The organism is Loktanella fryxellensis (assembly GCF_900110065.1).
Classification (GTDB): Bacteria; Pseudomonadota; Alphaproteobacteria; order Rhodobacterales; family Rhodobacteraceae; genus Loktanella; species Loktanella fryxellensis.
Genome location: NZ_FOCI01000002.1, coordinates 1 through 57,671, shown reverse-complemented (window position 1 = coordinate 57,671; position 57,671 = coordinate 1). Strand labels below are relative to the sequence as shown.

47 protein-coding genes and 1 pseudogene are annotated in these 57,671 nt (G+C 66.6%); 19 read left to right on the top strand and 29 right to left on the bottom strand.

Annotated elements, in window-relative coordinates; genetic code table 11:
- The first annotated feature begins 513 nt into the window (after positions 1-513).
- Positions 514-3,045, top strand: a complete 2,532-nt coding sequence (locus BMX16_RS02645; protein ID WP_089898442.1) for a cation:proton antiporter — start codon at positions 514-516, stop codon at positions 3,043-3,045.
- Here BMX16_RS02645 and BMX16_RS02640 read toward each other — a convergent pair.
- On the bottom strand, positions 3,023-4,201 hold the full coding sequence (locus BMX16_RS02640) for an acyltransferase family protein (protein ID WP_177174549.1): 1,179 nt from the start codon (positions 4,199-4,201) through the stop codon (positions 3,023-3,025). The genes BMX16_RS02645 and BMX16_RS02640 overlap by 23 nt on opposite strands.
- 320 nt (positions 4,202-4,521) lie before the next feature.
- Here BMX16_RS02640 and BMX16_RS02635 point away from each other — a divergent pair, with 320 nt between their 5' ends.
- The gene (locus BMX16_RS02635; protein ID WP_089898438.1) at positions 4,522-5,910 is read left to right on the top strand and encodes a hemolysin family protein; all 1,389 of its coding nucleotides are present in this window, start codon (positions 4,522-4,524) and stop codon (positions 5,908-5,910) included.
- Entirely contained in the window at positions 5,907-6,929 is a 1,023-nt protein-coding gene (locus tag BMX16_RS02630; RefSeq protein WP_089898437.1) for a CNNM domain-containing protein, read from the top strand. Before BMX16_RS02635 ends, BMX16_RS02630 begins: the two co-directional genes overlap by 4 nt.
- A gap of 59 nt (positions 6,930-6,988) precedes the next feature.
- Here BMX16_RS02630 and BMX16_RS02625 read toward each other — a convergent pair whose 3' ends face one another.
- The 8 genes from BMX16_RS02625 to BMX16_RS02590 form a co-directional block, all read right to left on the bottom strand.
- On the bottom strand, positions 6,989-8,212 hold the full coding sequence (locus tag BMX16_RS02625) for a sensor histidine kinase (protein WP_089898435.1): 1,224 nt from the start codon (positions 8,210-8,212) through the stop codon (positions 6,989-6,991).
- Between the two features lie 184 nt (positions 8,213-8,396).
- Complete coding sequence (locus tag BMX16_RS02620) at positions 8,397-9,380, bottom strand: ABC transporter substrate-binding protein (RefSeq protein ID WP_089898433.1); 984 nt, start codon at positions 9,378-9,380, stop codon at positions 8,397-8,399.
- A gap of 27 nt (positions 9,381-9,407) precedes the next feature.
- Complete coding sequence (locus tag BMX16_RS02615; RefSeq protein ID WP_425433996.1) at positions 9,408-10,244, bottom strand: ABC transporter permease; 837 nt, start codon at positions 10,242-10,244, stop codon at positions 9,408-9,410.
- Positions 10,244-11,161 carry an ABC transporter permease gene (locus BMX16_RS02610; RefSeq protein ID WP_089898697.1) on the bottom strand — a complete coding sequence of 306 codons (918 nt, stop codon included), beginning with the start codon at positions 11,159-11,161 and terminating at the stop codon, positions 10,244-10,246. The genes BMX16_RS02615 and BMX16_RS02610 overlap by 1 nt, the downstream gene beginning before the upstream one ends.
- Positions 11,162-11,217: 56 nt before the next feature.
- Positions 11,218-11,997 (bottom strand): ABC transporter ATP-binding protein, encoded by a 780-nt coding sequence (locus BMX16_RS02605; protein WP_089898428.1) that lies wholly within the window; start codon positions 11,995-11,997, stop codon positions 11,218-11,220.
- On the bottom strand, positions 11,990-12,688 hold the full coding sequence (locus BMX16_RS02600) for a hypothetical protein (protein ID WP_089898425.1): 699 nt from the start codon (positions 12,686-12,688) through the stop codon (positions 11,990-11,992). Before BMX16_RS02600 ends, BMX16_RS02605 begins: the two co-directional genes overlap by 8 nt.
- 29 nt (positions 12,689-12,717) lie before the next feature.
- Positions 12,718-14,169 (bottom strand): dihydropyrimidinase, encoded by a 1,452-nt coding sequence (gene hydA, locus BMX16_RS02595; RefSeq protein WP_089898423.1) that lies wholly within the window; start codon positions 14,167-14,169, stop codon positions 12,718-12,720.
- Between the two features lie 79 nt (positions 14,170-14,248).
- Positions 14,249-15,517, bottom strand: coding sequence for a Zn-dependent hydrolase (locus tag BMX16_RS02590; RefSeq protein WP_089898695.1), 1,269 nt, complete (start codon positions 15,515-15,517; stop codon positions 14,249-14,251).
- Positions 15,518-15,703: 186 nt separating this feature from the next.
- On the opposite strand from BMX16_RS02590, the gene BMX16_RS02585 reads away from it, so the two are divergent.
- The 3 genes from BMX16_RS02585 (at position 15,704) to BMX16_RS02575 (ending at position 19,014) form a co-directional block, all read left to right on the top strand.
- Complete coding sequence (locus BMX16_RS02585) at positions 15,704-16,330, top strand: TetR family transcriptional regulator C-terminal domain-containing protein (RefSeq protein ID WP_089898421.1); 627 nt, start codon at positions 15,704-15,706, stop codon at positions 16,328-16,330.
- 56 nt (positions 16,331-16,386) lie between these two features.
- Entirely contained in the window at positions 16,387-18,282 is a 1,896-nt protein-coding gene (locus BMX16_RS02580) for a potassium transporter Kup (protein WP_089898419.1), read from the top strand.
- A gap of 63 nt (positions 18,283-18,345) precedes the next feature.
- Positions 18,346-19,014 (top strand): FAD-binding oxidoreductase, encoded by a 669-nt coding sequence (locus BMX16_RS02575; protein WP_089898417.1) that lies wholly within the window; start codon positions 18,346-18,348, stop codon positions 19,012-19,014.
- Between the two features lie 62 nt (positions 19,015-19,076).
- Here BMX16_RS02575 and preA read toward each other — a convergent pair whose 3' ends face one another.
- Together preA and BMX16_RS02565 are read right to left on the bottom strand one after the other, a co-directional pair.
- Complete coding sequence (preA, locus tag BMX16_RS02570) at positions 19,077-20,381, bottom strand: NAD-dependent dihydropyrimidine dehydrogenase subunit PreA (protein ID WP_089898415.1); 1,305 nt, start codon at positions 20,379-20,381, stop codon at positions 19,077-19,079.
- Between the two features lie 16 nt (positions 20,382-20,397).
- Complete coding sequence (locus tag BMX16_RS02565) at positions 20,398-21,714, bottom strand: NAD(P)-dependent oxidoreductase (RefSeq protein ID WP_089898413.1); 1,317 nt, start codon at positions 21,712-21,714, stop codon at positions 20,398-20,400.
- A gap of 277 nt (positions 21,715-21,991) precedes the next feature.
- On the opposite strand from BMX16_RS02565, the gene BMX16_RS02560 reads away from it, so the two are divergent.
- The 4 genes from BMX16_RS02560 (at position 21,992) to BMX16_RS02545 (ending at position 25,983) form a co-directional block, all read left to right on the top strand.
- Positions 21,992-23,590: an alkaline phosphatase gene (locus tag BMX16_RS02560; RefSeq protein WP_089898411.1), complete on the top strand. Its 1,599-nt coding sequence runs from the start codon at positions 21,992-21,994 to the stop codon at positions 23,588-23,590.
- 82 nt (positions 23,591-23,672) lie between these two features.
- On the top strand, positions 23,673-24,095 hold the full coding sequence (locus BMX16_RS02555; protein ID WP_089898409.1) for a hypothetical protein: 423 nt from the start codon (positions 23,673-23,675) through the stop codon (positions 24,093-24,095).
- The gene (locus tag BMX16_RS02550; RefSeq protein WP_245731227.1) at positions 24,095-24,775 is read left to right on the top strand and encodes an ABC transporter ATP-binding protein; all 681 of its coding nucleotides are present in this window, start codon (positions 24,095-24,097) and stop codon (positions 24,773-24,775) included. Before BMX16_RS02555 ends, BMX16_RS02550 begins: the two co-directional genes overlap by 1 nt.
- Positions 24,772-25,983: an ABC transporter permease family protein gene (locus BMX16_RS02545; RefSeq protein WP_089898408.1), complete on the top strand. Its 1,212-nt coding sequence runs from the start codon at positions 24,772-24,774 to the stop codon at positions 25,981-25,983. Before BMX16_RS02550 ends, BMX16_RS02545 begins: the two co-directional genes overlap by 4 nt.
- Positions 25,984-26,035: 52 nt before the next feature.
- Here the strand turns inward: BMX16_RS02545 and BMX16_RS02540 are convergent.
- Positions 26,036-27,422: pseudogene (locus BMX16_RS02540) on the bottom strand (HAD-IC family P-type ATPase); the annotation flags it as partial.
- A gap of 3 nt (positions 27,423-27,425) precedes the next feature.
- Positions 27,426-27,962 carry a cation transporter gene (locus tag BMX16_RS18320; RefSeq protein WP_425433993.1) on the bottom strand — a complete coding sequence of 179 codons (537 nt, stop codon included), beginning with the start codon at positions 27,960-27,962 and terminating at the stop codon, positions 27,426-27,428.
- Positions 27,963-28,162: 200 nt separating this feature from the next.
- On the opposite strand from BMX16_RS18320, the gene BMX16_RS02535 reads away from it, so the two are divergent.
- Genes BMX16_RS02535 through cueR form a run of 3 tightly spaced genes read left to right on the top strand, consistent with a single transcriptional unit; the run spans position 28,163 to position 29,349 of the window.
- Complete coding sequence (locus BMX16_RS02535) at positions 28,163-28,369, top strand: heavy-metal-associated domain-containing protein (RefSeq protein ID WP_089898405.1); 207 nt, start codon at positions 28,163-28,165, stop codon at positions 28,367-28,369.
- A gap of 29 nt (positions 28,370-28,398) precedes the next feature.
- Complete coding sequence (locus BMX16_RS18165; RefSeq protein ID WP_089898404.1) at positions 28,399-28,893, top strand: DUF305 domain-containing protein; 495 nt, start codon at positions 28,399-28,401, stop codon at positions 28,891-28,893.
- Positions 28,894-28,941: 48 nt separating this feature from the next.
- Positions 28,942-29,349 (top strand): Cu(I)-responsive transcriptional regulator, encoded by a 408-nt coding sequence (gene cueR / locus BMX16_RS02525; protein WP_089898402.1) that lies wholly within the window; start codon positions 28,942-28,944, stop codon positions 29,347-29,349.
- A 93-nt stretch (positions 29,350-29,442) separates the two neighbouring features.
- On the opposite strand, the gene BMX16_RS02520 is transcribed toward cueR, so the two are convergent.
- From BMX16_RS02520 to BMX16_RS02490, 7 genes are all read right to left on the bottom strand, one after another.
- Complete coding sequence (locus tag BMX16_RS02520; RefSeq protein ID WP_245731225.1) at positions 29,443-31,557, bottom strand: catalase; 2,115 nt, start codon at positions 31,555-31,557, stop codon at positions 29,443-29,445.
- Between the two features lie 346 nt (positions 31,558-31,903).
- Positions 31,904-32,647 (bottom strand): calcium-binding protein, encoded by a 744-nt coding sequence (locus tag BMX16_RS02515; protein WP_089898399.1) that lies wholly within the window; start codon positions 32,645-32,647, stop codon positions 31,904-31,906.
- 181 nt (positions 32,648-32,828) lie between these two features.
- Positions 32,829-34,979, bottom strand: a complete 2,151-nt coding sequence (locus tag BMX16_RS02510; RefSeq protein ID WP_177174548.1) for a phosphotransferase — start codon at positions 34,977-34,979, stop codon at positions 32,829-32,831.
- The gene (locus tag BMX16_RS02505; RefSeq protein ID WP_089898394.1) at positions 34,963-36,807 is read right to left on the bottom strand and encodes an ABC transporter ATP-binding protein; all 1,845 of its coding nucleotides are present in this window, start codon (positions 36,805-36,807) and stop codon (positions 34,963-34,965) included. The genes BMX16_RS02510 and BMX16_RS02505 overlap by 17 nt, the downstream gene beginning before the upstream one ends.
- Positions 36,804-37,964 (bottom strand): glycosyltransferase family 4 protein, encoded by a 1,161-nt coding sequence (locus BMX16_RS02500; protein ID WP_218139812.1) that lies wholly within the window; start codon positions 37,962-37,964, stop codon positions 36,804-36,806. Before BMX16_RS02500 ends, BMX16_RS02505 begins: the two co-directional genes overlap by 4 nt.
- Positions 37,961-39,190 (bottom strand): glycosyltransferase family 4 protein, encoded by a 1,230-nt coding sequence (locus BMX16_RS02495; protein ID WP_089898392.1) that lies wholly within the window; start codon positions 39,188-39,190, stop codon positions 37,961-37,963. Before BMX16_RS02495 ends, BMX16_RS02500 begins: the two co-directional genes overlap by 4 nt.
- Complete coding sequence (locus tag BMX16_RS02490) at positions 39,190-40,443, bottom strand: glycosyltransferase family protein (protein ID WP_089898389.1); 1,254 nt, start codon at positions 40,441-40,443, stop codon at positions 39,190-39,192. Before BMX16_RS02490 ends, BMX16_RS02495 begins: the two co-directional genes overlap by 1 nt.
- A 251-nt stretch (positions 40,444-40,694) precedes the next feature.
- Between BMX16_RS02490 and BMX16_RS02485 the strand changes: the two genes are divergently transcribed.
- Both BMX16_RS02485 and BMX16_RS02480 read left to right on the top strand, forming a co-directional pair.
- The gene (locus tag BMX16_RS02485; RefSeq protein ID WP_143057982.1) at positions 40,695-42,368 is read left to right on the top strand and encodes a sensor histidine kinase; all 1,674 of its coding nucleotides are present in this window, start codon (positions 40,695-40,697) and stop codon (positions 42,366-42,368) included.
- Entirely contained in the window at positions 42,365-43,051 is a 687-nt protein-coding gene (locus BMX16_RS02480) for a response regulator transcription factor (protein WP_089898385.1), read from the top strand. The genes BMX16_RS02485 and BMX16_RS02480 overlap by 4 nt, the downstream gene beginning before the upstream one ends.
- Positions 43,052-43,352: 301 nt before the next feature.
- Here the strand turns inward: BMX16_RS02480 and eat are convergent, their stop codons facing one another.
- The 3 genes from eat to BMX16_RS02465 are packed head-to-tail and all read right to left on the bottom strand — an operon-like array spanning position 43,353 to position 46,969.
- Positions 43,353-44,750 carry an ethanolamine permease gene (gene eat / locus BMX16_RS02475; RefSeq protein ID WP_089898383.1) on the bottom strand — a complete coding sequence of 466 codons (1,398 nt, stop codon included), beginning with the start codon at positions 44,748-44,750 and terminating at the stop codon, positions 43,353-43,355.
- A 13-nt stretch (positions 44,751-44,763) separates the two neighbouring features.
- The gene (eutC, locus tag BMX16_RS02470) at positions 44,764-45,573 is read right to left on the bottom strand and encodes an ethanolamine ammonia-lyase subunit EutC (RefSeq protein WP_089898380.1); all 810 of its coding nucleotides are present in this window, start codon (positions 45,571-45,573) and stop codon (positions 44,764-44,766) included.
- Positions 45,566-46,969: an ethanolamine ammonia-lyase subunit EutB gene (locus BMX16_RS02465; protein ID WP_089898378.1), complete on the bottom strand. Its 1,404-nt coding sequence runs from the start codon at positions 46,967-46,969 to the stop codon at positions 45,566-45,568. The genes eutC and BMX16_RS02465 overlap by 8 nt, the downstream gene beginning before the upstream one ends.
- A 275-nt stretch (positions 46,970-47,244) precedes the next feature.
- Here BMX16_RS02465 and BMX16_RS18270 point away from each other — a divergent pair, with 275 nt between their 5' ends.
- Both BMX16_RS18270 and BMX16_RS02460 read left to right on the top strand, forming a co-directional pair.
- Positions 47,245-47,415: a twin-arginine translocation signal domain-containing protein gene (locus tag BMX16_RS18270; protein WP_342707795.1), complete on the top strand. Its 171-nt coding sequence runs from the start codon at positions 47,245-47,247 to the stop codon at positions 47,413-47,415.
- Complete coding sequence (locus tag BMX16_RS02460) at positions 47,415-48,044, top strand: MBL fold metallo-hydrolase (protein ID WP_342707794.1); 630 nt, start codon at positions 47,415-47,417, stop codon at positions 48,042-48,044. The genes BMX16_RS18270 and BMX16_RS02460 overlap by 1 nt, the downstream gene beginning before the upstream one ends.
- 171 nt (positions 48,045-48,215) lie before the next feature.
- Here BMX16_RS02460 and BMX16_RS02455 read toward each other — a convergent pair whose 3' ends face one another.
- The 6 genes from BMX16_RS02455 to BMX16_RS02430 all read right to left on the bottom strand — a co-directional run bounded on the left by BMX16_RS02455 (position 48,216) and on the right by BMX16_RS02430 (position 54,749).
- The gene (locus BMX16_RS02455) at positions 48,216-48,944 is read right to left on the bottom strand and encodes a FadR/GntR family transcriptional regulator (protein ID WP_089898376.1); all 729 of its coding nucleotides are present in this window, start codon (positions 48,942-48,944) and stop codon (positions 48,216-48,218) included.
- Between the two features lie 39 nt (positions 48,945-48,983).
- A complete protein-coding gene (gene yjfF, locus BMX16_RS02450) occupies positions 48,984-49,940 on the bottom strand; it encodes a galactofuranose ABC transporter, permease protein YjfF (protein WP_089898374.1) in 957 nt (318 codons plus the stop codon).
- Positions 49,937-50,971, bottom strand: coding sequence for an ABC transporter permease (locus tag BMX16_RS02445; protein WP_089898372.1), 1,035 nt, complete (start codon positions 50,969-50,971; stop codon positions 49,937-49,939). Before BMX16_RS02445 ends, yjfF begins: the two co-directional genes overlap by 4 nt.
- Complete coding sequence (locus tag BMX16_RS02440; protein ID WP_089898371.1) at positions 50,968-52,476, bottom strand: sugar ABC transporter ATP-binding protein; 1,509 nt, start codon at positions 52,474-52,476, stop codon at positions 50,968-50,970. The genes BMX16_RS02445 and BMX16_RS02440 overlap by 4 nt, the downstream gene beginning before the upstream one ends.
- Before the next feature lie 100 nt (positions 52,477-52,576).
- On the bottom strand, positions 52,577-53,533 hold the full coding sequence (gene ytfQ, locus BMX16_RS02435; protein WP_089898368.1) for a galactofuranose ABC transporter, galactofuranose-binding protein YtfQ: 957 nt from the start codon (positions 53,531-53,533) through the stop codon (positions 52,577-52,579).
- Positions 53,534-53,765: 232 nt separating this feature from the next.
- A complete protein-coding gene (locus tag BMX16_RS02430) occupies positions 53,766-54,749 on the bottom strand; it encodes a LysR family transcriptional regulator (protein ID WP_218139811.1) in 984 nt (327 codons plus the stop codon).
- A gap of 144 nt (positions 54,750-54,893) precedes the next feature.
- Here BMX16_RS02430 and araD1 point away from each other — a divergent pair, with 144 nt between their 5' ends.
- Both araD1 and araD read left to right on the top strand, forming a co-directional pair.
- Entirely contained in the window at positions 54,894-55,883 is a 990-nt protein-coding gene (gene araD1, locus BMX16_RS02425) for an AraD1 family protein (RefSeq protein WP_089898364.1), read from the top strand.
- Positions 55,884-55,896: 13 nt separating this feature from the next.
- Positions 55,897-57,639 carry an L-arabinonate dehydratase gene (gene araD / locus BMX16_RS02420; protein WP_089898362.1) on the top strand — a complete coding sequence of 581 codons (1,743 nt, stop codon included), beginning with the start codon at positions 55,897-55,899 and terminating at the stop codon, positions 57,637-57,639.
- The last annotated feature ends 32 nt before the right edge of the window (positions 57,640-57,671 follow it).

Genomic DNA, 57,671 nt, shown 5'->3' with positions numbered 1-57,671 from the left:
GCGGGACGCTGCATCCGATCCGCTGACCGATCCGGCCGGTTTCCACAGGACAGCCTGCCGATGCCCCATCCAAAAAAGGTTGGCGGACGGACAGGACAGACCACGGGACCATCCATGCGCACACGACGGGCGATCACACCGGGCCGATCCAACCGGCCTCAACTGGTCAGACCCGTCTGACGCATTCATAATCATCCGGTCCGATCGTCGATATGCTTGCACGACCGCATGTCCCGTCGCCCCGGCCGTATGATCGACGGTCGCCGTAATGCGGACGTGTATCCGCCACGGCATCGGACGCACCGGGCGCCGGGCGCCACATTCCGTCCCCTTGCAGGTCGACCGTGCCACACCGGCGCGGGTCACCGCCACGCCCCTTGTGCCTGGTCCAGCGGCCTGCCGTCAGGCGGTCGCAGGCCTGTGCGCCACCTGCAACCCTGCGTCCGGATTCACATACGCGGGGGTCGGCGGTTGGCAGGTTCCGCACGGTCAGCAACTGGAGTATGCGAACGCATGGACATCATTCTGATAACCACCGTCATCGCGTCCCTGTTTCTTGTCATCGGCGTGGCAGAGCCGTTGGCGACACGTTTGCGTCTGCCCTATTCCGTAATCCTCGCGATCCTCGGCGTGCTGATCGCCGCAGGTGCGACCTTTTTCCTGCGGACCTCGCTGACGGATGCCCTGAACCCGGTTGCCATGGCAATTCTCGGCCTGCCGATCCGTTCCAACGTGTTCCTGTATGTCCTGTTGCCGACCCTGCTGTTCCAGGCGACGCTGGAGATGAACCTGCGGCGGATGCTGGACGATTGGATGCCGATCCTCGTGCTGGCCGTCGTGGCCGTCATCGTGGCGACCGTGACCGTGGGCTACGCCCTGTCGTTGACCAGCGCACTGCCGCTTGCGGCCTGTCTGCTGGTCGGCGCCATCGTGTCCACGACCGATCCGTCCGCCGTCGTGTCGATCTTTCGGTCGATCAGTGCGCCGCAACGCTTGGCCCGCATCATCGAAGGCGAGAGCCTGCTGAACGACGCCGCCGCCATCGCGCTGTTCGGCGTCTTCATGAGCTTCGTCATGCTGGGCGTGCCGGAACCGACCCTGGCAGAAGCCTTGGGGCGGTTTCCCGTCCTAATCGCGGGGGGCGTGGCGGCAGGCTACGCGGTGGCCCGCGCGGCGGTCTGGGGCATGTCGCTGTTCGGCAATCACGAACGGGCTCAGATCACCATGTCGATCGCCGTGCCGTATCTGGCCTATGTCGTCGCGGAACAGGGTCTGCAGGCCTCCGGCGTGATCGCCGTGGTGACGGCCGGACTGACGATGAACCTGACCGGACCGGGTCGGCTGCGGCCGCAGACCTGGACCAGCATGATGGAGGTGTGGAACCTGCTGTCGCACTGGGCCGGCGCGCTGATCTTTATCCTGGCAGCCCTGCTGATCCCCCGCCTGCTGGAGGAGGTCCGGATCGGCGATTTCGCCCTGATTGGCGTGGTGATCGTCGCGGCCGTCGCAGCGCGTGCCGTGGTCCTGTTCGGGCTGTTGCCGCTGCTGACGCGGTTGCGGCTGTCGCCGGTCGTGGAACGCCCCTACCGCGCCGCCATCCTGTGGGGCGGCCTGCGCGGCGCGGTGACACTGGCCCTTGCACTGGCCGTGACCGAAAGCATCCGCGTCCCTGTCGAGGTCAAGCGCGTGGTCGGCATCCTGGCCACCGGCTTTACCGTCTTTACCCTGATCGTGCAGGGATCGACCTTGCGCCATGTGATCGGGTGGCTGGGGCTCGACCGGCTGTCGCCGCTGGACGACGCCCTGTCGCGGCAGGTCGTCGCCGTTGCGCTTCAGACCGTGAGGGAGGACGTGGCCCGCACAACCGAGAATTACGACCTGTCCCGCGACATCGTCCGGTCGGAGGCCAAGCGGTTCGGCGAGCGGCTGGACACCGCCGTGGACGAGGCGGAGGCGAGCGTGAACATCCTCGACCGCGACCGCATCACGCTGGGGCTGATCGCGCTGGCAGGGCACGAACGGGACACCATCCTCAACCGGGTCCGCGAACGCACGATCTCGGTCCGGATGGCTGACCGGGTGTTGCTGGACGCGGACCAGCTGATCGAAGGCGCACGCGCCGGCGGGCGCAGCGGATACCAGCGGGCCGCCCGGCGGACGCTGGCCTATAGTCGCGGGTTCCAGCTTCGGGTCGCACTGCAGCGTCGGCTGGGGATCACGGGCCCCTTGGCCCGCGTGACCGCCGACCGGTTCGAACTGTTGCTGTCGCAGCGTCTGATCCTGCGCGACCTTGGCGCGTTCATAGAAGGGCGCATCCGCCGCATCCACGGTCGCCGCGTGGCGGATCTGCTGCACGAACTGCTGTCGCGCCGGATCGAGGCGGCGGATGCCGCCCTTGACGGTTTGCGCCTTCAGTATCCCGGCTATGCCGAAGAGCTGGAGCGCCGCTTCATCCGGCGGACAGCGCTGCGGCTGGAGGAACGGGAATACATCGCCATGCGCGAGGATGGCCTGATCGGGGCCGAAGTCTATGCGGCCCTGCAGAACGACGTGGCCGCACGGCGTAGTCGGGCCGAAGATCGCCCGAGGCTGGACATCGACCTGCAACGGTCCGATCTGGTTCGTCAGTTTCCGCTGTTCAAGGATCTCGACGACGCGGCGCTGACGCGTCTGGGGCAGGCGCTGCAGACCGCCTACGTGAATGCGGGCGACATCGTGGTGCCCCACGGCAGCCCTGCCGGCAGCGTGTATTTCATCGCCTCCGGCGCGGTCGAGATCGAGGCGGCGAATGCGCCCTTGCGTCTGGGCCGTGGCGAGATGTTCGGTCAGTTGGCCGTGCTGACGCGCAGGCCGCGCCGCGCGCAAGTCCGCGCCATCGCGCCGTCGACGTTGCTGGTGCTGGACGAGGCCCGCTTTCACAAGCTGCTGGCTGCCAGCACCGCACTGCAGAATGCGGTCCGCGCCAGCGCCGAGAAACGTGGCGTGGATCCCACGGACCTGATCCCGGCACAGGTGTCGCCAGTCACCGCGACCGGCCCGCGATGAAACGTGCGGCAACCCTGCTGCGCTTCATCGCGGCGGGCATCCGGACTTCTGCCTGACGGTGCAGCACCTGCGCCAACGCGAGGACGACGACCGTCATCGCGGCAAGAAGGGCGAGCGACGCACCAACCCCGAGGAACCGTCCGATCGGTTGACCGAGCACGGTCACGGACGTGGTATTCACGGCGGCCAGCAACAGCATGTGCACCATGTAGATCGAATAGGACACGGTCCCCAGCCAAACCAGCGCCGGATGCGACACCATCTGCCCGACGCGACCGTCGTTCAATGCGAGCGACAGCACGAGGAGCGCCATCAGTGGCGGGATCAGGATGTCGCGCACGCCATAGTGAAGCCCTACGCACAGCACGACGATCAAGGCCGCGCACACGGCATCGTGGCCAAGGTGCACCCGGCGGGCTGGCCCCATCAACTGGTGCAGCATCATGCCGATGACAAAGCCGCACAGGCAGCGCCACAGCCCGAAGTCATAGGTGACGTCCAGATTGCGCCCCGCATCGGAAATGACCGCAAGCCCTGCGAGTGCGACCGCGATGACCGCTGCGGCCACCACTGCACAACGCTGCATCAGCGACACCACCAGCACCGGAAATGCGAGATACGAAAACCACTCTGCCCCGATCGACCATGCCGGACCGTTCCAGGTCTGGCCGTCGTGCAGCCCGGTCGTCTGCAACAGCAGCAGGTTCGACATCAGCGCCGGGATGCTGTGGCTGCCGACAAAGGTGCGGAAATCCGCATGGCCGACCTGCTGCACGGTCAGCGCCCAACGCACCAGCTCGAGGATCACGTAGCCGATCAGGATCGTCAGGTGCAGGGGATAGATCCGGCTGAAGCGGCCGAAGACGAACGCCCTGACCCGCTGACCCTGCAAACCATCGCGGAACTTGTCGGCATGGACGTAAGCGAGCACGAAGCCGCTAAGCAGAAAGAAGAAATCCACCCATAGATACCCGTTCGACAGAAAGGCCGTGTATTCGTAGGGCCGCAGGCTGGGCAGAAAACCGCCGGAGTAGTGAAAGGCCAGAACCAGCAGGGCCGCGATGCCGCGACTTGCCGTCAGGCTGTCGATGTGACGCGGCGCAGTGGCGATGCCATCGGTCTGCCCAAGCCGGTCGGTCTGCAGTGTGTCGGTCAAGGGCTGGTCATCCATCATTGCAAGCGCCGTCGTGCGTGACCTATGCCGCGACGCGCGGGATGCCAGTGCAGGATCGACGCTAACCCACGCCCGATCCGGCGCATGACTTGGACCGACCCGGACGGGCCGCGCTGCGACGACCAGTGTGCGGCATGCAGAAATGATGCAACCAAAGCCATGATCTGAGGCTGGCGACTTGACAGACGGCCACCCAAACCACATTTCAGCCGCTATATTAACAGCACGAGGCTCAATTCCCCTGTGGAACACCGATCTAGACGTTTCGCGAGTATGGCTCCGCATTCCGAGGCTGCACTCCGATGATTGAGGCGATTCTTTTTCTACTTCTGGGAATAATCATCATTCTTGCGATCATTGCTGCCAACGGTTACTTCGTTGCTCAGGAATTCGCATACATGTCGGTCGATCGCACGCGATTGGCCGCCCGCGCCGCCGAAGGCGATCTATCAGCCGTTCGCGCGCTCAAGGTAACAAAACGCACAAGTTTCATGTTGTCGGGGGCCCAACTGGGCATCACCGTGACGGGCCTGATGGTTGGCTTCGTCGCCGAACCCATGGTCGGTCAGGCGATCGGCGTCCTGTTGGGTGACGTCGGCATTCCGACAGAGGCGGGCATCGCCATCGGCACGGTCAGCGCGCTCGTCTTTGCGACGATCGTGCAGATGATCTTCGGCGAACTCTATCCCAAGAACCTCGCCATCGCGAACCCCGAACCACTCGCCCGTGGCCTGGCCCAGTCGACACTGATCTATCTGACCGTGTTCGGGTGGCTGATCGCCCTGTTCGACAAGTCCGCGAACGTCTTTCTGCGGATGCTGCGGATCGAACCGGTGCACGACCTGGACGTGAGTGCATCCGCCGAAGATCTGCCGCGGATCATCGCGGACTCGCGTGAAAGCGGCGACCTGCCCGTCGAGCTGTCGCTGATGATGGACCGTATCCTCGACTTTCCGCACCGCGATGTCGAACACGCGATGGTGCCCCGGTCGCAGGTGGACTGGGTCAGTCCCGACACGACGCTGACCGAATTGCGCGAACTGATGGCCAACGCCCACACCCGCTATCCCGTCGTCGACGACGACGATGCGCCCGTCGGCGTGGTGCATCTTGCCGATGTGCTCGAGCGGATCGTGTCCGGTCAGGCCGATCAGCCCGTGACCGACGTGATGCGCCCCGCACCCGTCATTCCGACCCTGATGAACCTGCCGGACGCGCTGGACATGCTGATCGGGACCCACAACCAGCTGGCCTGCGTCATCGACGAATACGGCGGCTTTGCCGGTGTCCTGACCATCGAGGATCTGGCGATGGAGATCGTGGGCGAGATCACAGACGAACACGACACCGAGACCGGTGATGCGGTGCTGGCCGATGGCGATGACATCTGGCTCATGGACGGCGACGTGCACCTGGACGAGGTCGAGCGTGCGATCGGCCACGATCTGCCCCGCGGCGACATGGAAACCATCGCCGGTCTGCTGATCGGCGAAATGGGTGCATTGCCCGACGAAGGCGATGTGGTCACGGTCGATCTGCCGATCGACCCGGCCGATCTGGTATCGGAAACGCCGCTGCGCCGCAGGCTGGAGGTCGATATACTGAAGGTCGAACGCCACGTGCCGACGCAGGTCCGTGTCCGTCTCGTCGAAATCCCACTGACCGAAGACCTGGAAAGCGTAGACCAATGATCGTTGCCCTCGTGACCGTTGCATTGATCGCAGCCAGTGCCGTTTTCGTCATCATCGAGTTCGCGCTTCTGGGCGCGCGTCGTCACCGGCTGGAAGAGCTTGCACCGACCAGCCGGTCCGCCCGGGCGGCCCTGCGCGGTATGAACGACCTGACCGTCATGCTGGCGGGCGCGCAGTTGGGGATCACGGTCTGCACCTTTGCCCTTGGTGCCGTGACGAAGCCTGCGGTGGATGCCTGGCTTGGGCCGGTGCTGCTGGATCTCGGCATGCCGGCCATCGCGGCTGGCGGCGCGGCTTTTGCCCTGTCGCTGTTCGTCGTGACGTTCCTGCATCTGGTGGTGGGTGAAATGGCGCCGAAATCATGGGCCATCGCCAACCCCGAAAAATCGGCCCTCGCCATCGGCGTCGTCGGTCAGGCCTATGTCGCGCCGTTGCGGTTCCTCTTGAACTGGGTGAACGGTCTGGCGAACCGCCTCGTCCGTGCGTCCGGTGTCGAGCCGGTGGAAAGCGCCGCCGTCGGTGGACAGGACATCGCGACGATCCGGCAACTGGTGGAACATTCCGCAAGTGTCGGCACGCTGGAGCCTGAGATGCAGCGCCAGTTGTCGGGCGTGATCGACCTCGGCACCATGCCGGTGCTGGCGATCGTATCGACCGACGTGTTCCCGACGCAGGTGACGTCGGATGCGACCGTCGCAGACGTGCGGACCGCGGCGTCGTCTTCGGGTCATCTGCGGATCCTGATGGCCGCGCCCGGCGGCGGACGCCCGTCGGTCATCCACGTGCGCGATACGCTGCTGCTGCCCGACCACGACCCGGTCATCGGCATCGCGCGCCCTGCCTTCGTTCTGGACGCCCAGACGCCGGTCTACGAGGCGCTGTCGCGGATGCGCGGTGCCAGCGTGCAGATCGCCATCGTGATGCAGAAGGACGTCGTTTGCGGCATCATCACGCTGGCGGACATCCTGAAACGGGTGCTGCCCGCAGGCCTCGCGGCGCAAAAGCAGCCATTGGCCTGACGACCTGCGGACGTGGCGGCGATCAGCCGCCACGTCCGCCCTGCATAGAATGATGGTCGTCAGATCGCGACGGCGAGTTCAACCACAGGCTGCAACGGCAGGGCGATGGCGACCGTCGCGCCGTGGCCGGGCGTGCTGCGCAGGGTGATGGAGCCGTCCATCCCTTCGATCATGCGCCTGACGATGGCCAGTCCAAGCCCCGTGCCACCATGCGCCCGCGCGGCATTCGGCTCCGCCGCCTCGAATTCCTCGAACAGTGCGTCGTGGAACGCAGGTGCGACGCCGCAGCCGGTGTCGATCACGTCGATCAGGACCTGACCATAGGCATCCTCCTGCAGGCGCAGCGTGACGGAGCCTTCGTCGGTAAAACGGATCGCATTGCCCAAAACCTTGCGCATCACGGTCGAAAGCGTCGCCGCATCGCCACGATGCCGCACCGCACCGAGACGGTCATCCAGATGCAGCGCAATGCCCTTGGCATCGGCAGCGGGCCGCATGCCCGACAACAGATCGGCCATCAGGTCGCGTAGCGACAGCGGCACCTCTTCTACCACCGCGTCGGCCCCGTCGACCTCGGCCAGATCCATGACGTCAGATACGAAATGCAGCAGCTTGCTGGCAGACCGGTCAAGAAGGCCGACCAGACGCGTCGTCTGCGCCGGATCAGACGCCTGACCCAGCAGACGCGTCGCTGCCACGATTCCCGTCAAGGGCGTGCGGATCTCGTGCCCCAGATGCGCTGCATATCCGGCGCGGCGAACCCGGTCATCCTGCATCCGGGCGTCGGTGGTGCTGGTTTGACGTTCCAACGCGCGCAACCGGACGACTGCGTCCACATTGGCAGCCAGATGTTCCAGCATGGCAATGTCACGCGGCGTCCAATTGCGTGGCGACTGCGACATGCAGCAAATGGTCCCGACGGCCTTCCCGGTCAGCGCATGGATCGGACTGCCGATGTAGGACCGCAGCCCCGCCGCCAGCAGCACCGGGTTGTCCGCCGTACGCGGGTCCGATTGCAGGTCCGAAATAGCGACCGTGCTGCCCGCGTCCTGCACGAAGCGGCAGACCGAATGCTCCAGCGGGAGCCCGGCCGGATCCAACAGATCTGCCAAAGGACCGATGCCCGCAGCGATATGCTGCCGACCCTGGGGCCTGTCCACGACGGTGACGCACGACAACGGCACACCGAAGATCAGTGCGGCCAGCGTGGCGATATTTGCGAGGGCGGTGTCGGGCGTGCCATGCAACAACCCAAGCGCCTCGAACGTGTAGGATTTAGGCACGATGCTAATCCGATGTGCTACGTTGATGCGCCGACACGACTCTTGAACAAAACGATAGCAACCAGAAGCTGAATGAACCTGTGCCTCAAATGCGACTGAATTATGGCGATCATGGCTGACGTTGGGTCAACGTCCGCCGGTGGAAGGCGTGCCACAAGGGGAGTGGCACGCCTCGTTCACTGCGTCAGTTCAGTGCCTGGTCCGTGATGGCGGATGTCCACGCGCCTTCGGGTGCCGCCGCGATCACCGGGTCCGACCCGCCGGCCAGCAGCGTTTCGACCGTGCGCTGATAGTCCGCCTCGTCCAGCGCACCGTTCGACCCGGCGGTCAGCAGCGCGACCTCGGTCATCATGCGCTCCTGCGCCTCCAGCGACTGCGCACCCGTCTCGTCGTTGTCGAGCACGATCTGCGCGGCCTCTGCAGGGTTCGCCTCGGCATCCTTCCAGCCCTTCATGGAGGCGCGGACGAAGCGCACCATCTTGTCCACAAAGGCGGGATCTTCGAGGTTCTCTTCCAGCACCCACATGCCGTCTTCCAGCGTGGCGACGCCCTGATCCTCGTACTTGAAGGTCACGAGTTCATCCGGGTTCACGCCCGCATCCAGCACCTGACCGTATTCATTGTAGGTCATGGTGGAAATGCAGTCCGCCTGCCGCTGCAGCAGCGGATCGACGTTGAACCCCTGCTTGAGCACCGTGACGCCATCCTCGCCGCCCTCAGTGGGAATGCCGGCCTGGCTCATCCACGACAGGAACGGGTATTCGTTGCCGAAGAACCAGACGCCGATGGTCTTGCCACGGAAATCCTCGACACCGGTGATGCCGGTGTCCTTCCAGCAGGTCAGCATCAGGCCGGACGATTTGAACGGCTGCGCGATGTTGACGACCGGCAGGCCTTTCTCTCGCGCCGACAGGGCGGACGGCATCCAGTTCAGCATCACGTCGGCCCCGCCACCGGCCAGCACCTGCGGCGGCGCGATGTCAGGCCCACCCGGCAGGATCGTGACGTTCAGACCTTCTTCCTCGTAATACCCCTTGTCCTGCGCCACGTAGTAGCCCGCAAACTGGGCCTGCGTGACCCACTGCAGCTGCAGCGTCACGTCGTTGTCCTGCGCCAGCGCACCGGTCGCAGCCAGCGCCAGACCGGCGGTCATCATGGTCAGTCTCATGTCACTCTCTCCTTGTTGGTTGGTTTCTTATTGCCGGATGGAAGGATGCCAGAACGTCAGCCTGCGCTCGATCAGCGCAACGAGGCCGTAGAATCCGCTGCCCGCGAGGGCCGCGACGACAATCTCGGCCCAGACCAGATCCAGCGCAAGCTGGCCCACGCTGGTCGAGATGCGAAATCCCATACCCACGGTCGGAGAGCCGAAGAATTCGGCAACGATGGCCCCGATCAGCGCAAGCGTCGTCGCGATCTTGAGCCCGTTGAACATGAACGGCAGCGCCGCGGGCAGCCGCAGTTTCAGCAGGCCGGGCCAATAGCCCGCGCCATAGGTCCGCATCAGGTCGCGCTGCATGGCCGTGGTATCGCGCAGGCCCGCCACGGTGTTCACGAGGATCGGAAAGAACACCATGACCGCGACCACCGCCGCCTTCGACGGCCAGTCCGACCCCAGCCATTTGACAAAGATCGGCGCGGTGCCCACGATCGGCAACGCCGCCATGAAGGCCCCCACCGGCAGCACGCCGCGCGTCAGGAACGCCGACCGGTCCACGAGGATCGCCACGGCGAAGGCCGCGACCGCCCCGATGACATAGCCGGTCAGCGCCCCCTTCAGGATGGTCTGCTGAAAATCGGCCCACAGGATGGGCAGGCTGCCCGCGAACCGTGCCGCGATGGCCGACGGTGCGGGCAGGATGATCGGGCTGACGTCGCCCAGCCGCACGCCCACCTCCCACATGACCAGCAGGGTCAGACCAAACACCAGTGGTGCGGCCCACCCCGCCGACGGATGCCCGCCGCGCGCCAGTCCAATGTTCATGGCCCAGCCGACACCCCACACCAGCATCACCGCCGCGATGGCCGCCATCATGCCGCGGCCCCCATGCGCCGCGCGGACCAGCGCTCCAGCATGGCAAAGATGCCCACCAGCACCGCCGCCGTGATCGCCGCCGCGAACAGCGCGGCCCACGTCACCAGTGGCTGACCATACTGGTCGCCCACCAGCATCCGCGCCCCGAACCCGGCCCGTGCGCCGGTCGGCAGTTCGCCCACGATGGCCCCGACGAGCGCTGCGGAAATGCCGATCTTCAGCGACGCGAACAGATAGGGCAATGAGGCCGGAAACCGCAGCTTCCAAAGCCCCTGCAGCGGGCTCGCGTGATAGGTCCGCAGCAGGTCGAGTTGCATCGCATCCGGGCTGCGCAGCCCCTTCACCATGCCGACGACCACGGGAAAGAACGACAGATAGGCGCTGATGATCGCCTTGGGCAGCAACCCCTGAATGCCCAGCGACCCCATGATGACGATGATCATCGGCGCAAGCGCCAGAATCGGGATCGTCTGACTGGCGATGGCCCACGGCATCACGCTCAGGTCCATCGTGCGCGAAAACACGATGCCCACCGCCAGCACGATGCCGAGCGTGGTGCCGATGGCAAACCCCAGCAGCGTCGCCGACAGCGTGACCCACCCGTGATAGATCAGGCTCTGCTTGGAACTCGGCCGGACCGCCACCGTGGTCCGCCACAATTCGCCCACCACCTGTTGCGGTCCCGGCAACGCCGGCCGTTCGAGCGTATAGGTGGACGCCATCACGTCCGGATTGCGCACAGCGAGGGCCACCGCCCCGACCTCCTGCCGGGCTGCTGGCGTGTCAGGCACCACCGCCACGCCGTCCCGCTGCGCCTGATCGGCGGCAAGGTGGATGTTCATCGGCACGACCGCCAGCAGCCAGACCCCCAGCAGCACGGCGACGACGGTCAGAATGGGCAGGACATTACGCATCATCTTGCCCCACACACGCCCTGCACAGCGTCCGACGCACGCCCGTCGTGCCGCTGTCACTCATCGCCATGCCCCGCCCGCAGCCCTTCGCGCACCCGGTGCGCGATGGCGATGAACTCCGGGCTGTCCCGGATCTCCAATGGACGTTCGCGTGGCAGGGTGCTTTCGATCACGTCGGTGATCCGCCCCGGTCGTGGGCTCATCACCACGATCCGCGTCGACAGATACACCGCCTCGGGGATGGAATGCGTGACGAAACCGATGGTCTTGCCCGTCCGCGCCCACAGCGCCAGCAACTGCTCGTTCAGATGGTCGCGCACGATCTCGTCCAGCGCACCAAAGGGTTCGTCCATCAGCAGGATATCCGCATCGAACGCCAGCGCCCGCGCGATACTGGCCCGCTGCTGCATCCCGCCGGAGAGCTGCCAGGGAAACTTGTTCTCGAACCCCGCCAGATCGACCAGATCGAGCACACGCTTGACCCGTTCGGCTTGGTCCGCCTTGGAAAACCCCATGATCTCCAACGGCAGCTTCACGTTGCCGCCGATCGTCCGCCACGGATACAGCCCCGCCGCCTGAAAGACATACCCGTAAGCCCGCGCACGACGCGCCTCCTCCGGTGACATGTCGTTGACAGTCAAGGTGCCCCCCGTTGGCGTCTCAAGCCCGGCGATGCAGCGCAAGAACGTCGTCTTGCCACACCCCGACGGCCCGATGAAGCTGACGAAATCGCCCTTGGCGATGTTCAGGTTCACGTCCTTCAACGCATGGACCGGACCATCATTGGTGCGAAACGTCAGATCGACGGCGGTGGCAGAGATGACAGGGTCAACCACGGTTCACGTCCTGACCAGAGATAAGGTGCGAATGAGTTTGGCCGATTGCGCCTCCTTCTGGTGGCCCCACGAAGTCTAGTTTTACTTCGCTCAGAACACCCGGCAGGTCGTAGTCGAATTGCAGCAGGACACCGACGAATGTCGATACGACAAATAGGTAACCCCAGACCCCCATCGCATCGCTGACGGTCGTCAAGTTGATGACCCCAACCAGCAGAACCAGCCCCCACGCCACGGGCGCGAGCGGACGCATGCCAAGCCACGTCAAGGCAATGGCCGCCCCAATGAAAACGGGCATGGTGATACTGAAAATTGACCACGACCCCGCGCCCAACAGCGCCTCCACCAACATGGCTGTCACGGTCGCATTCAGGATCATCGCCACGATTGCAAACACGGTCCGGGGCGCCGGCGCTATACGACGCACATAGAGCGCTCCGATCATCGCAACGGCGATGAGCATGGAAAACAAATCAGGGCGTATGACGACTGTGGTATCACCCCACGGCAGCCATGAGGGCTGCGTATAGGTAGCAGCCCCACAGGCACAAGCGATCAGCAAGCATATCAGGGAAACATACCGCTTCGTCCGGCGATCCATCACAAAGTCGCCGACGAGAACCTCGTCGATCCTGCTTCCAAGGCCATGTCGCTTCTTTTGGAACAGCGGCAGATCGACATCCCCCGCCATCGCCCGCTGTTCTTGTGGCAGACCCACCCTCACACCCCCGTCGCGGGAATGCCCGACCGCTCCACTGGTCGCGGCGCCGTCAGCTCCTTCCACGTGCTCAGCGCCCGGTTGACAGCGCCTTTCGGCGCGCGCGCGACGAACTGCCCGTGGCCGGGGTCGGGGTTGATCGCACCATCCGCAAAGGCCACGCGCCCCCGCGTCAGCGTATAGCGCGGCAGGCCCGTCACCTCCTGCCCCTCGAACACGTTGTAATCGATGGCCGATTCCTGCGTCGCGGCGCTGATCGTCTTGGTGGCCGCAGGATCCCACACCACCAGATCCGCATCCGATCCGACCAGCACGGCGCCCTTGCGGGGATAGCAGTTCAATATCTTGGCGATGTTGGTCGATGTCACGGCGACGAATTCGTTCGGCGTCAGCCGCCCGGTCCCCACCCCATGCGTCCACAGCATCGGCATCCGGTCCTGCAAGCCCCCCGTCCCGTTCGGGATCTTGGTGAAATCACCCATACCCGTCCGCTTTTGATCGGTGGTGAAGGCGCAGTGGTCCGTCGCCACCACCGACAGGCTGCCGCTTTGCAGGCCCGCCCACAGGCTGTCCTGATGCTGCTTGCCCCGGAACGGCGGCGACATGACCCGCCGTGCGGCGTGGTCCCAATCTGTGTTGAAATACTCGGACTCGTCCAGCGTCAGGTGCTGGATCAGCGGCTCGCCCCAGACGCGCTTGCCTTGCATCCGGGCGCGCCGGATCGCCTCGTGGCTCTCTTCGCAGGACGTGTGCACGACATAAAGCGGCACGCCCGCCATGTCGGCGATCATGATCGCGCGGTTCGTGGCCTCGCCCTCGACCTGCGTGGGCCGGGAATAGGCATGCGCCTCTGGCCCGGTGTTGCCGGCGGCCAGCAGACGCGCCGACAACTCCGCCACCACGTCGCCGTTCTCGGCATGCACCATGGCGATCCCACCCAGATCGCCGACGCGGGAAAACGACGCGAACAACTCGTCGTCGTTCACCATCAACGCGCCTTTGTAAGCCATGAAGTGCTTGAAGGTGTTGATCCCGCGCCGCGTCACCTCCTCCATCTCGTCAAAGACCTGCTCGCCCCACCATGTCACTGCCATGTGAAAGGAATAGTCGCACTGCGCGCGGGTCGCCTTGTTATCCCACATCTTCAGCGCGTCGAGCAGCCCCTGACCCGGGCTCGGCAGGGCAAAGTCCACCACCATCGTGGTCCCGCCCGCCAGCGCGGCGCGTGTGCCGCTCTCGAAGTCGTCTGCCGAATAGGTGCCCATGAACGGCATCTCGAGGTGCGTATGCGGATCGATCCCGCCCGGCATGACATAGCAACCCGCCGCGTCCAGCACCGTGTCGCCGGTCAGGTCGGGGCCGATCGCGGCGATCCGTCCGCCGTCGACCAGCACATCCGCCACATAGGTCAGGTCCGCCGTGACGACCGTGCCGCCCTTGATCACCGTGCTCATCGTCTCTCTCCTCGTCCGCATTCTTCTGGTCGGAAATATCCCGGGGGAGGCCCACTTGGGCCGGGGGCAGCGCCCCCTCTTATGCCACGAGACCCGCCGTCTCGATCACCGCATGAAACAGCACGTCGGTCCCCGCCGCGGCCCAGTCCTTGCTGATTTCCTCGGCCTCATTGTGGCTCAGCCCGCCGACGCAGGGGCACATCACCATCGCCGTTGGGGCGACCCGGTTGATCCAGCAGGCATCGTGACCCGCCCCGGACACGATATCCATGTGGCTGAAGCCCAGCCGATCGGCCGCATCGCGGATGGCCCCGACGCAGCCAGCATCGAAGGCGACGGGGTCGAAATGCCCGACGGGCGCGATCTCGATCCCTAGCCCCATACCTTCTGCGATCTGCGCCGCCTCGACTTCCAGCGCGGCCCGCATCGCCGTCAGCTTGCCAAGGTCGGGGGACCGGAAGTCGATGGTGAACACCACCCGCCCGGGGATCACGTTGCGCGAGTTGGGATAGACGTTCACCTGCCCCACGGCGCCCACCGCGTCGGGCTGATGCGCCATCGCGATCTGGTGCACTGCCTCGGTGATCCGCGCCATCCCAAGACCCGCATTCACCCGCATGTTCATCGGCGTCGACCCCGTATGCGCGTCGCGCCCGGTCAGCGTCACTTCCAGCCACCACAGGCCCTGCCCGTGGGTGACGACACCGATCTGCTTGTCCTCCGCCTCGAGGATGGGACCCTGCTCGATGTGCAGCTCGAAGAAGGCGTGCATCCGGCGCTGCCCCACAGGCTCCTCGCCTTCCCAGCCGATCCGGCGCAGCTCGTCACCGAACCGCTTGCCGTCGGCATCGGTGCGGTCCTTGGCCCAGTCTTCCGTGTGCTCGCCGGCAAAGACACCGCTGGCCAGCATGGCGGGGGCGAACCGCGCGCCTTCCTCGTTGGTCCAGTTCGTCACCACGATGGGATGGCGCGTGCGGATGTTCAGGTCGTTCATCGACCGGACGACCTCCAGCCCGCCCAGCACGCCCAGCACGCCGTCATAGCGACCGCCGGTCGGCTGCGTGTCCAGATGGCTGCCCACATAGACCGGCAGCGCGTCGGGGTCCGTGCCGTCGCGCATCGCGAACATGTTGCCCATGCTGTCCACGCCCATGCGCATGCCCGCGTCGCCGCACCAGCGGGCGAACAGGTGGCGCCCTTCACCGTCCGCGTCGGTCAGGGTCTGGCGGTTGTTGCCGCCCGCCACGCCGGGGCCGATCTGCGCCATCTGGTCCAGACTGTCCCACAGCCGGTCCGGGTCGATGCGAAGATTCCGTCCGGGCCGCAGGTTCTGTCCGGGGGCTGTCATCGTCTTCTCCTGCGTCACATCCGATTTGACCGAACGGTCAAACAAACGCTATCAGAGGGTCGAAGTCAGTCAAGCGCCGCGCGCAAGGGACAGGCATTTGCCCAATCTTGCAGCAGATACGGCGTCGAACGATGCATGTCGATGAAGACGCAGGCACGGCGCGCCTTGCCTGCCGCAGGAGGTCCGATGAACGAACATCCCCCCATGACACGGATCCAGGCCCGCAACCGCGCCGTGATCCTGTCGGGCGGCCTCGACGTGTTCTCGATCGCGGGGTTCAGGGGCGCGACCCTCGACCAGATCGCCGACGCGGCGGGGCTGTCAAAGCCGAACCTGCTGTATTATTTCCCCTCTAAGGACGCGATCTATGCGGCGTTGCTGGAACAATTGCTGGCGACATGGCTCGATCCGCTGCGCGCGCTGGACGCGGACGGCGACCCGGTGACCGAGGTGCTGGCCTATGCCCGGCGCAAGCTGGCGCTGTCGCGCGACTTTCCGCGCGAAAGCCGCCTGTTCGCGACGGAAATCCTGGCTGGCGCGCCACAAATCCATGCGATGCTGGCCGGACCGCTGCGTGATCTGGTGAATGAAAAGGCGCTTGTGCTGCAGTCATGGATGGATGCGGGGCGGATCCGGGCGACCGATCCGCATCATCTGATCGTCTCGATCTGGGCGCTGACGCAACATTATGCGGATTTCGACGTGCAGGTGCGCGCGGTGCTGGGGGACGGCGATGCATTTGCCGGCGCAGACCACTTCATCACAGACCTCTACCGCAGCCTGCTGGACCCCGCCCCAGCGAGACGCTTGTAAAGCCACTCGGGCAGCACTACCACAGCGGCTGGTTCAACCAGTCGCGGCGTGCATCCATGTCATCTGTCCACGCCGGCGCTGCCCGTTCGGCCGCCCGCCCCGCATCGACAGCCGCTCTTGCCGTAGGCTCCGTGGGTGTCGTCTATGGCGACATCGGCACCAGCCCCCTCTATGCCCTGCGCGAAGGTCTGCACGCGGCCACCCATGGCGGTGCTGCGCAGCGGGGCGACGTCATCGGGATCGTGTCGCTGCTGCTGTGGCTACTGATCCTGATCGCCACGTTCAAATACGTCGTCCTGATCCTGCGCGCCGACAACCGCGGCGAAGGCGGCACCCTGTCCCTGCTGGCGCTGGGTCAGAAGGTGATGGGACAGCGGCACTGGCTGCTGATCCTCGGCGTCGTCGGCACCGCGCTGTTCTTTGGCGACGCGATCATTACGCCCGCGATTTCCGTCCTGTCGGCGGTCGAGGGGGTGACGCTGATCGTACCAGCCTTTGACCCCTATGTGGTGCCCGTCACGATCGGCATCCTGATCTGCCTGTTCGCCGCCCAGCGCCGCGGCACCGAAGGGATCAGCCGCCTGTTCGGCCCGATCATGCTGGCATGGTTCGCGTTGATGGCCGCGATGGGGCTCATCCATATCTTCGATGATCCCACGATCTTCCGCGCGTTCAGCCCGGTGCCCGGCGTGCAGTACCTGTTCACGCACGGCGCGTCGGCGCTGGTGGTGCTCGGGTCGGTGTTCCTCGCCATCACGGGGGCAGAGGCGCTTTATGCCGATATGGGCCATTTCGGCCGTCAGCCGATCCGGCTGGCGTGGATCTTCGTCGTGTTCCCCTCGCTGGCGCTGTCCTATCTGGGTCAGGGCGCGATGGTCCTGTCGGACCCGTCCACCGCCAGCAACCCGTTCTTTTTGATGGCCCCCACATGGACGCTGCCGGGGCTGGTGGCCTTTGCCACGGTCGCCACGATCATCGCGTCGCAGGCGGTCATCACCGGCGCCTTTTCGGTCGCGCGGCAGGCGGTGCAACTGGGTCTGCTGCCCCGGATGGAGATTCACCACACGTCAGAGACGCAGCACGGCCAGATCTACATCCCGCGCATGAACGCGATCCTGCTGGTCTGCGTCGTGGTCCTTGTCCTTGCCTTCGGATCGTCTGCGAACCTCGCCACCGCCTATGGCATCGCCGTGACCGGCGAGATGCTGGTGACGACGATCCTCGCCTTCGTCGTGTTCCGCTATGTGTGGAAATGGTCGATGCCGCTGACGCTGGCGATCCTCGTGCCGCTGGGTGTCGTCGAAATCGCGTTGTTCGCAGCCAACATGACCAAGTTCCTCGAAGGGGGCTACATGCCGCTGGCGGTGGCCGCGATGCTGGTGATGGTCATGCTGACATGGGTGCGCGGCAACCGGATCGTGCAGGTCAAGTCGCGCGCGGGCTCGATCCCGCTGAACACGCTGATCGGCAGCGTGGCCGGGTCCCAGAACGTGCGCCACGTCAAGGGCACGGCGATGTTCCTGACCGCGGAACCCATCGTGGCCCCGCCCGCATTGCTGCACAACCTGAAACACAATCAGGTGCTGCATGCCCACAACTACATCGTCACCGTCGCCACCTCGAACGCGCCGCATGTGCCGGCCGCCGACATGGTCGTCACCGAAAACCTGAACGACACGTTCACCCGCGTGTTCATCACCTTCGGTTACATGGACGACCCCAACGTCCCCCGCGCCCTGCGCATGGCCGGCAAGCTGGGGGTCAAGTTCGAGATCATGACCACTTCGTTCTTCATCAACCGCCGCAGCTTCAAACTGGCCGAGCACAGCCAGATGCCCGGTTGGCAGACGCGGCTCTATCTGGCGATGACCAAGACGGCCAGCAATGCGCCCGCCTATTACCACCTGCCGCCGAACCGAGTGATCGAGCTGGGCCAGCAGATCGGCATCTGACGACGGGTCGCAGGAACCGCCATTGGTGATCCGGGTTCTTCCTCCAACCTATGGAGGACCACCATGACCCATACGCTGACCCTGCGCAGCATCGCGCCCGTGACCCACGACACCTGGCACCTGACGTTCGACCGCCCCGACGCCTTCCGGTTCAAAGCCGGTCAGGCGACGCATTTCGCGCTCGACAAGGATGGCTGGCGGGACGAGGACCGCGCGTTCACCATGACGTCGCAACCCGACGCGGACGGGGTGGAATTCGTGATCAAGTCCTATCCAGACCATGACGGCGTGACCGACCAGATCCCCGAGATGTCGCCCGGTGACAAGGTGCTGGCCGAGGACCCCGCCGGGGCCATCACCGACCACGGGCCGGGTGTGTTTCTAGCCGCCGGCGCCGGTGTGACGCCCTTCATCGCGATCCTCGACAAACATGCGCGCAACGGTGTGACGGACGATTATCTTCTGTTCTCGAACAAGACCGACGCCGACATCATCCTGAAGGACAAATGGGACGGCATGGACGGCCTGACCGCGACCTACGTCATCTCGAAACAGGACGACACCGACCACGTGAAGGGCAAGCTGGACAAGACGATGCTGCAGGACTTGCTGCCCGATCTGAACAGGAAGTTCTATATCTGCGGGCCGCAGGAGTTCGTGGATGCGATGCGCGACGCGCTGACGGCGCTGGGCGTGTCGAAAGACAAGATGGTGATCGAAGACGGCTGGTAAGCGTCACCCGCGACAGGGCCTGGCCGCCGCAGAGGTGATCTGCGGCGGCCTTTTGCTGCGGATCACTCGGCGGCGACGGCGCCCGGATTGTTCGGATGCGTCGTCCAGTTGGCGTATTCGCGGGTCACGACCTTGCCGGTGCGCGGATCGGTGGCCCCTGCGGGCATCGCTTCCATGGTGATGCAATCGGCGACGGGGCACACGTCCACGCACAGGTTGCAGGCGACACATTCCGCGTCGATCACGGTGAACTTGCGGTCAGCCGACATGGCGATGGCCTGATGCGACGTATCTTCGCACGCGGCATAGCAGCGTCCGCAGGAGATGCAGTCGTCCTGATTGATCTTGGCCTTGGCGACGTAGTTCAGGTTAAGATACTGCCAGTCGGTCACGTTCGGCACCGCGAGGCCCACGAAGTCTGAGGTCCTGGCATAGCCCTTTTCGTCCATCCACTGCGACAGGCCCGCCTTCATCTCGGCCACCACGTGAAAGCCATAGGTCATCGCCGCCGTGCAGACCTGCACGTTGCCGCAGCCCAGCGCCATGAACTCTGCTGCGTCGCGCCATGTGGTGACGCCGCCGATCCCGCTGATCGGCAAGCCGCGCGTGCCGGGATCGCGGGCGATCTCGGCCACCATGTTCATGGCGATGGGCTTCACCGCCGGGCCGCAATAACCGCCATGCGTGCCTTTGCCGTCGATCATCGGCTCTGGCGACATGGAATCGAGGTTCACACTCGTGATCGAGTTGATCGTGTTGATCAGGCTGACCGCATCCGCGCCGCCGTTCTTGGCCGCCTGCGCGGGCTTGCGGATGTCGGCGATGTTGGGCGTCAGTTTCACGATCACGGGGCGGTCGTAGTTTTCCTTGCACCAGCGCGTGACCATCTCGATGTATTCGGGCACCTGCCCCACGGCGCTGCCCATGCCGCGTTCGGCCATGCCGTGCGGACAGCCGAAGTTGAGCTCGATCCCGTCGGCGTTCGTCTCCTCCACCCGCGGCAGGATCGCCTTCCATGCGGCCTCCTCGCAGGGGACCATCAGCGACACGATCAGGGCGCGGTCGGGATAGTCCGCCTTGACGCGCGCGATCTCCTCCAGATTCACCTCCAATGGGCGGTCGGTGATCAGCTCGATGTTGTTCAGGCCCAGCAGGCGGCGGTCCGCACCATAGATCGCGCCATATCGCGGGCCGTTGACGTTGACGACCGGCGGCCCTTCGGCGCCCAGCGTCTTCCACACCACACCGCCCCAACCCGCCTCATAGGCGCGGCGGACGTTGTATTCCTTGTCGGTCGGCGGCGCGGACGCCAGCCAGAACGGGTTGGGGCTGCGGATGCCCAGAAAGTCTGTGGTCAGGTCGGCCATGTGATATCCCTCCGGGTCAGTGTGTCAGATGCGCGTGGATGTCCATCGCGGCGTCGCGGCCCTGCGCCACCGCCGTGACGGTCAGGTCGTCGCCGCCAAGGGCGCAGTCGCCACCGGCCCAGATGCCGGGCCGTGTGGTGCGGCCCGCGCCGGTCACGGCGATCTTGCGCCCTTCGACGGTCAGCCCGCCGTCCATGGTCAGCGTCTGCCCGATGGCGCGCATCACCTGATCCGCAGCAAGTGTCATCGTCTCGCCCGTCCCGCGCAGACCGGTGCCATCGTCGGCGGTATATTCCAGCGTGATCGCGCCGTCCGCCACCGCGACGGGCATCACGTTGAACAGCAGCCGCACACCGTGGCTGGCCGCCAGGTCCTGCTCGTACCGGCTGGCGCCCATGGCACCGCGGTCGCGGCGGTAGGCGATGGTCACGTGTTCGGCGCCCAGCAGCTTGGACTGCACGGCGGCATCCACAGCCGTCATGCCGCCGCCGATCACCACCACGTTGCGCCCCACCGGCAAGGCCGTCAGATCGCTGGCCTGCCGCAACTCGGCAATGAAACCCACCGCATCCAGCACGCCATCGCCATCGTCACCGTCGATCCCCAGCGCATTCACGCCGCCAAGGCCAACGCCAAGGAACACCGCGTCGAAATCCGCAGCCAGCGCATCCAGCGACAGGTCAGCCCCCAGCGCACGACCCGTCGTCAGGGTGATCCCGCCGATGCCCAGCAACCAGTCCACCTCTTTCGCGGCGAACGCATCGGTCGCCTTGTAGGCGGCGATGCCGTATTCGTTCAGACCGCCGGGCTTGGCCCGCGCCTCGAACATCTCGACCGTGTGACCCAGCATCGCCAGACGGTGTGCACAGGCCAGACCCGCTGGCCCCGCGCCCACGACGGCGACCTTGCGCCCGGTCTGGGGCGCACGGACGAAGGGGTGTCCCTGCCGCGACAGCACGGTGTCGGTCGCATAGCGTTGCAAACGCCCGATCTCGACCGGCTTGCCTTCAGCGGCTTCGCGCACGCAGGACCCTTCGCACAGATCCTCGGTCGGGCAGACGCGGGCGCACATGCCGCCCAGGATGTTCGCCTCGAGGATCGTGCGCGCCGCAGCCTCCGCCGTACCGGTGCTGATCTGGCGGATGAACAGCGGGATGTCGATGCCGGTGGGACAGGCGGTGACGCAGGGCGCGTCATAGCAGAAATAGCAGCGGTCCGCCGCGACCTGCGCCGCATGCGCGTCAAGGGCGGGGTGCAGGTCGGCAAAGCTGGCGGCGATCCGGTCGGCGTCCAGCCGTCCAGCGGCGATTCCAGGGGCAGTCGGCGATGTCATGGGCAACCTCACGGGCGATGATCCTGTAGTGCAGCGTGGCACAGGTTGATTTTTTATCAAACGGTAAATTTTAGGCAGGGTGCGAACGGTCGTACTGACCCGCTGCAGCATGTCGGGCATGGTTGCGACAGGTGCGCCGCCGTCCCGCGTCACCCTGTCATGGTCCAGATGAGACCCGTCATTCGCTGTTCGCAAAACTGTTGTCGGGCTGTCACGAACCACCACTGCGTCGGATGAGCCGGGCGGATGCGCGGTCGCCTCATCCCAGGAGAACAGAATGTTCAAGCTGCCCCAGACCGCCCTGATCGGCGTCTCGCTGATCGCTTTGTCCACGGCCGTGCATGCCCAGTCGACCGATCTGCCGCAGGCGTCCAGCCAGTGGTTCATCGACGGTCAGGCGACGATCAAGACGATGCTGGCCCGCGAAGCCAACACCAACACCGCCAAGAACATCATCGTCATCGTGGCCGACGGCAACGGCGTCGGCACGAACTATGCGCTGCGCCTGTTCGATGGTCAGCAAAAGGGGATGATGGGCGAAGAGAACGTCTTGCCCTACGAGACCCCCGATTATCATTCCGCGTTGATCAAGACCTACAACATCAACGCCCAGACCCCCGACAGCGCGCTGACTGCGGGCGCCATGAATACCGGTGTCAAGCAGCGCTTCAACCTGATCAATCTGGGCGAAAACGCGGTCCATGACGATTGCGCCACCATTGCCGGCAACGAACTGACCCTGTTCTCGGAAATGATGACCGAGATGGACAAGTCCGTGGGCGTCGTCTCGACCGCGCGCATCACCCACGCCACGCCCGCCGCCGTCTATGCCAAGACCGCCAACCGCAACTGGGAAGACAGCGTGCCCGAAGGCTGCACCGCACAGGTGGACATCGCGCAGCAGCTGGTCAACGCGATGGAAGCGGGCACCGTCGACTTCGCGATGGGCGGCGGCGCCAGCTACTTCCTGCCCGCCGACATGGAAATGGCCGGCTTCACTGGCAGCCGCGCCGATGGCCTCGACCTGATGGCCCGTGCGACCGAACTGGGCGCGCAGACCGCCACCGACACGGCGTCGTTCGAGGCGCTCGATCTGGCCTCCGACGCCCCCGTGCTGGCGCTGTATGAAGACAGCCACATGCAGTACGAAGTCGACCGCGCCGACACGGACGAGCCTTCGCTGGTCGACATGACCCGTTCCGCCATCGAGTACCTGTCCAAGAACGAGAACGGCTACTACCTCGAGATCGAGGCGGGCCGCATCGACCATGCGAACCATGACGGCAACGCCTATCGCACCCTGTCCGACGGCGTCGCCTTCGCCGAGGCCGTGGCGCTGGCGGACGAGCTGACCAGCGACGAGGACACGCTGATCATCGTCACCTCCGACCACGAACATGCGATCTCGTTCAACGGCTACTGCGGGCGCGGGTCCGACATCTTGGGCCTGTGCATGGACGTGTCGCAGACCGGCATTGAGCACACCGGAGAGCCGCTGCTGGCCGCCGACGGCAAGCCCTATACCGTTATCGGTTATCTGAACGGCACTGGGTCGGTGCTGATCGAACAGACGCAGGAGTCGACCGAGGCCGCCGTGACCGAGGCCGCCGAACCGTCCGCCGCGACCCCTGACGCCGCCGGCACGCCAGAGGTCGAGACCGTTCCGGTCTATTCCGGCGCGCGCCCAGACCTGACGCAGGAACAGGCGCTGGACGTGGACTACATCCAGCAGGCGCTGATCCCCATGGAATCCGAAACCCACTCGGGCGAGGATGTGGCCGTCTATGCCAAGGGTCCGTGGGCGCACCTGTTCGACGGCACGCTCGAGCAGAACGTGATCTTTCACGTGATGAACCACGCCGTCACGGCGCAGTGACCGCAACCCTATGATCCCCCATGGGGCGGCCCCGACGACGGGTCGCCCCATGGCCGTTCACCCCCGACCGATTGGATCTGCCATGGACCGCCGCCTGTTCCTCACGTCGCTCGCCGCCGCCGGTCTCGGCCTTGCGACGACAGCCCGCGCCGATGGCGTCCTGCTGCGCGAGCTCTACAACAAGGACAAGAGCTTCTCCGACCTCGCCCTGTCGCTGGCGGGCCAGCGGATCGAGGTGGGTGGCTACATGGCACCACCGCTCAAGGCCGAGACGAACTTCTACGTCCTGACCCGACGACCGATGGCCACCTGTCCGTTCTGCGAGACGGAGGCGCAGTGGCCGACCGACATCGTCGCCGTCTATGCCCGCGACCTGATCGTGCCGATCCCGTTCAACGTGCCGATGCTGACGACGGGCGTGCTGGAACTGGGCACCTATACCGACCCCGACCTCGGGTTCGTCAGTCGGGTCCGTCTGACCGACGCCCGGTTCGACCGCGCCTGATGCTAGACCTGTGCGACGTGACGGTGACGTTCCGGGATGCGGCCCGCAGCCGGTTCACCGTCCTCGACCTCGACCATCTGACGGCACAGGCCGGTGCGCTGGTCGTGCTGACCGGATCGTCCGGGTCCGGCAAGACCACGCTGATGCACGCCCTGTCTGGCCTGCTGCCCGTGGACCGCGGACACATCGTCTGGAACGGCACCGACATCGCGGCCCTGTCCGAAGGCGCGCGCGACCGCTGGCGGCGCGATCACGTCGGGCTGATGTTCCAGGACTTCCACCTGATCGAGGAACTGTCGCCGCTGGACAATGTGCTGGTGCCCGCGTGGTTCACCCGCTTCCGCGCCGGTCCCTTGCGCGCCCGCGCCGCAGCGTTGCTGGCCGACTTCGGCGTGCCGGCGGACCGCAGGCGCCTGTCGGACCTGTCGCGCGGAGAGCGTCAGCGCACTGCCTTTGCCCGCGCCCTTCTGTTCGATCCACAGGTCCTGCTGGCAGATGAGCCCACAGCGTCGCTGGATGCACAGGCGGGCGCGCTGGTGATCGACCGCCTGCAGCGGCTGGCGCGCGACGACGGACGCTTCGTCCTCGTGGTCAGCCACGACCCGGCGGTGATCGCCGCCGCCGACCGCGTGCTGCACCTGTCGCGCGGTCATATCGCACAGGCAGCGCAGGCCGCATGAACCCGTTTCCCATCGTCATCGCACTGTTCCGGGGCACATGGCTCACCTCGGTCATGTTCACTGTGCTGATCGCCCTGTCGATCGCCCTTGGCGTGGCCATCACGGCACAGGAACGCAGCCTGCGCACCGGATCGGCGCGCGCGTCGGACCCGTTCGACCTGATCGTGGCCGCCCCCGGCAGCCGGACCGAGATCCTGTTCAACGTGGTCTATCTGCGCCCGTCTGCCGTCGAACTGATCGGGACCGACGCGCTGGCTGCGATCCTGAGCGACCCCGACGCGACATTCGCGGCCCCCATCGCCTTTGGCGACAGCGCCGAAGGTTTTGCCGTCGTCGGCACCACAGCAGACATGATCGCCCACCTGCATGGTGCTGTGCCGATGCAGGGGACGATGTGGCAGGCCGAGGACGAGGCCATCGTCGGGGCAGCAACGCCCTTTGCCATCGGTGACCGGATCGCATCCACGCACGGCGACCCCGTCCGGGGGGCGAACTTCGCGAGCATCGAACCCGCCGACGCGCATGGCGAGCTGGCGGTCGTGGGGCGGCTGCCGCCGACCGGGACGGCGTGGGATCAGGGGGTGTTCGTGCCGATCCAGTACAGCTGGTCCACCCACGCGGTGATGGGCCCCGGCGCCACCGGCACCCCCGGCGTGCTGCGGCCGGGCAATGCGCTTGGCCCGGTGCCGGCGGTGGTGATCGACACTGATGCGCTGCCGCAGGCCTACGGTCTGCGCAGCCGATGGCAGACGCCGGACACCACGGCCTTCTTTCCGGCCGAGGCGCTGACCGAAATCTATGCCACGATGGGCGACGTACGCCGCGTGATGCAGGGTTTGACGATCGCGACGCAAGGTCTGGTGATCGCCGCCGTGCTGGCGGGTGTGGTGGCCCTGATGCAGCTTTATCATGCGCGGCTGGCGCTGTTGCGGGCGCTGGGGGCGTCGCGTGCCTACGTGTTTGCGGTCGTGTGGACCTATATCATGGCGCTGATCCTGATTGGTGCCGTGCTGGGACTTGCGATCGGCATGGGTACGGCACAGGGGCTTGCGCTGGTTCTGGGCGACCGTACGGGGCTGGCGCTGTCCGCACGGCTGGGCTGGGCCGAGCTGCGGCTGATCCTGACGGTCACGGCACTTGACGCCGTCTGCGCGCTGGCCCCTGCCCTGATCCTCTTTCGCCAGTCGGTGGTCACGCACCTGCGTTGACGCGTGCCACCCGGCGCGGGCATCGACCGCGATCGGGCGGTCCGGGGCCGCATCATCCCCGCTGCGGGCGAACGGTGCCGTCCCGCGTCGCGTCCGCCGGGTCGCCAGCCTCTCGCGGCACTCGCGCGACGTCGAACCGCCGCAGGCGCAGCGCATTCGCCAGCACGAACACGCTGGACAGGGCCATCGCTCCTGCCGCAAGCATCGGCGACAAGGTGACGCCAAAGGTGGGATAAAGCGCGCCCGCGGCCACCGGGATCAGGGCGGCGTTGTAGGCAAAGGCCCAGAACAGGTTCTGTCGGATGTTGCTGATCGTCGCCCGCAACAGGGCGATGGCTTGCGGCACCCCGGTCAGATGACCTGCCATCAGCACCACGTCCGCGGCTTCCATGGCGATGTCGGTGCCGGTGCCGATGGCGATGCCCACATCCGCCTGTGCCAGTGCCGGCGCGTCGTTGATGCCGTCGCCTACGAAGGCCACATTGCTGTGGCGCTGCTGCAGCGCCCTGATCGCCGCGACCTTGCCCGCGGGCAGGACGTCTGCCACGACCTGATCGATGTGCAAGTCACGCGCGATGGCGTGTGCCGTGCGATGGCTGTCGCCCGAGATCATCACGACCTTCAGCCCCAGCGCATGCAAGGCGCGGATCGCCGCAGGCGTCGTGGGCTTGACCGGATCGGCGACGGCCAGGATCGCGGCCAGCCGCGCGTCGATGGCGGCATAGACGGGCGATGTTCCCGCGTCCCCCATCCGGGCGGCGGTCGCGGCAAACGCTGCGGGATCGACGCCGAGGCTTGCCATGAACCGATCCGTGCCGACCGCGACCCGGTGGCCGTCGACATCCGCGACGACGCCCTGACCGGTGACGCTGTCGAACCGGGACGGTGCCGACAGCGCAAGCCCCTCGGCCATCGCCGCAGCCACGATGGCGCGGGCGACGGGGTGCTCGGATTTCGCCTCGACCGATGCGATCAGGCGCAGGACGGCGGCGCGGTCGTGCCCCGCCGTTACCTCCAGATCGGTCAGCGTGGGTGCGCCCGCAGCCGGTCTGGTTGACGGTGCCGCCCGTCACGGCGGCACCGGCCCGCTTTTCCACCGGCATCGGCTCTCCCGTGATCATCGCCTCGTCGACGAAGGACGCACCCGACACGACGGTGCCGTCCACCGCGATCCGTTCGCCGGGGCGCACGTCGATCAGGTCGCCCGCGATGAGCGTGTCCAGTGCAACCTCCGTCACGCCGGTGTCCCGATGGACGCGGACGATGCGGGGCTGCAGCCCCATCAGCCGCCTGATCGCGTCTGACGTGCGGCCTCTGGCCCGCCCCTCCAGCGTGCGACCCAGCAGCACGAGGGTCACGATGACGGCGGCCGCCTCGTAATAGACGTTCACGGTGCCGGGCGGCAGCAGCGCCGGGGCAAGCGTCGCCGTGACGGAATAGCCTCAGGCCGCCAGCGTGCCCACGGCGACGAGAGCGTGCATGTCGGGCGCGCCCCGCGCCAGCGCGGGCAGGCCGATCCGGTAGAACCGCAGACCCGGCCAGAACAGGATCAGCGTCGTCAGCACGCCTTGCAGGACCCAGGCGCCGCGCATGCCGATGGTGGTCATGATCAGGTCGTGAACCGCCGGGATCAGGTGCGACCCCATCTCCAGCAGCACGACGGGCAGGGTCAGGACCGCCGCGATGGTCAGGTCGCGCTGCAGGATCGCCAGCTCGTCCTGCCTGCGATGCGCCTGCGTGGCGTCAGAGCGGTCGTCCGCCACCTGCGCCGCATAGCCCGCTGCGGCGACGGACGCGACGAGGTCGCCGTCCGACACGGCGGCCGTGGTTGCGATCACCGCCCGGTCGGTCGCCATGTTGAGGGCAGCCGACGCGACCCCCGGCACCGCCAGCAGCGCCCGTTCGACCCGGGCGACGCATGACGCGCAGGTCATCCCGGCAACATCCAGCGACACGGTTTGCCATGCGTGCGGGTCCACGCGGGCGGGTCCACGCGGGCGGGTCGGGTCTGGTGCAGCGGTCGGGTCGTCATCGGCGGCCCCTTGGGCAGGTTGACCCTGTCATGCGCCTTCCTGTCACGGGCAGGTCAAGACCCGATATCGTGTGCCGCTGGCCCCTTGACCTTCCCCTTGCTGGAAGCCCTATCTGTCCAGTCCGACCCAACCGATCGGAGGATCCCATGCAGTTCCACATCGATGCGATGACCTGCGGGCATTGCGCCAAGAACGTGACCGCCGCGGTCCATGCGGTCGATCCGAGGGCACGGGTCGCGATCGACCTGCCAGCCAAACGCGTCACCGTCGTCAGCGATGCGACGGACGCGGCTATCGCGGCGGCGCTTCGGGATGCAGGCTATCCCCCGCGCAGCGGCGTGTCGTCGCAATGACCCCCGTCAGCCCAAAGGAAAGACGCCCCATGACCACCTTGATCCCGACCGGCCTGAACCTGTCCGCCGCAGGCTTCGCCCTCGCCGCCGCCTTTGCCGCGCCTGCATTGGCGCAGGATGCAGCGTTCGAACTGCCTGCGCGCTGCGTCGCGGCCGCAGGGATGGACCATGCCGCGATGGGGCACGGCGACATGCCGGATGCAAAGCCCGGTGACATGGCGTCCGGCATGATGGGCATGGACGGGATGGACGCCATGGCATCGATGCCCGCGCATGTGCAGGACAACATGCGCAAGATGATGGTCACGATGCCCGCCATGCACGACGGCATGATGAACGCGGATGCGGACGTAGCATTCGCCTGCGGGATGATCGCGCACCACCAGGGGGCCATCGACATGGCCGAGGTCGTGCTGGAACATGGCGACGACGATGCGATGAAGGCCCTCGCGCAAGAGATCATCGCCACGCAGGTGGACGAAATCACGCAGATGACGACCTGGCTGGATGCGCAACCCGAGTAGCGTTCAGGTCGCCGCGCCGACGGGCCGCGCAGGACAAGGAGAGATGCCATGAACATCGGTGCCGCCGCACAGGCTTGCGGCCTGCCGCCCAAGACCATCCGGTATTACGAAGACATCGGACTGCTGACGGCAGGCCGGGCCGCCAACGGCTATCGCGACTACGGGACCGAGGACATCCATCGGCTCAGCTTCGTGCAGCGGTCCCGCAGCCTTGGGTTCTCGGTCGCGGAGTGCAGACAGCTTTTGTCGCTGTATACCGACCGCGACCGCGCCAGCGCGGACGTGAAAGCCATCGCAGAGGAGAAGCTGGGCGAGATCGACCGCAAAATCGCTGAACTGACCGCGTTACGGGTCACGCTGGGACACCTCGTGGCGCATTGCCATGGCGACAACCGCCCGGACTGCCCGATCATCGACGGGCTATCGGGGGACCGGGCAGGGCCGTCGAAAGGGTGAGGGGACGGTGCAAGCAAACGCTGATACAGCAGGGTGCTGCACCGTCGCCCATCGACAGGAATCGGCAGGCGCGATGCGCCTGCCGATCCGCCGCTACGCCGGCAAGCGTGCCCAGAACCGCAAGGCGGCACACGCGGCCACGAAGGACTCGATGGTCTTGGACGCATCCAGATCCATCATGCCATCGTCGCGCGGCACGCCTGCCGCGTCCAGAAGCGGTGCCGCATCTGCCGTCAGACCGATGAACTTGGCATGGGCCACGGCATCGGCGACAAAGCCGCGCGCCGGATGCAGGGCTGCGAGTGCCTTTGCCCCATCCTTGGTCGCAAGGATCGCCACTGCATCGAACAGCACGGAGGGCGCGCCGTCGATCTTGTGATCCGCCGCCACCCGCGCCCCACCCGCGGTGACGATCCCGCCGACCTTGGGCGCCACGACTTCAGCCACACCGCCAGCCGCCATGACCGCCTTGCGCAACCCTTCAAGCAGCGCGTCGTCGATCCCGTCGGTGACGACGATGCCCATCTTGCGTCCCGCAAAGCTGTCGGGACCATTCCGCAGGATCGACAGGGCGGCGGATGACGGCAGATCCATGACCGGCGTGACCGCCGGATCATGCGGTGTCGAAACTGCGTCAAAGCCGAGGCCGTCGCCCACCGTCCTTGCCAGATCGGCGTCGATGTGCGGCAGGTGCGCGACCATCCGTTCCCGGATCGCAAGCGTCTCGACCTTGGACAGTTCGAAGATCAGGGCATCCGCGATGTGCCCCTGCTCGATCTTGGTCTGACTGACGTAGAATTGCCGGGCTTGGCTATAGTGGTCGGCAAAGCTTTCGGGGCGCAGCTTGCGGCTCTCGCCTTCGACCGGTTGCGCGAAATGGCGATACCCGGCCTTGGGGTCGGCCCGCGGCCCGCCCTGCGCCCATCCGTTGGGTTCGTAATTCGCACGCCCCTTTGGGTTGTGCATCGCCATGTGACCGTCCTGCTGAAAATGGTGCATCGGGCAGCGCGGCGCGTTGATCGGGATATGGGTAAAATTCGGACCGCCCAACCGCTTGATCTGCGTATCGAGATAGGAAAAGTTCCGGCCCTGCAGCAGCGGGTCGTTGGTGAACCCGATCCCCGGCACGACGTTCTGCGTGCAAAAGGCGACCTGCTCGGTTTCCGCGAACATGTTGTCCACCCGCCGGTCCAGCACCATCCGGCCGATGATCCGCACCGGGCAATCCTCTTCCGGGATCAGCTTGGTCGAATCGAGCACGTCGAACCCGAAGGCATCCGCGAATGCGTCGTCGAAGACCTGCACACCCAGATCCCATTCGGGAAAGTCGCCCGAACCGATGGCGTCCCACAGATCGCGGCGATGAAAGTCAGGGTCGGCCCCATTGATCTTGACCGCTTCGTCCCACAGCACGGACTGCAATCCCGCCTTAGGCTTCCAGTGGAACTTCACATAGCTGCTGTTGCCGTCCGCATTGATCATGCGGAACGTGTGCACGCCGAACCCTTCCATGAAGCGGAAGGATCGCGGGATTGCCCGGTCGGACATCGTCCACATGATCATGTGCATCGCTTCGGGCATCAGAGAGATGAAATCCCAGAAATTGTCGTGTGCGGTCTGGGCCTGCGGGAACCCGCGATCCGGCTCCGGCTTGGCGGCGTGGATCAGGTCGGGAAACTTCATCGCGTCCTGCACGAAGAAGACGGGGATGTTGTTGCCGACCAGATCCCAGTTGCCCTCTTCGGTATAGAACTTGACCGCAAAGCCGCGCACGTCGCGCGCCAGATCGGGCGACCCCTTGCTGCCGGCCACGGTGGAAAACCGGGTGAACACGGGCACGCGGCGACCGACTGCGCCGAACAGATGCGCGGCGGTCAGGTCAGGGATGGCATCCGTCGTCTCGAAATAGCCGTGTGCGCCGTAGCCACGGGCATGGACGACCCGCTCGGGGATCCGCTCGTGGTCGAAGTGGAAGATCTTTTCGCGGAAGTGGAAATCCTCCAGCAGGGCAGGCCCGCGCGGCCCAGCGGTCAGCGTGTTCTGGTTGTCGGCCACGGGCACGCCCTGCGCCGTGGTCAGTCGTGGGCCGCCGTCGTCGGGATGCTGGTGGGTCTCGCCGCCCTGTCCCGGATTGCGGTCACGGCTTGCGACATCCCGGTTCGACTGAGTGTCGGCTGTGGCAGGTCGCCGTGGCATGTCATGTGTCATCGCAGTGATCCTTGTGCATGAGGGTCCGTGGACCGCGTCTCGTGCACACTGCGCAGATACCGGGAGGAGCGCTTCAAACTGCATTGACCAAAGAGACGGAAATGTCCGCCGACACGAAGCGGCGGATTTCAGGTCGTGCTGGACCGCGATCGGCGGTTTCATAAATGGAACGGCCCGCAGCAATTCGGACGCATGAGCGGCACAGGGATCGTTCGGTCACTGAATGGGCAAATTCAGTTCGCACAGCACATGTCGACCGGGCGGTGATCCGTTCCCCCGTTGGACATGCGGCGTTCAGGCCCGCGCACGGGTGCCTGCCCCATGGACAGGCACCCGCATGACCGCTTCAAAAGATGAAGTCGTCGCTGTCGAGGTTGCGCAGACGAAAGTCCTCGACCTTCAGCGTGCCTTCGCTGAAGGTGAACACGACGTCGTCGCCGACCTGCTTTGCGCGGGCCATCGCCTCGCGGTAGGAGTTCACCGACGTCAGCGCCGACAGGTCGACATCGTCGTCGCCGCTCTCGAAGTCGGTGATCCGGTCCGTTCCAAAGCCCCTTGCAATGACGAAGCGGTCGCCCCCCTCGCCACCGACCATCAGGTCGTTGCCGGTGCCGCCGTACAGCACGTCGTTGCCTTCGGCGCCGACGAAATAGTCGTTGCCCGCGTCGCCGCGCATGCTGTCGTCACCTTCGCCGCCATAGAGCTTGTCGTTGCTCGTACCACCGACCATCCGGTCGTTGCCCTCGCCACCTTCCAGACGGTCGGCGCCGGTGCCGCCGTCGAGGATGTCGTTGCCTTCACCCAGCCGGATCGTGTCGTTGCCGCCGCCGCCATAGGCGGAGTCGTTTCCACTCTCGTCGGTGATGATGTCGTTGCCGCCATCACCCCAGATCCTGTCTTCACCCTTGCCACCGGCAATTGTGTCGTTGCCGTTGCCGCCGAACAGGCGGTCGTCGTCGTCGTCACCGAAGATGCGGTCGTCGCCGTCATTGCCGCGGATCAGATCCTCGCCGTCGAAGCCCCGGATCAGGTCTGCCAAGGCCGTGCCGTTGAGCGTGTTCGCGCTGCCGTTGCCATTGATGTTCGCCATGTTGATGCTCTACTTGCCATGAATCACCGACCGGGATGGTCAGTTGCCATGGCGTTAAACTAACGCGATCGGGCCTTGCGAATATGACGGATCGGTCGATCCTGCGGGTTCTAACGAACTTCTAATCCCGGTCTGCAGATCAGATGCTGCGCCCCTGTGCCCGCGCGGTCCGCGACGGCGGTTACCGGTGCAGCAGGCATCCACACACTGCGATCAGCGGCCCGGTGGTGTGGTGGCGGTCGTCGAACCTGCGGCTGATGAAGATGTGCCGCGCCAGCGAAATCGCATGAAGGGCGCCGATCCGTGCGGCGCCGCCGGCCCGGTCCGCCCCGCCGTAACCTGTGATCAGGGCATCGGCGTGGTCGGTGAAACGGTCGGCGTCGCCCGTCGTGCGCAGACCCAGTTCCGTCAGATGCGCCAGCATGTTGCCCAGATCCACCGCCGGGTCGCCCCGGGTATAAAGATCGAGGTCCAGCAGCCACGTCACCGGGTCCCCCAGCAGCACCTGATCGGGATGGAAATCCCGGTGAAGTCCCGTGACCAGTCCGGGCACCAGCGCATCCGCAAATCGGTGCGCCATCCGCCCGACCTGCGCGATTGCCTTTGCATCTGCCGGCAGGATCTGTGCCGCCTCGGTCAGGGCCTTGTCCAGCACCGCCATCTCGTCGGACATCGTCCAGATCCGGTCGGTCGGCACAGTTGCGACATGCAGCAGCGCCAGGGTCGCCCCCGCGCGTCGTGCCGCTGCGGGGTCCGCGCCCTGCAGCAGCGCGTCGGTCAGCGTGACGCCGTCCACCTGTGCCTGCAGCCAGATCGCAGGCTGGACCAACCCGCCGAACGCCTGCGGCACGCCGACATGGTGCGGGCCGCGTCCGTCCAGACCGGCGGCCCGCAGGGCGTCGTGCAGGGCGGGGGTGCGGTGGTCGGGCCCCTTCGCCCGCAGCTTGGCCAGCCGCACGCGGGGTGCTGCCCCGACCGTGGCATAGCGGATCAGGGCACGACGGCCGGGTTTGTGCCGCAGCAGGGTCGCGGTCAGATCGCTGCCGCCCAGCCCCCCGAAGGCCGCATCGAGTGGTGCGCGCATCGCGTTCGGATCCAGTGCCACCGTCAGCCCCGGCGTCGCGGCCAGAGGATCGTCGCCCATGATCTCCAGCGCCTGCGACAGCACTGTCGCCATGCGGGCGGGCCAATCGGGCGCGCGCTGCCGGAAACCTTCGGTCGCCAACGCCAGCAGCGCCCTTGCCCGTTGGGCGGTCACCGTTGCGGGCCGGATGCCGTGAACGGTGTAGCCGGCCAGCAGACCGTCGGCTGCGGCATCGGCGCTGTCGCGGTCCAGCAGTCCATTCAGCACGTCCATATCCAATCGGGCCAAAAACCCGCCCAGATCGCGGCCTGCATCGCCCACGGCGATACGATCCCAGTCGAGGATCACGGGCCTGTCGTCCTGCAGGATCACCTGATCGGCACTGAAATCCCCGTGCAGCGTGCAGGGCTCCACGGGAACACGGGACAACTCTGCGACGATGCGCCGGCCAAGCTGACGCGCGCGGGCCGCCAGATCGGGCGCAAGCTGTGCGATGGCACGGACGGCAGCATCGACCTCTCTGCGCTCGTCGGCGCGATCCATGCGCCGCAGGTCCACTGCTGGCACGTCATGCAACCGCGCCAGCGCGGTGCCCGTCGCGCGAAAGGCTGCATCGCCCAACGACGGGTGCAGCGGCACACCGTCGATCCAGCCCGACAGAATCGCGTGGCGCCGGGTATCGACCGCCAGCAGCGGTGCACCGGCGTAGGCTGCCGCGTGACGCGCCCCCCGCAGCGCGCGGTCGAAGCCTGTCGCGCCGTGGCATTTCAGCAGGCCCGGTGCGCCATCCAGGGTCGCGACCTGCACCACGATCCGCCGTTCCGGCTTGAACCGCAACACCTGCATCGGGGCATCCGCCAACCCGAGCGCGTCCAGTAACGCGCTGCGACGGACGGGATCGGTCAGCGCCTTGTGGCCCTTGACGTGGCGGATGTGCCGCAAGGGGACGACGGCGATGTGGACGTCATCATGGAACGCGATGGGGTCAGGCCCGCCCTGCCATTTCGGTCTGGCGCGTAACTGCGGCCAGCGGGGTGCAGGCACGGCGATCGCGGCCACGGCATCCAGCCCAGCGCCCATCGGCGCCAACCCCACCATGCAACTGTTGCCCGGTTTGTAGCGCAGATAGGTCACGACCAAATCGTCGCGGCCCGTCAGCGCGGCCAAGGCGGCGGGGTCCAGCAGGGTCGCGAGCCCCGGCAAGGCCGGATCGCGCGCCACGACGGCGGCATCAGATGGCGACAGCACGTGGAAGTCCCCTTGCCGACACCGGACCCGCAGCATCGCCCTGCTGCCGGGCGCGCAGGGCGGCAAAGCGGCCACCGGCGCGCATCAGGTCCTGCGGCGTGCCATCCTCGACGATGCGCCCGCCGTCCAGCACCAGCACCCGGTCGGCGTGGGCGGCCAGCGCCAGATCGTGCGTCACGAGCCAGGTCGTGCGCCCCTGTGCCAGACGCCACAGGGCGGCGCTCACCGCCTCTTCGCTGGCGCGGTCGAGACCGGCGGTGGGCTCGTCCAGGATCAGGATGGGGCAGTCGCGCAGGGCGACGCGGGCGATGGCGATTCGCTGGCGCTGCCCGCCCGACAGGGTCGCCCCGCGTTCGGCCACCACCGTGTCGTAGCCCTGCGGCTGCGCCATGATGAAGTCGTGCGCATCCGCCAGACGTGCGGCATCGGCGATCTGTGCGGGGGTCACGGCGCGGCCCGCGCCCAGCGCGATGTTCTCTGCGATGGTGCCGCGCAGGATCAGCGGGTCCTGCGCCACGAAGCCGATCTGCGACCGCAGCGACCGAATGGTCAGGGCGCGCAGGTCGTGGCCGTCGATGCGGATCGTGCCGCTTTCGGGATCGTAAAGGCGCAGCATCAGACTGGCGAAGGTGGACTTGCCCACCCCGGATGGCCCGGTGATCGCCACCGACCGGCCCGCATCCAGCGTGACGCTGACGCCGTCCAGCGTGGCGGGGGCATCGGGGGCGTAACGGAACCGCACGTCGGTCAGCGTCACCGCACCGCGCAGGGTGGGTGCGGCGATGGCATCCGGCGCATCGCGCACCACCGCAACCTCGTCCAGCAAGGCCACGACCCGTTCGCCCGCCGCCGCCGCCTTGGCCAGACGGGCGGTGTATTTCGCGTATTCGCGCACCGGGCGGAAGGTTTGCTTGAGGTAGCTGACGAAGATCAGCAGATCGCCGGGGGTGATGCGTCCGTTCAGCACCTGCAGCGTGCCGAACCACAGCACGATCGCCAGGCCGATGCCGGTCAGCACATCGACGGACCGTTCCAGCCCTGCCGACAGCTTCTTGCCCTTGACGCCCGCGCGCATGTCGTCGTCGTTGGACCCGGAAAACACCCGCGACAGGCTGGCCTCCAGCCCCAGCGCCTGCACGGACCGGATGCCCGCCATCGTCTCGGTGCTGGTGGCAGCCAACTCGCCTTGCCGCTTGCGCTGCTTGCGGCTGATGTCGCGGATCTTGACCGTCGCGCGTTGCGACATGAACCACAGGATCGGCAACGGCGACAGCGCCAGCAACGCCAACTGCCAGTCGAGCCACAGCATGACGCCGACCATGCCCACCAGCACCATCACGCTGGCCAGCAGCGGCAAGGCGGCGGTGACGGCCGTTTCCTTGAGCATGCCGACGTCGCCGATCAGGCGCATGGTCAGATCGCCGGCCCGTGCGCGGGCATGAAAGCCCAGCGACAGGGCCTGCAGGTGGCGGAACAGGTCGGCGCGCACTGCCGTCAGCACACGGTTGCCCACCAGCGCGAAACCGATGGTGGCCAGATACGAAAACAGCGCCTTGAGCACGACGATCGCCAGAAGCGCCCCGGCGCACAATGCCAGCAGGGTCATCGGGTCGAGGGTCGTGGCAGCACCACCCGCCGCAGTTGGCACGACCGCGTCGATGACGAACTTCAGCGGCCAGGGCTCTGCCAGCTTCATCAGGGTGGCCGCGATCAGCCCTGTCATGGACCCCGCGAGCATAACGCGGTGCGGCCGCATATAGGGCGTCAGCCGCGTCATCACGCGGCGCAGTCCCGGCAGGCTGTCGGACAGGTTGTCGGGGCGGCTCATGCGGTGACTTTCGCGCCCGCATGCGCTTGCGCCCACCCCATCACGCGGGCGGCGATTCCGTCCCATGTGTGGTGCGCCATCACATGCGCCCGCGCGGCGCTGCCCAGACGGCTGCGCAGGGCCGGATCGGCGGCCAGTCGTGCCAGCGCGTCGGCCAGCGCCTGCGCATCGCCGGGGGGCACCATCAGGCCCGTGGTGCCGTGATCAACCACCTGCCCCAGATGGCCCACGTCGCTGGCGACCACCGCAAGCCCCGCCGCCATGTATTCGTAGATCTTCAGCGGCGAGAAATAGAAATCCGCGCTCGCCGCGTAGGGCGACAGCCCGACATGCATCCGCGCCAGCATCCCCGGCACCTCCTCGGGTGCCACGGCACCGGTGAACTCCACCGCATCGGCAATGCCCAGCGCATCTGCACGGGCGGCCAGCCCGTCGCGTTCCGGCCCATCGCCCACGATCATCAGCACCGCATCCGGCACCGCCTGCGCGCGCAGCAAGGCAAAGGCATCCAGCGCCGTATCCACGTCGTGCCACGGTTTCAGGCTGCCGAGGAACCCGAGCGTAAAGGCTCCGCCGGGTGCGGCCTGCTGCGGAAAGCGCGCTGGCGTGACCGCATTGGGGATCACATGCATCCGCTGGGCCCCGTGATCGGTGGCATAGGTACCCACGACAGGGGATACGGCAGTGACATGTGCAGCGGCGCTCATGCAGGCACGGGTCGCGCCCTCGGCCTCACGCGTCAGGGCCAGCGTGCGGTGGCGGGCCTGTTCTGCCAGCAGGGGGGCGTTCACCTCCAGCACACCGGGGGTGCCCGCGTCGCGCGCGACCTCCATCCCCGCATGGGCATAGAGGGCATGGCGTTCGTAGATCAGATCGAAGGGGCCTGCCGCGTCCAGCGCCAGCGCCACGGCGGCGTTCTGATCGAGCGCCGCCTGCGCGCGCACCGCAGCCGCACCGGATGGGAGCGGAGGAAGGGCATGGATCGCCACGCCCGCCAGATCTGCGGGGGCCGCATCGCCGATGCGTGGCGAGATCACGGTGACATGCGCCCCGCGCCCCACGAAGGCGCGCAGCATTTCCTGCACGTGGACGGACGCGCCCTTGGTACCGAAGACGGGAATGCCCGGATCGGTGCAGACATAGGCGATGCGCATCATGCGACCCCCTGCAGGTTGGGCGCCGTGGCGGCGGCGAACACGTCGCGCAGGCGGGCGGCGTTCACGGCCACGTCGAAATCGGCCTCCACCCGCGCGCGACCTGCATCGGAAAAGCGCCGCCGCAGGTCCGCATCGTCCAGCATGTGGCCCAGCGCATCGGCCAGAGTCTCCGGGTCGCCCTCGGTGGCGATCAGGCCGGTCTCGTCGTGGCGGACCAGTTCGGGGATGCCGGTCACGTCGGTCGCCACGCAGGGCAGGCCCAGCGCCATCGCCTCCAGCAGGACGGTCGGCAATCCGTCGCGGTTGCCGTCGCCACCCACCACGCAGGGGCAGGCCAGCACGGCGGCGCGGCGCATGGCGGCAAAGACCTCGCCCTGCGGCAGCGGTCCGGCCAGCGTCACGCTGTCGGTCAGTCCTGCGGCAGCGATCTGGCGCGACAGGTTGTCGGCCTCTTCACCGCTGCCCACGATGGTGCAGGGCACGGTGCGCCCGTCTGCCGCCAGCAGGCGCAGCGCCTCGATCAGGATGTGAAAGCCCTTCTTTTCCACCAGACGGCCGACGGCGAGGATGCCTGTCGCATCCGGGCCGGGCGTCATGTGCGTGAACCGGTTCAGGTCGAGCCCGTTGTAGATCCGCATCACCTGCCCCGCGTTCGCGCCGAAGCGGTCATGCAGGTAGTCCACGTTGAAGTCTGACACGGTGACGACCGTCGTGGCGTCGCGCAGCTTCAGGTCGAGGAACTGGTTTTCTGCATAGTCGCAGAAGATGTCCTTGGCATGCGCGGTAAAGCTGTAGCCGATCCCGGCTAGCGCCGCCGCACCCCGCGCGACCGAGGTCGAGACGGTGCCGAAATGAGCGTGCAGATGCACGATCCCGCGGGCGTGACAGTGCAGGGCGATGTCGATGGCCTGCACGATGTCCTGACCGTTCAGCCCCTCCAGCCGCTCCAACGCGGCCCATGCGCCGGACAGCGTGTCGCGGGCGCGGCTGATCATGGTCCAGATCGCGTCGGGTCCGGTGTACTTGTCGCGGATCCGCGTCACAGGCGCCTTCACCTGACCGAGGATGTCCTGAAAATGGCTCTCTTCCACGCTGCGCAGGGCAAAGATCTCGATCCGCGTGCCAGCCGCCTCGTGGGCGAGGATCTCGTTCACGATGAAGGTTTCGGAATAGCGGGGATACCGCTTGACGACATACCCGATGGGGCCGGGGATGAGGGCGGTCATCAGCAGGCCTCCGCAAGGTGTGGGTTTGCGGCGGGCACTGTGGCGAACATGTCGTCCACCAGCCCGCGCACGGTGCCAAGGCCGTCCATCGCCAGCGTGGACGCCGGGACGAGCGAGATGTCGGCCTGCAGCCAGGTGGTCAGCGCATCCGCGCCGAGATCGTCGGGGTGCAGCATGTCGACCAGCCGGCGGTCGGCCAGCCGGATGGTGCGGATCAGCTGTTCGGCACGCGGCGCCGCACGGGGCACGATCAGCGTCGGGCGGCCCAGCGACAGCACCTCGCACGTGGTGTTGTAGCCCCCCATGCTGACGATCCGCGCCGCCCCCTGCATCAGCGCTATGGGTTCGCGCACGAAGGGCACCACCATCATGTCGTCCCGCCGCGCCACGAGGGCGTGCAGCCGGTCGCGCAGGGCCTGCGGCATCTGGGTGCCGGTGATCAGCACGCCGCGGTGGCCAGCCGGCAGGGTCGCTGCGGCAAAGGCCGCGCAGACCGCGTTCCCGTCGCGCCCGCCACCCACGGCGCACAGCACGTAGGGCCGCGGATCGCTGCCCAGCACCGCGTCGCGGTCCTGCGCCGCCAGCGGTTGCGACAATCGGGTGGCATGGTCGAGATATCCCACATGGCGGGCCTTGTCGCCGATGGCGCCGCCCAGTTCGCAGTCGGTCAGGATGTCATAGAGCGTCGGATCGCCGTACACCCAGACCGCATCGTAATACCGCGCGATCGTCTCGAAGTTGCGCTGCCACAGCCACTGCCGGCGCACCACGCCGGGGGCGTCGATCACGTCGCGCAGGCCCAGTACCAGACGGGTGGTGCCACGGGCGCGCAGCATGGACAGCACGGGGTCCAGCTCGAATTGCGCGCCGCGCGGCACGTTGTCCACGATCATCAGATCGGGGGCGAAACTGCTGACCGTGGCCGCGATGATCTGCGCGCGCAGGCTGCGCAGCGCACCCAGATCGCCGCCCAGATCGCGCGGACGATAGGTGCCGTCGCTGCCCTTGGCATAGGCGGGCAGGGTCACGCAATCGACGCCGTCGGGCATGGCGAATGCACCGGCCTCTCTCATGCCGCCGATCATCAGGATCTCCGGCGTGCGCAAGCCCTGCTTCAGCGCACCGGCGATCAGCAGGTTGCGGCGCAGGTGCCCGAAGCCCAGCGTGTCGTGGGAATACAGCACGATGCGCGGGGCGCGTGCAGGATCGACCGTCGTGGCATGGTCTTTGTGGCCGCTGGCAAGATCGAACATGGGTCCTGCAATCTCCTCTGAGATATCGTTGACGGTGTGCGACCGATCCTGCGGGACCGTGCATGTCATGAATGTGTTACATCGGCGGATCGTTCCCGGTTTCAAATTAGAACTTCCTTAGAATACGGTTTCGCCCGTGCGACACCGCAGCGTGGGCGGTAGTCTGCTGGCCAGTGCCGCAGGTGCCGGGGGGCAATCCGCAACGCCGCACCGTCGGGCGCGGGCACGGGAACAAGGAAGGCGAGCAGGCCATGACGATCCGCACCAAGATCCTGTTCAGCCACCTCATCGTCACGCTCGCCGTGGCGCTGATCGCGTGCCTCATCATCCTGATCCTGCAGACCGGGGCCGAAAACCGCCGCCAGAGCGTGGCGACCTATGACCAGATCAGGGCGATCAACCTGATCGCGGCGCGCGCCAACGACTATTCCGAACAGGTGGCAGAGCTGTTCATCCTTGGCCCCGACATGCGCGAGGTCATCGACGCCCGCGCGGCCCTCGACGCGGCCCTGACCCGCAAGGAGGATCTGGTGCGCGCCGAGATCGCCCTGATCACCGACCCCGCCGAGCGGACCAGCGAGACGGCCGAGCTGGTGCATCTGGACCGGATGCGCGACACGCTTGCGGCGCTGGACGTGGCGCAGGCCGATGTCATGCAGCTCTTGAACGCGGGCCAGCGTGCGGCGGCGGTGGTGCTGTACATCGACCGGATCGAACACCGGTTCGACAGCGTGATGGGGCAGCTGATCGACGTGGCCACCGACCGCGAAAGGGCCAAGGTGGAACAGACGGCCGCCACGTCCGACATGCTGGCGCGGCGGGTGTTCTGGCTGGCCGTCGGGCTGGTGGCCGTCGTGGCCCTGCTGCTGCTGGCCAACGGGGTGGTGCTGCACCGCGCCATCCTGCGGCCCGTCGCGGCGCTGGCGGACGGTGCGGATGCGGTGGGGCGCGGCGATCTGGATCACAGGGTGCCGGCGACCGCCGCCGACGAGCTGGGGCATCTGGGGCGGCGGTTCAACGCCATGACGACCCAGATCGGCGACCAGCAGACGCTGCTGCGGCAGACCAAGGCGGATCTGGAACGGCACGTCGCGCACCGCACCGCCGAACTGCACACCCGCAGTCAGGAGCTGGAGGCGGCGGTCACCCGCCTCAAGGCGCTGGACGAAACGCGCGCCCGGTTTCTGGCCGACATCAGCCACGAGCTGCGCACGCCGCTGACGATCCTGCGCGGCCAGGCCGAGGTCACGCTGCGCGCCGAAGGCACCTCCCCCGACCGCCTGCGCGAGACGTTGCGGCAGGTCGTGCGCAAGGCCGCCCAGATGGGCCGGCGGGTCGAGGATCTGCTGTTCCTCGCCCGGTCCGAGGCTGGCGTGATCACCGTCGCCAGCACGCCCGTGATCCTGCAGGACGTGATGGCCGACGTGCTGCAGGACTGCGACGGTTTTGCGCGCGCACCCGGCGTCACCGTGACCAGCCACCATCCCGACGCCCCCGTCGTGGTCATGGGCGACCACGACCGGCTGCGGCAGGCGCTGCTGATCCCGCTGGACAATGCGATCCGGCTGGCCCCGGCGGACAGCATCGTCCGCCTCGATCTGGACGTCGCCGGCGACGCGGCGGTCATCCGCATCGTCGACCAGGGTCCGGGATTCACGGCGGCCGAGTCGGAACAGGCCTTTGCCCGCTTCTATCAGGGCGGTGCGGGGCGGGGCGGGGGGAGACCCGGTGGCGGCCATCGCGGCGCGGGTCTGGGCCTGTCGATCGCACGCTGGATCGTGGACCGCCATGCCGGCACGATCCGCATCGTCCGTTCCAGCGACGACCACGATGCATCCCCTGCCACGCCATCCCGCGACGCCGCCCTCGATGCACGGGGGGCGACCATCGCCATTACACTGCCACTGGAGAGGGACCGCGCATGATCCGCATCCTGATTGTCGAAGACGACCACGAGATCGCCGCCTTTCTGTCGGCGGGTCTGACCGCCGAAGGCTATGACGTCGCCGTCACCCATGCGGGGCAAGACCTGATGGACCGTCTGACGGCCCGGCGGGCCGATCTGGTCGTGCTGGACCGGATGCTGCCGGATGCCGAGGGGGCCGACCTGTGCCGACAGATCCGCGCCCGCGGCGACGGCACGCTGATCGTGATGCTGACCGCCCGCGACGCGCTGGAAGACAAGCTGGAGGGGCTGCGCGCGGGGGCCGACGATTACATGACCAAACCCTTCGCCTTTGCCGAACTGCTGGCGCGCATAGAGGCCCTCGTGCGGCGCAGCGGCGTCGTCGATCCGGCCCCCGCGACCGGCACGCTGACCTTTACCGACCTGCGCATCGACATGGCCCGCAAGGTGGTCAGCCGCCAGGATCAGGATCTGGGGCTGACGGCGACGGAATTCGCGCTGCTGCACTTTCTCGTCACCCATGCCGAACAGGTCGTCAGCCGGATGGAATTGCTGAAGGGGGTCTGGGGCTACGACTTCGATCCCCACACCAACGTGGTCGAGGTCTATGTCTCCTACCTGCGCAAGAAGATCGAGCGCGGTGGCGACACCCGTCTGATCCGCAACGTGCGCGGGTTCGGTTACATGATCTCGCAGGCTTGAAGCGCACGGTGGACCACGGCACGGCCATGCGCCGGTCGCTTCAGGGTCTGCCACGACGCGCGCGGCACCGGATGCGACCGGAGATGGCAGCAGGACAGGCTACCATGCCAAACCCGGTCGACGGCACCCCACCCCTGTCCCGGCGGCCAGCCGCCCGAACGCCGATCTGCCCGACCGGGTGTTCACCTGCGACCCCTTCGGCGGCGGCTGACGCCACAGGGCGCGCCCGGTCAACCCTGCAGCCGGGCCGTCAGCCGCCTGTCCCAGGGGCGGGCGTCGGCGGACGCGGGCGCGGACAAGGTCAGATGTCGCGCTGTGCGGCCTGCAACATCGCGAATTCCTCGGCCGCCGTCTTGGCCACGAGGTGATGGCGCGAATAGCCAAAGAAGTAGGCAGCACCGATGCCGAACAGGACCAGCGTATAGACGAAGGCCAGCGGATCGTAGGCGATCACCCCCGTCAGCGCCACCAGCGACAGCACCAGCGCGGTGCCCGACGTGACCGTGCCACCGGGCGTGCGATAGGGGCGCGGCAGGTCCGGCTGCGTGCGGCGCAGGCGGATGTGGCTGTAGGCCATCAGCGCATAGGACAGCGTGGCCCCCACGACGGCCATCGACAGCATCAGATCCCCCTGCCCGGACAGCGACGCAAGGAACCCCAGCACCCCCGGCACGATCAGGGCGCGCGCGGGCACCTTGCGCGTCGTCGTGATGGATAGGGCGGGCGGCAGGTAGCCCGCCCGCGACAGCGCAAAGACCAGCCGCGAATAACCGTAGATGATGGAGAAGAACGACGCGATCAGACCCGCGAGGCCGAGGATGTTCACGAGTGTCGCAAGCCTGCCGTTGCCCACCGCGTTCAGTGCATCGACCAGCGGCACGCCTGACGCGCCGATCAGTTGCGCCCCCGCAGCCCCCGCCAGCAGCACGACGACCAGCGCGGCCATGACCAGCAGGAACGACATGGCGCCGATGATGGCCTTCGGCATGTCGCGGGCGGGGTCCTGCGCCTCTTCCGCCGCCAGCGGCACGCCTTCGACGGCAAGGAACAGCCACATGGCGAACGGCAGCGCGGCCCAGACGCCGAACAGGCCGTAGGGCAGGAACGTCGAGGCACCGACCGCGTCGGTCGCGGGCACGTCGAACAGCAGGGCCGCATCGAAATGCCCGACCAGCGCCACCGCCGTGGCGATGATCGCGAACACCGCAAGGCCCGAGATCACCATCATCACCTTCAGCGCCTCGCCGACACCGGCAAGGTGGATGCCGACGAAGACCACGTAGAACACCGCATAGACGACGGGGCCGTCGAAGCCGATCAGCGATTGCACCGCCGCCCCGATGAAGATCACGATGGCCGCCGGCGCCAGTGCGTATTCGATCAGCACCGCAAGCCCAGTCAGATAGCCGCCCACCGGCCCCATCGCCTGACGGGCAAAGCTGTAACCGCCCCCCGCCGCCGGGATCGCCGCCGACATTTCCGCCAGCGACAGCACGAGGGTGAAATACATGATCGCCATCAGGATGGTGGCGATCACGAAGCCGCCCCACCCCGCCACGCCGATGCCGAAATTCCAGCCCGCGAAATCACCGGAAATGACGTAGCTGACGCCAAGACCTGCCAGCAGGACCCAGCCCGCCGTCCCCCGCTTTAACTGCCGCTGTTCGAGATAGGCCTTGTCCAGTTGCGGGTCTGCCATGGTGTCGCGTGTCCTATGCCGGTGGGAGGGAAAGAAAGCTCGTATGGTCGCGGGTCAGGCCGGCGGCGTCGTCCGTGGACCGGTCCTTGAGGGCCACACCGGATGTGCCCAGCCTTTGCGCCTCGGCCAACAGGTAGGCAGCACGCGCGGCGGCACGGCCATAGTCGAGGCCCGCCGGCCGCACGTTCGAGATGCAGTTGCGGCGGGCGTCGTTGAACCCCACCCGCGGTGCCCATGTAAAATACAGGCCCAGCGAATCCGGCGACGACAGGCCGGGGCGTTCGCCGATCATCACCAATACCGCCTGCGCGCCCAGACGCTCGGCCACGTGATCGCCCACGGCGACCCGGCCCTGCGTAACGACGACGGGGGCGGATAGGCGCAGGGGTGGCAACTGGTCCAGCAGCGCGCGCAGGAACGGGGCGGCGTTCTGCTGCACCGCGTGCGACGACAGCCCGTCCACGATCACCAGCGCCAGATCGGGCACCACTTCGCCCCGCGTCAGGCCCGTGGCATCACCGTCCGACAGGGTGCGGCCCTTGGGCGGATGCCGCAGGTAATCGTCGCGGTCGACCGCCTGCGATCCCAGCAGCAGCGGTTCCGCCAGACCGTCCAGCCCGCGCAGATCGCCCACCAGCCGCGCGGTATCCAGCGCCAGGTGCACCGCGTCGCGGGCCTGCGCATGGGCCAGCTGGAACGCCAGCAACTCCCGCGTCGGCAGGCTGACGCCCACGCGTCCCAGACCGATCCGCGCATCGGTATAGCGACGCAGGCTGCGCCACGGATCTTCGGTCAGGACGGTCGGCGTGTCACGCTCAGCCATGCCGTGCCACCCGTGCAAGGCTGCGGGCGAAACCGTCCGGCAAGCCCCCCGACAGCCGGAACCCGTCCGCGCTGTGCAGGATGTCCATGCGCGCCAGCCAGTCGTCGAATTCCGGCGCGGGCCGCAGCCCGAGCGCGCGGCGCAGATAGAGCGCGTCGTGGAACGACGTCGTCTGATAGTTCAGCATGATGTCGTCGGACCCGGGGATGCCCATGATGAACGTGACACCGGCGACGCCCAGCAGCGTCATCAGGTTGTCCATGTCGTTCTGATCCGCCTCGGCGTGGTTGGTATAGCACACGTCGCAGCCCATCGGCAGGCCCAGCAGCTTGCCGCAGAAATGATCCTCCAGCCCCGCGCGGGTGATCTCCTTGCCGTCGAACAGGTATTCGGGGCCGATGAAGCCCACGACCGTGTTGACCAGTAGCGGGTCGAAATGGCGCGCGACGGCATAGGCCCGCGCCTCGCACGTCTGCTGGTCGAGGCCGTGGTGCGCGTTGGCCGACAGGGACGACCCCTGCCCCGTCTCGAAGTACATGACGTTGCGGCCCACGGTGCCGCGATCGAGCGACAGCGCGGCGGACTGCGCCTCGGCCAGATCGCGCAGGCCGAAGCCGAAGGAGGTATTGGTGGCCTCGGTGCCACCGACGCTCTGGAACACCAGATCGACGGGGGCGCCGCCGTTGATGCATTCCAGCGTGTTGGTGACATGGGTCAGCACGCAGGACTGCGTGGGGATGTCGTAGCGGTCGATGATGTCGGCCATCAGATGCGACAGGCGCATCGCCTGTGCCACGTTGTCGGTCGCCGGATTGATCCCGATCACCGCATCGCCAGCGCCATACATCAGCCCGTCGAGGATGGACGCCGCGATGCCGTTCACGTCGTCGGTCGGGTGATTGGGCTGGATGCGGGTGGACAGATGCCCGGTCAGGCCGATGGTGCTGCGAAAGGCGGTGGCGACGCGGCATTTCTGCGCCACGCGGATCAGGTCCTGATTGCGCATGATCTTGCACACCGCCGCCGCCATCTCGGGCGTCAGCCCGGGGCGCAGGGCTGCCAGCACGGCGGGCGTCGCGTGATCCGACAGCAGCCAGTCGCGGAAATCGCCGACGGTCAGATGTGCGATGGTGGCAAAGGCCGCGGCGTCGTGTGTGTCGATGATCAGCCGCGTGACTTCGTCCGCCTCGTAGGGGATCAGCGCATCCGACAGGAACGTCGTCAACGGCAGATCGGCCAGAACCATCTGCGCCGCGGCGCGTTCCTGTGCCGTGCCCGCGGACACCCCCGCCAGCCGGTCGCCCGCCCGTTCCGGCGTCGCCTTGGCCATCACCTCGGCCAGCGAGGCAAAGATCCAGGTCTGTTGACCAATGATATGGCGGTACGCTTGGGACATGGGACGGACACTCCTGTGCAAGGGCATCGCCGGAACTGGCGCCGATGAAAGCACGGGATGACCCTTTGCGCAAAGATACTTTGCAATCGCCCAAGATGCGGGCGTTTCGATACGGCTTTGCCACGCGATGCGGCAGGTGGCGCAGCGCGAGCCCGACACGTCCCCGCAGCCGACGCCGGACGCTGGCGCTGACATTCGCGTGACATATGCCGCGTCTGTGGCGCCATCGGGGACTTGCGCTAGATGATGATCATCCGATCAACAGGGAGCATCGCATGACGACCACCCGCCGCCGTTTTCTGACCACCGCCGCCGCCGCAGCCGGCGCGGTGACATTCCTGCCGTTCGCGACCCGCGCCGTGGCACAGGCCACCCACGCCTTTCCCACCGCCGCCGGCGACATCACCGTGCATCCGGTCGAGCATGCGAGCATGCGAGCATCGTGATGGAAACGCCGCTGGGCACGATCTATACCGATCCGGTCGGCGATGCGGCGCTGTACGCCGATTTCCCGCCCGCCGACCTGATCTTGATCACCCACGAACACGGCGATCACTACAACGCCGAAACGCTCGCGGCATTGACCGGCGAGACGACCCGGATCATCGCCAACCCCGCCGTCTATGCGATGCTGAGCGACGAGATGAAGACCAAGGCGTCCGAGCTTGCCAATGGCGGTACCGCCGAATTCAACGGTCTGGGGACCGAGGCGATCCCCGCCTACAACACCACCGAGGATCGCCTGCAGAACCATCCGCAGGGGCGCGACAACGGCTATGTCCTGACGTTCGAGGGTTTCCGCGTCTATATCTCGGGTGACACCGAGGACATCCCTGAAATGCGCGCGCTGCAAGACATCGATCTGGCCTTCGTCTGCATGAACCTGCCCTACATGATGGGGATCGAGGCGGCGGCGGATGCCGTCGCCGCGTTCCAGCCGACCTATGTCTATCCCTATCACTACCGGGGTGAAGGCGACGGCACACAAAGCCCGGAAGCCTTTGCGGACCTGGTCGGTGACGCGTCCGAGGTGCGGATCGGCAACTGGTATGGCGGCGAGGTCATGCCCGGCTGATCGCCTGCAGGACCGCACCGGACCGCCCGGGGCTGTGTCCAGATGGGCTGGCCAATGGGATGGGCGGCACCGCCACCATGGGCATCACGGACGCTGTGCATCAGCCGACCTCATGTATCCGGACCGCTCGTCACACCTTTCGCCACGTGCTGACGACAGCCGGCGCCCGGATCAGGTCACGCGCGCCGTGATCCGCTGCTGGCCATACAGGATGACCTCTCGCATCGCCTGGGCCGCCGCTTCGGGATCGCGACCTTCGATCGCCACGACGATGCGGTTGTGGGCGGCGGACACATCGCTCTGGATCGCGGGTTCGGACGCTGGCGAGCTAAGCCGGAACGAGGTCAGCAAGGCCGCCTCGATCAGCGTTGCGACGGAGTGCATGAACAGGTTGCCGGACGCCTTGATGATCGACCGGTGCAACGCGAGGTCTGCCATTGCAAAGGCCTTGTCGTCGCTTGCGACGACCATCGCCTCGATATGCGCGTGAAGCGTCGCGATCTCCTGCGCGGTGGCGCGGCTTGCGGCCATGGCGGCACCGGCGGGTTCCATGATCAGACGCATCTCGTAAAGCTGATCGAGGAATCCCATGCCGGCCCGCGCATCCAGATGCCAGACCAGCAGTTCGGCGTCGAACAGGTTCCAGTCGTGCCGGGCGCGCACCTTGGTGCCGACGCGGGTCCGGGCGACGACCATGCCCTTGGCGGCCAGCGTCTTCATCGCCTCGCGCAACACGGTGCGCGACACGTTGAACTGGGCCGCCAGCTCTTCATCGCGCGGCAGGACGGTGTCGGGGGGATAGCGCCCGGTCACGATGGCGCGGCCGATCCCTTCGACGACCTGCCCGTGGCTGTTGCGGACGAACGTTCCACTCAATGCATCGCGCAGCAAACCCGACATGACCTCTCCTGACCCCTTCAATACCGTGCGTCGTTCGTCTTAGGCGCTGACGCGCAATCGCAAGAGGCCCTTCTGAAGCATAATGAACAGCAAGAGCAATGCCCCGATCACGATCTTGGTCCACCAGCTGGACAGGCTGCCGTCGAACACGATGTAGGTCTGGATCAGACCCATCGTCAGCACCCCGATCAGCGTGCCGAACATGTAACCGCTGCCGCCCGCCAGCAGCGTCCCGCCGATGACGACGGCGGCGATGGCATTCAGCTCGACTCCCACGGTGGCCAGCGGATAGCCCGCCGACGTGTAGACAGAGAACGCGATGCCCGCGAGCCCGGCCATGAAGCCGGAAAAGGCATAGACCATCATCGTCGTGCGCCCGACCGCGACCCCCATCAGTCGTGCCGTCGCCTCGCCGCCGCCAAGGGCATAGGTGTTGGTGCCGAACCGGGTGCGGTGCAGGACGATCATGCCGATGCCGACCGACAGCAGCATCACCACCCCCAGCAGCGTCAGCCGCCCACCGCCCGGCATCACGTAATAGGCGCGCTGCATCGCCTCGTAGGCGGGATGGTCGATCGGGACGGAGTCGATCGACAGCATGTAGCCCGCCCCACGCGCGAGGAACATGCCCGCCAGCGTCACGATGAAGGGTGGCATCGCCAGCACGTGGATCATGCCGCCCATCGCCGCCCCGAATGCGGTCGTGACGACCAGCAGCAGGGCAAACACCGCCGCAGGATGCAGCCCGGTGTCGCGCAGCAGGACCGCGATGAACACGCCCGAAAACGCGATGACCGACCCCACCGACAGATCGATCCCGCCCGAGATGATGACGACCGTCATGCCCACGGCCACGATACCGAGGAAGGCATTGTCGGTCAGCAGATTGCCGATGACCCGCGTCGACAGCATTGCCGGGAACTGGACGATGCAGATGGCATAGGCCAGCAGAAAGATCAGGATCGTCGCATAGAGCGGCAGGGCGTGGACGTTCATTTGCGGACCTCCGCCGGGGGTGTGGGTGCGGCCCGTTTGCGCAGAAACGGCAGGTGGACGGGGTCTTGCAGCAGCATCAGCCTGGGCGATTGCAGCACGAGGATCACGATGACCAGCACAGCCTTGATGACCAGATTGAACTCCGACGGGAACCCCGCCAGCAGGATGCCGGTGTTGATCGTCTGGATGATCAGCGCGCCCAGCAGCGACGCCACGATCGAGAACCGCCCGCCCAGCGGCGAATTGCCACCGATCACCACGGCAAGGATCGCGTCGAGTTCCAGCCAGAGGCCCGCATTGTTCGCGTCCGCGCCCCGGATGTCGGCGGTGGCGATGATCCCCGCCATCGCGGCGCACAGACCGGAGGCGACATAGACGGCGATCAGCAGCACCTTGCTGTTGATGCCCGCCAGCGTGCTGGCCCGCAGGTTCACGCCGATCGCCTCGATCAGCAGACCCAGCGCGGTGCGCCGCACGAGAAGGCCCACGGCGATGCCGGTCAGGATCCAGATCACGGTGGGCACGGGCACACCGATCAGCGTGCCGGACCCGAGATAGGAAAACGCATCGCTGTCGAAGGTCAGGATCGTGCCGTTGGTGATCAACTGCGCGATGCCGCGCCCCGCGACCATCAGGATCAGCGTGGCGACGATGGGCTGGATGCCCAACACCGCCACCAGAATGCCGTTCCACACCCCGCAGACCAGCCCGGCGGCACCGGCAATGGCAAGGGCGCCCCACAGGCCATAGCCCTGATCGATGGACCACGCCGCCGCAGCACCGCAGATCGCCATGACCGTGCCCACGGACAAATCGATGCCGCGCGTGGCGATGACCAGCGTCATGCCGATCGCCAGCAGCGCCACGGGTGCGCACCGTTTCAACACGTCGATGGGAATGCCGACCAGCCGGTCGTTGACCAGCACGACCTTGTAGAAATCGGGATAATACAGGCTGACCAGCAGGATCACCGCGACCAGCGTGATCAGTTGCGGTGCGATCCGGCGCAGGAGTTTGCGTGCGGCGGTCATGCGGCGACCTCGGCCGATGCGTGCGGATCCGCGATGGCGCGCAGGATCCTGTCGCTATCCACATCGGCACCTGTCAGTTCCGCCACATGGGTCCGGTCGCGCACGACGATGACCCGGTGCGATACAGCGACCAGCTCGTCCAATTCCGACGAGATCACGAGGATCGACATGCCCCGCGCCACGACCTCTTCGATCAAACGCAGGATTTCCGCGTGGGCGCCGATGTCGATGCCGCGCGTCGGCTCGTCAAGGATCAGGAACCGCGGATGTGTGGCCAGCCAGCGGGCAAGGATCACCTTTTGCTGGTTGCCCCCCGACAGCAGGCCCACCGGCTTTTCCGCGTCCGGCGTGCGGATGTCGAGGCGGGCGATGTAGTCGTCCGCGATCCGCAGCTGTTCGGCGTAGCGGATCGGACGCGCCCAGCCCTGCCGTGCCTGCAGCGCGAGGATGATGTTCTCGCGCACCGTCAGCTCGGCCACGATTCCGTCCGTCTTGCGATCCTCTGGCGCGAAACCGAAGCCCGCCGCGATGGCGCTGCGCGGGTTGTGCAGATCGACGGCACCGCGCGCGTCGGTGACGGTGCCGCTGTCGCTGGACACGGCGCCGAACAGCACCTCGGCGCTCTCGGTGCGGCCGGATCGCAGCAGACCGGCCATGCCGATCACCTCGCCCGGCCGCACGGTCAGGTCGAAGGGCGCGATGCGCCCGCGCCGCCCGACCCCGGTAAAGCGGATTGCGTCGCCGGATGTATCCGCGCTGCGCTGCAGGCGGTGCGACGTGGTGTGTTGCAACTCATGGCTCAGCATGGCGGTGATCAGCTGCATCCGGTCCAGATCGGCCACCGGATGCGTGGCGATGTGACGACCGTTGCGCAACACCGTCAGGCGGTCCGAAATCTCGAACACCTGATCGAGGAAATGCGAGATGAAGATGATCCCCAGCCCCCGGTCCCGCAACCCGCGGACCACGTCGAACAGCATCGCAACCTCGCGCGCGTCCAGACTGGCGGTGGGTTCGTCAAGGATCAGCACGCGCCCCGACAGATGCACGGCACGGGCGATGGCGACGATCTGCTGCACCGCGACGGAACAGGAATCGAGCTGGCGGCGCACGTCGATGTCGATGCCGTAGCCCTGCAACATCTCCTCGGCCAGCGCCTGCATGGCGCGGGGGCGGATCATCCCGAACCGGCGCGGCTGATGGCCCAGCGTCAGGTTCTCGGCCACCGTCAGGTTGGGCAGCAGGTTGACCTCTTGGTAAACCGTCCCGATGCCGATGGCCTGCGCTTCCAGCGTGGATTGGGGAAAGACGGGTCGGCCGTCGAACAGGATGTCGCCGCTGTCGCGCCGGTAGGCCCCCGTCAGGCATTTGACGAGCGTCGATTTCCCGGCCCCGTTCTCGCCCAACAGAGCGTGGACTTCGCCCGCCTTCAGGTCGAAGTTCACGGCGTCGAGCGCCTTTGTGCCCGGAAAGGTCTTGGTAAGGTCGCGCGTGGATAGCAACATGGGGTTCCCGCATGGTCATGCGCAGACCCGCAAGGGCCGTGCGACAGTCGCATCCGGGGATGGCACACAGGCCACCCCGGACGCAGAAGATGCATCTGAATCAGTAACCCAGATCCTTGTGGCGGTCGTATTCGCCCTGCGGATCGTCGGCCTGCGTGAACAGCCGCGATTCCGTCTGGATGAATTTCTCGGGCATCGTGCCGTCGGCGAAATAGGCCGCCAGCGCGTCGAAGGCGGGACCCGCCATGTTCGGCGTCAGCTCGACCGTGGCATTCGCCTCTCCGGCGGCAAGCGCCTGAAAGATGTCGGGCACGGCGTCGATCGACACCACGAGGATGTCTTCGCCGGGGACCAGCCCCGCTTCCTTGATCGCCTGGATCGCACCCACGGCCATGTCGTCGTTGTGCGCATAGAGCGCGCAGATGTCGGCACCGCCGTTTTCGGCCTGCAGGAAGGCTTCCATCACGGTCTTGCCCTGCGCCCGGGTGAAGTCGCCGGTCTGGCTGCGGACGATCTCGATGTTGTCGGCCCCTGCGATGCCTTCCTCGAAGCCCGCCTTGCGGTCGATGGCGGGCGACGACCCTGTGGTGCCCTGCAGTTCGACGACGCGGCACGGCTCTCCGGCGACGGCCTCGACCAACCACTCGCCCGCAACGCGGCCTTCATGGACCAGATCGGAACCGACGGCGGTCAAATAGAGGTCCGGCGAGCTGTCGACCATGCGGTCCAGCAGGACGACGGGAATCTCGGCCTCGGCCGCTTCTTCCAGCACGGAATCCCAGCCGGTGGCGACGACGGGGGAGACGAGGATCGCATCCACGCCCTGCGCGATGAACGACCGCAGTGCGGCGATCTGGTTTTCCTGACGCTGCTGCGCGTCCGAGAATTGCAGGGTGATGCCACGGGTTTCGGCCTCTTGCATGGTCACCGTGGTCTCGGCGGCCCGCCAGCCGGATTCCGATCCGATCTGCGAAAAGCCGACGGTGGTCTGCGCACTGGCAGCGGCGGCACACAGCGACAAGGCCCCCACACTGGCCATCAAAGTTCTCTTCATCATTGGTCCTCCTCCCAGAAACCCGAGGCATGGTTTCAGCCCCTCCGGGGATATAATATTATAATATTAATCGGATCAAACCTTTTTTGCAGCGCTTGAAATCCCTGCCCCTTATGACGTTCGCCCCGTTTTGATACCAAAAGGGAAAGGCTGTGCCACGCCAGACCGACAGGGACGCACACCCTGACGGCATCGGCAAACGTGTCGGCGCACGCGGATGACAGGGGGGATTCGGTTAGTTGCCCGACAGGATCGCGGCGGTGTCGATCCGGTCGACGATACGCGCAAGAACCCGTTCGGCGGCTGCATTCAGCCGGGACGGATTCCTGCCGATCAGCGCGTAGGTGGCGACCTGCATGTCCTGTGCGACGTCCAGCCTGCGGATGCGGCTGCCCAGTTTCGCCTCGTTCGCATAGAGGTCGGCGACCGATGTGGCGATCGGTGCGATGGCATTGGTTTCGCTGACCAGCGCCAGCGTCAGCAAGAGCGACGAGGTGTTCAGCACGCGTGCCGGTTGCGGCAATCCCGATTTCAGAAGGTAGTCTTCGACCGTCATCCGCATCAGCCCGCCGGGGGGCTGCAGGACCCAGTCATGCGCCAGACACTCGGACAGGTGCAGGTCGTGGCGCCGGAGCAGCGGATGGTTGTCGCGCACGACGAGGGAAATCGGCTCTGTCCCGATGGGGCGCATGGTCACGGCGGCGGGGTCGAATCCGGCGGGCAGGCGGCCGAGATAGAAGTCGATCTCGTGCCCGACCAGGGCGGTCGCCAGCTTGTCCGACGTATCGACGAGGATGGTGAACGCGATCTCCGGATAGGTGACGCGGATGTCGCGGATCGTCGGCAGCACGATCTCCAGACCCGGCCCGGTGACCGTCCCGATCCGCACCATGCCACCGGCGCCGGCGGTCAGCAGGCCGATATCGTCGAACGCGTCATCCAGATCGTGCAGCGCCGCCTTCGACCGCCGTGCCAGAAGCGTGCCAGCCTCGGTCAGCACGACGCCGCGGGCGTGGCGCGTATAAAGCGGCGTGCCCGTCGCCTGTTCCAGCTCTGCCAGCAGCCGCGATGCGGCGGGCTGGGTCATCCCCATCCTGTGCGCCGCACCTGAAATCTGCCCGGTGTCGTGCAGCGCGATGATGAGCCGCAGATGCGGCAACCGCAATCCGCGCCGCATCATCTGCGCTGTCGCACCCGCCTGTGGCTTTTGTGTCGGCACTGATACCCCCATACCGAAACCGGTATGTCACCATGCTTCAAAAGTATTTGAATGCAATATCGGATTTCGTCACGGTCGCCCAATCGAATACCCCGCCGGCGGTCATGGTTGGCGACGTCGGGGGGCTCAACAAGAGGACGGCTCATGCTGCTTTCACAATATCGGACGCCTGCGGGCGCGATACAGATCGCCGCGCGCGACGGCACCGAAGCCTATGCGGTCGCGACCGATCAGACGCTTTATGATCTGGCGATGGCCTGCGCCACGGCCGGCATCAGCCTGCGCGATTGCATCGGGCAGTTGGGACTGGGCGCGCCCGTCGATCTGGAAGCGCTCTCGGCCAACGGGAGCATGCTGCCGCCGCTGTTTCATCCCGACCCGGCACACACCTGTCTGACCGGCACGGGGCTGACGCATCTGGGCAGCGCCGCCACCCGCGCCGCGATGCACGAAAAGGCCGACAAGGCCGAAACCGACTCGATGAAGATGTTCCGCTGGGGCATCGATGGCGGCAAACCTGCAGGCGACGTCCCCGGCATGCAGCCGGAGTGGTTCTACAAGGGGAACGGCCACGCCCTGATCGCGCCGGGGGCGGCGCTGCCGTCGCCGTCCTTTGCCCTCGACGGCGGAGAAGAGCCCGAAATCGCGGGTGTCTATGTCATCGGGCCCGACGGCACCCCGTTCCGGGTGGGCTTCGCCCTGGCGAACGAGTTTTCCGACCATGTGACCGAAAAGCAGAACTACCTGTATCTCGCGCATTCCAAGCTGCGGGCCTGCGCCGTCGGTCCCGAACTGCTGATCGGCGACCTGCCGCAGGACATCCAGGGGCACAGCCGCGTCCTGCGCGACGATGTAGCGGTCTTCGACGCCCCCTTCGCCAGCGGAGAGGCGAACATGTCCCACAGCATCGCCAACCTCGAACACCACCATTTCAAGTACGGCATCTTCTGCCAGCCGGGTGACGTCCACATCCACATGTTCGGCACCGCGACCCTGTCGTTCGCACAGGGGCTTGCATGTCGGGACGGCGACGTGTTCGAAATCAGCGCGCCGGCCTTTGGTCTGCCGCTGCGCAATACGCTGGCCGTGGCGGCACCGCCTGCCGCCGCCCGCGTCACTGTCATGACCCTTTGAAGGAATGCGATCCATGCCGTTCACCCCAGCTGTTTGGCCCCGTGTTTTGCGGTCTCAGGAGTGGTATGGCGGCACGAGCCGCGACAACATCTATCACCGGGGGTGGCTGAAGAATCAGGGCTATCCGGACGATCTGTTCGACGGGCGCCCCGTCATCGGCATCCTGAACACCTGGTCCGACCTGACGCCCTGCAACGGGCACCTGCGCGAGCTTGCGGAAAAGGTGAAGGCCGGCGTGTGGGAGGCGGGCGGTTTCCCCGTCGAGGTGCCGGTGTTCAGCGCCTCCGAAAACACGTTCCGCCCCACCGCGATGATGTACCGCAACCTTGCCGCCATGGCGGTCGAGGAGGTGATGCGCGCCCAGCCCATCGACGGTGCCGTGCTGCTGGTCGGCTGCGACAAGACCACACCCAGCCTGATGATGGGGGCCGCCTCGACCGACATCCCGTCCATCGTCGTCACCGGCGGGCCGATGCTGAACGGCTGGTTCAAGGGCGAGCGCATGGGGTCTGGCACGGCGCTGTGGCAGATGAGCGAGGACATCAAGGCGGGCAAGATGGACAAGGCCGAGTTCCTCGCCGCCGAACAGGCGATGAGCCGGTCGTCGGGCACCTGCAACACGATGGGCACCGCCAGCACCATGGCCAGCATGGCCGAGGCGCTGGGCATGGCGCTGTCCGGCAACGCCGCGATCCCGGGCGTCGACAGCCGCCGCCGGGTCATGGCGCAGATGACAGGTCGTCGCATCGTGCAGATGGTCAAGGACGACCTGAAGCCGTCCGACATCATGACCAAACAGGCGTTCGAGAACGCGATCCGCTGCAACGGCGCCATCGGCGGGTCCACGAACGCGGTCATCCACCTGCTGGCGCTGGCGGGCCGGGTCGGCGTCGATCTGACGCTGGACGACTGGGACCGCTGCGGGCGCGACGTGCCGACGATCGTCAACCTGATGCCGTCGGGCAAGTACCTGATGGAGGAGTTCTTCTACGCCGGCGGCCTGCCCGTGGTGCTGAAACGCCTGTCCGACGCGGGCCTGCTGCACGACGATGCGCTGACCGTGTCGGGGACCACCATCGGCGCGGAGGTCGCGGGCGCGCAGAACTGGAACGACGACGTGATCCTGCCGGTGGAACGCGCGCTGGCAGCCTCCGGCGGCATCGCCGTGCTGCGCGGCAATCTGGCACCCAACGGCGCGGTGCTCAAACCCTCCGCCGCCAGTCCGCACCTGATGACGCACCGCGGCCGCGCCGTCGTGTTCGAGGACATCGACGACTACAAGGCGCGGATCGAGGACGAGGACCTCGACATCGACGAGACCTGCGTGATGGTGCTGAAGAACTGCGGCCCCAAGGGCTATCCGGGGATGAGCGAGGTCGGCAACATGGGCCTGCCGCCCAAGGTGCTGCGCCGCGGGATCACCGACATGGTCCGCATCAGCGACGCGCGCATGTCCGGCACCGCCTATGGCACCGTCGTGCTGCATACCGCGCCGGAGGCGGCGGCGGGCGGACCGCTGGCCGTGGTGCGCACCGGCGACATGATCGAACTCGACGTGGCCGCCCGGCGCATCCATCTGGACATCAGTGACGCCGAACTGGCCGCCCGTCTGGCCGCATGGCAGCCGGCGGCACCGATGTTCGCCAGCGGCTATTCCAAGCTCTTCGTGGACATGGTCGAGGGGGCCGATACCGGGGCCGACTTCGGCATCCTCAAGGGCTGCCGTGGACGCGAGGTGCCCCGTGACAGTCATTAAAGAGGCAGGCATGAGGGGCGCAGGCGCGGGCG

What these genes read in the sequence shown, in the direction of transcription:
- BMX16_RS02645 (WP_089898442.1), top strand. Translation starts at nt 514, where the DNA reads ATGGACATCATTCTGATAACCACCGTCATCGCGTCCCTGTTTCTTGTC.
- BMX16_RS02635 (WP_089898438.1), top strand. Translation starts at nt 4,522, where the DNA reads ATGATTGAGGCGATTCTTTTTCTACTTCTGGGAATAATCATCATTCTT.
- BMX16_RS02630 (WP_089898437.1), top strand. Translation starts at nt 5,907, where the DNA reads ATGATCGTTGCCCTCGTGACCGTTGCATTGATCGCAGCCAGTGCCGTT.
- BMX16_RS02620 (WP_089898433.1), bottom strand. Translation starts at nt 9,380, where the DNA reads ATGAGACTGACCATGATGACCGCCGGTCTGGCGCTGGCTGCGACCGGT.
- BMX16_RS02615 (WP_425433996.1), bottom strand. Translation starts at nt 10,244, where the DNA reads ATGGCGGCCATCGCGGCGGTGATGCTGGTGTGGGGTGTCGGCTGGGCC.
- BMX16_RS02610 (WP_089898697.1), bottom strand. Translation starts at nt 11,161, where the DNA reads ATGCGTAATGTCCTGCCCATTCTGACCGTCGTCGCCGTGCTGCTGGGG.
- BMX16_RS02600 (WP_089898425.1), bottom strand. Translation starts at nt 12,688, where the DNA reads ATGGCGGGGGATGTCGATCTGCCGCTGTTCCAAAAGAAGCGACATGGC.
- hydA (WP_089898423.1), bottom strand. Translation starts at nt 14,169, where the DNA reads ATGAGCACGGTGATCAAGGGCGGCACGGTCGTCACGGCGGACCTGACC.
- BMX16_RS02590 (WP_089898695.1), bottom strand. Translation starts at nt 15,517, where the DNA reads ATGACAGCCCCCGGACAGAACCTGCGGCCCGGACGGAATCTTCGCATC.
- BMX16_RS02585 (WP_089898421.1), top strand. Translation starts at nt 15,704, where the DNA reads ATGAACGAACATCCCCCCATGACACGGATCCAGGCCCGCAACCGCGCC.
- BMX16_RS02580 (WP_089898419.1), top strand. Translation starts at nt 16,387, where the DNA reads ATGTCATCTGTCCACGCCGGCGCTGCCCGTTCGGCCGCCCGCCCCGCA.
- BMX16_RS02575 (WP_089898417.1), top strand. Translation starts at nt 18,346, where the DNA reads ATGACCCATACGCTGACCCTGCGCAGCATCGCGCCCGTGACCCACGAC.
- preA (WP_089898415.1), bottom strand. Translation starts at nt 20,381, where the DNA reads ATGGCCGACCTGACCACAGACTTTCTGGGCATCCGCAGCCCCAACCCG.
- BMX16_RS02565 (WP_089898413.1), bottom strand. Translation starts at nt 21,714, where the DNA reads ATGACATCGCCGACTGCCCCTGGAATCGCCGCTGGACGGCTGGACGCC.
- BMX16_RS02560 (WP_089898411.1), top strand. Translation starts at nt 21,992, where the DNA reads ATGTTCAAGCTGCCCCAGACCGCCCTGATCGGCGTCTCGCTGATCGCT.
- BMX16_RS02555 (WP_089898409.1), top strand. Translation starts at nt 23,673, where the DNA reads ATGGACCGCCGCCTGTTCCTCACGTCGCTCGCCGCCGCCGGTCTCGGC.
- BMX16_RS02550 (WP_245731227.1), top strand. Translation starts at nt 24,095, where the DNA reads ATGCTAGACCTGTGCGACGTGACGGTGACGTTCCGGGATGCGGCCCGC.
- BMX16_RS02545 (WP_089898408.1), top strand. Translation starts at nt 24,772, where the DNA reads ATGAACCCGTTTCCCATCGTCATCGCACTGTTCCGGGGCACATGGCTC.
- BMX16_RS02535 (WP_089898405.1), top strand. Translation starts at nt 28,163, where the DNA reads ATGCAGTTCCACATCGATGCGATGACCTGCGGGCATTGCGCCAAGAAC.
- BMX16_RS18165 (WP_089898404.1), top strand. Translation starts at nt 28,399, where the DNA reads ATGACCACCTTGATCCCGACCGGCCTGAACCTGTCCGCCGCAGGCTTC.
- cueR (WP_089898402.1), top strand. Translation starts at nt 28,942, where the DNA reads ATGAACATCGGTGCCGCCGCACAGGCTTGCGGCCTGCCGCCCAAGACC.
- BMX16_RS02520 (WP_245731225.1), bottom strand. Translation starts at nt 31,557, where the DNA reads ATGACACATGACATGCCACGGCGACCTGCCACAGCCGACACTCAGTCG.
- BMX16_RS02515 (WP_089898399.1), bottom strand. Translation starts at nt 32,647, where the DNA reads ATGGCGAACATCAATGGCAACGGCAGCGCGAACACGCTCAACGGCACG.
- BMX16_RS02505 (WP_089898394.1), bottom strand. Translation starts at nt 36,807, where the DNA reads ATGAGCCGCCCCGACAACCTGTCCGACAGCCTGCCGGGACTGCGCCGC.
- BMX16_RS02500 (WP_218139812.1), bottom strand. Translation starts at nt 37,964, where the DNA reads ATGATGCGCATCGCCTATGTCTGCACCGATCCGGGCATTCCCGTCTTC.
- BMX16_RS02495 (WP_089898392.1), bottom strand. Translation starts at nt 39,190, where the DNA reads ATGACCGCCCTCATCCCCGGCCCCATCGGGTATGTCGTCAAGCGGTAT.
- BMX16_RS02490 (WP_089898389.1), bottom strand. Translation starts at nt 40,443, where the DNA reads ATGTTCGATCTTGCCAGCGGCCACAAAGACCATGCCACGACGGTCGAT.
- BMX16_RS02485 (WP_143057982.1), top strand. Translation starts at nt 40,695, where the DNA reads ATGACGATCCGCACCAAGATCCTGTTCAGCCACCTCATCGTCACGCTC.
- BMX16_RS02480 (WP_089898385.1), top strand. Translation starts at nt 42,365, where the DNA reads ATGATCCGCATCCTGATTGTCGAAGACGACCACGAGATCGCCGCCTTT.
- eat (WP_089898383.1), bottom strand. Translation starts at nt 44,750, where the DNA reads ATGGCAGACCCGCAACTGGACAAGGCCTATCTCGAACAGCGGCAGTTA.
- eutC (WP_089898380.1), bottom strand. Translation starts at nt 45,573, where the DNA reads ATGGCTGAGCGTGACACGCCGACCGTCCTGACCGAAGATCCGTGGCGC.
- BMX16_RS02465 (WP_089898378.1), bottom strand. Translation starts at nt 46,969, where the DNA reads ATGTCCCAAGCGTACCGCCATATCATTGGTCAACAGACCTGGATCTTT.
- BMX16_RS18270 (WP_342707795.1), top strand. Translation starts at nt 47,245, where the DNA reads ATGACGACCACCCGCCGCCGTTTTCTGACCACCGCCGCCGCCGCAGCC.
- BMX16_RS02460 (WP_342707794.1), top strand. Translation starts at nt 47,415, where the DNA reads ATGGAAACGCCGCTGGGCACGATCTATACCGATCCGGTCGGCGATGCG.
- BMX16_RS02455 (WP_089898376.1), bottom strand. Translation starts at nt 48,944, where the DNA reads ATGTCGGGTTTGCTGCGCGATGCATTGAGTGGAACGTTCGTCCGCAAC.
- yjfF (WP_089898374.1), bottom strand. Translation starts at nt 49,940, where the DNA reads ATGAACGTCCACGCCCTGCCGCTCTATGCGACGATCCTGATCTTTCTG.
- BMX16_RS02445 (WP_089898372.1), bottom strand. Translation starts at nt 50,971, where the DNA reads ATGACCGCCGCACGCAAACTCCTGCGCCGGATCGCACCGCAACTGATC.
- BMX16_RS02440 (WP_089898371.1), bottom strand. Translation starts at nt 52,476, where the DNA reads ATGTTGCTATCCACGCGCGACCTTACCAAGACCTTTCCGGGCACAAAG.
- ytfQ (WP_089898368.1), bottom strand. Translation starts at nt 53,533, where the DNA reads ATGATGAAGAGAACTTTGATGGCCAGTGTGGGGGCCTTGTCGCTGTGT.
- araD1 (WP_089898364.1), top strand. Translation starts at nt 54,894, where the DNA reads ATGCTGCTTTCACAATATCGGACGCCTGCGGGCGCGATACAGATCGCC.
- araD (WP_089898362.1), top strand. Translation starts at nt 55,897, where the DNA reads ATGCCGTTCACCCCAGCTGTTTGGCCCCGTGTTTTGCGGTCTCAGGAG.